Here is a 57671-nt window from a genome sequence, read left to right on the forward strand (position 1 = left end):
GTCCTGCAATATGATGTCTCCCCAACAGGCACATCTGGAATGGCAGAACCAAAAAACTCCCAAAGTGTTTCAAAGACGTAACGCTGAGTCAAAAAAGTTCCGCAGTAAAACCAGGGAAACTGTGGTCAGGGAACGGACAACTGATAATAGTAAGAAAACAGACAATGACAACTATATCCAGTAGAAAAAAATAGAATGTAAAATCTATATAGTAATCTGTTCGGTATATGTAAACCTATTTCAGTATAAGACATATGGCCTTTTGTGTCTACAGCGCTAATGCTGTCTTCGGGTTGTCTTCGTATTGTGTTCGTACCACCTTCGGATGTGGAGAGTCCTGCTACGGCTATTGATCGAAAGTTGACCAAGTAATTCCTGTTCAGGGTCTGTACGATATCTGTTCAGCACCTGTACAATATCTGTATCCCATCCGAATAAGGTACGAAGCAGGTACGAATCTTTCCCCACTATTTGATCAAAAAATTGTGAGCAGGTGCTTAACAGGCTTAGCGTATTTTGCTAAGCCTGTTCACAATTAATCGCCCATTTTCTTTACTAGAACTTTCTAAAATCCCATTCCCCGCGATAAGGGCGACTGCGCATGAGATTAGCATAGTCATTGTCGAACTGTTCTTTTTGTGGATTCCATTTTAAATCCTTTTGAAGTTCATACGCAATATTGATGGCATTGCACACTGAGCTCGTCCGGTGACCTATTTCAACATCACAGATAGGCTTACTTCTTTTTTTAATCGCATCAACCCAGTCCTGATAGTGATTATCACTATAATACAAACGACGATCAGAAGATGTCAGTTTAAGATTCGCCAAATTTTCCGGGTTCGAGCGGATAAATTCGCGGCTTACTTCAATCTTACCTTTTTCACCAATAAATTGGATCGCATTATGTACTCCCCACTGCACATGGTTTACCCGAACGCCATTGGCATAGCTAAACGAGAGTCCGCTATTGCTATTGGCTTCCTTGGGTGGATTAAACTGAACAGGGCCCGATTCATCCATGCCCAAGGCCCATTGCACGATGTCAAACATATGTGCACCCCAATCGGTGATATAACCGCCACCAAAATCACGGTAACCACGCCACCAGGCCCATTTATCGTCTTCCAAAGGTGGGCTTAATATCGGATTATAACCCCGATATGGTGAAGGTCCTACCCACATATCCCAATCGAGATAATCGGGGGCTGGCATGGAGGGAAGGTCACATTGTTTGACCGGTTCGCCCACAGAAACATTGATTTCCTTGATTTTGCCGATATAGCCATTGAGAACCAGTTCTGCTGCCTGTCTAAAATTATAGGAAGAACGCTGCATGCTACCCGTCTGAAATACACGTTTATATTTTCGGGTTGCATCAACCATCGCACGACCTTCGGCAATGGTCAATGCAAGGGGTTTCTCACAATAAATATCTTTGCCAGCTTTAGCCGCATCAACTGCAATCTGCGCATGCCAATGATCGGGCGTTGCAATGACAACAGCATCAATATCTTTCCGATCCAATAGTTCCCGATAATGATGATAGGCCTTGATCTCGGTCTGTGCTTTTGACAATTCCGTTTGTTTTTTCGCTGTCGCCGCAATAAATGCGGCCAACTTATTACGGTCTACATCACAGGCAGCCAGACTTGCAATTTCCTTGCAATGATTGAGGCCATTCATCAAGGTATAGGATTGTTTTCCGACACCAATAAATCCAAGATTGATACGATCACTTGGCGCAAGAAATCCATTGCCTCCCAACACAACGCGCGGGACAATTGTAAAAGCCAAAGAGGATACAATTCCCTTGGCTATAAATTCTCTTCTTTTCATTCTTTATGGATAGTTTATTTTTCTGCTCGTCTTTATTGGTACTTCCTCAGTCCTTGACGGCAAAATGGTTTATGTATGGATGATTTGTTCAGTTTTTCTTATAAAAAGTTTATTCTTGAATCGGCACCAAAGTAATCGAAGCAATCTCGGGCAAAGTATCGCCTTCGATGGCTGTAGCCTGCAAAATCACCTTCGTACTAGGCTCACCAATTACTTGCTGGGATACCTCAATGTTCCCCATAGCCACCTCCTTAAATTTAGCTTCTTTTTCAGCGACGAATGTCCATGGGAGCTGCTGTCCGAGTATCGAGAGCACAATTTTTCCTTGCTGCTTGCTATTCGCCAGATAATTGACGAGCACACGATACTTCCCTGGTTTTTGAATTTTGATATCCCAAAAAACTTTATCCGCAAGGTCTTTCCATTGACCGATGGCGTTCGGGCGGTTTGGATCATGGGTATGTGCACCAATAATTTTTAATCCCTTTCCTTCCTGTAATTTTGCATTATTTGCGTTCATCACGATGCGTCCATCTGCCTGTGTCTGGGTCAGGCTTTCCTCAACAATTGGTTTTCCCTGGATTTCGACAACAATAACCTTCGGTCCTTTCTTACTGTCGAAGATATCGACGGGAATTGCTGGTCTTCCGTTTTCTAAAGTAGATTTTAACTTCATTTTAGGTGAAGCTAGGGCGTAGACAGCCGTCACTTTATTTTTGATGGGCAAATTTATTTTTCCATCGGCCGGACGATCAAAAACATGCAGGTACAGCTTCCCATTTTTTTGGGTACAATACCCCCAATCCAAGGCTTGGAAAGGGCTCGCGGTGGTACCGTAAATAGATTCGCCATTGATCTTCATCCATTCCCCGATTTGCTCCATAATCCGCACCGCAGATTCAGGAATGGCTCCGTCACCATCGGGTCCGACATTTAATAGGAAATTTCCCCCTTTACTCACCGTTTCCACAAATAATTGCATGATCTTGGGAAAGCTTTTCCAATTTTGATCATGGGCGCTGTAGCCATAACTTTCATTCATGGTATGGCTTACCTCCCAGTACATACCCGGCAAACCTGTTGGTGGAATATATTTTTCGGGAGTTCCGATATCTCCGTTCTTATTTTCGAGTCCGTTCCAAAATCGATTATTGATAATAATATTGGGTTGCCATTTGATCAGATCTGTCAAAATATGCTTTGTCCCCCAGGCTTCCCCCTCATGCTGTTTGCTGCTGAAATCGGGCCACAGCATGTCCAGACGCCCGTAATTTTGTGCAAGTTCTTTAATTTGGCCATAGAGATAGGCTTTGTAACGTTCATGATCTGGCTGGTGCTTATCCACATTCGGGTTCAGCTGAAAGGCCTCATAAGAATCGGGATGTTGCCAATCCAGGAGCGAATAATAAGCTCCTACTTTCATTCCCTCCTGACGGAAAGCATCCATAATTTCGCGGTAAAGATCTCTTCCTTTCGGCGATAAATTTGCCGTACCCGTGACATCATTTTTCAAGGCATAAGGCTGTTGGCTATTGAACAGGCTAAAGCCTTCGTGGTGTCGGGAGGTCAGCACCATATACTTCATTCCCGTTTTTTTTGCAAGGCGTGCCCAGGATTGTGGATCAAAAGAACCTAAAGTAAATTTTGGTTTCAGTACTTCAGCATAGTGCTTACTGGGAATTTTCCCCCAGGTTTGTATCCATTCGGCATAATGCTGTGGATATTGTTTCCCTTCAAAAGAACCACCTGCTGCACTGTACAATCCCCAATGGATAAATAGTCCAAAACGGGCCTCTTTAAACCATTCCATGCGTTTATCTTGCGTCTCCTGCCAACCGGCAACACCTTCATAAGGTGGTGATTTGGTCTGTGAAATAGCAACATCGGTCATGCACAGCAACATTCCCACTGCTGCTGCACACTTCCACTTAAAAAATTTGATTTTCATCATGATATAGATTTATACATAAAAGTTCATTTATTCGGATTACAAGCTATCGTCGATCAGAAACCCAACGCTTGAATTTCATCTTGAATAGCATCATATGCTTTGCTTGTATCTTCTATTGGAATTCCCTTGGATAGTCCAGGTCGTTTATGACCTGTATAGGTTAGCCATGCGTCTTTCATCATCGTCTGCCTTTTCAAAACAAGCGTATATAACTGGCGAAGTTTTGGTTGACTGCGCAAATTGTCATCCCATGTGCTTCCAATAGGGAAATCAGGCATCAGGTGCTGTACAATTTCCTTTGCCATTAGCCAATGCCCCAGCTCTCCAGGGTGCACCCCATCTGCAGCCAGCTTAAACTGAGCGTCTTTCTCGATCCCAGCTTCCAAATAGCGACGCATGGGAAAATGCAGGTCTATGATTTCCCAGGACTGCATCTTGGCATAGCCGATAAGCCATTCGGCATAACGATCCAATACTTTATTGTAGCCATTGAGCCGAAGCTGCGGATCATCATGCACTGGAGGTGTCATCCATAGGATGCGTTTGACGCCCTGATCGACCAAACGTTTGTGCAGACGGATAATTCCATTTTTATAGGCTTCAAAACGGATAGCATCAAAAGGGAGGTAAATGCCGTCATTCATGCCATAACAGACGAAAACCACTTCAGGTTTGATTTTATCAAGCACATTGTCCAGTCGATCAAATAGACAGGGGCGTGGAAATTTTCCATCGGCATGATTCGGTTCACTGAGTCCAGAAACGGTCTCACTTGGTAACCCCGAATTAATAAACTCAGGTTTCCTTTTCGGATGACTGCTCAGGAATAGACTTTCGGTCATGGCGACATATTGCCCCGCGTAAGTAATACTATTGCCTAAAAAAAGTACTTTTTGTCCATCACTCAAACTAAAGTCCTTAACATGACTTTGCCCCTTTACTTGCATAGACAAAAGGCCTAAGCACAATAGCAATACAAAAAAACGAAGTTCTTTTCTACGAAATGATAAATTTAACATTGTAATATTGGATCAGTTGGACAAGTATCAAACCTTACATATCTCATTGGTTTAGGTTGATACCAATATGCGCAAAAGACTTATTAGATAACTATTGAGCGCTGTCCATAATTGATTATTTTGGTCATTAAATTAATCAATAAGCACATGAATTCAAATTAAATTACTGAAAGACAGAAGATTGTTACATTTACATCTTCTATCAGTTATTTAAGAACACTTGTTGATAACAAAAGGGCTGTCCAAAAGGCAAAAAAAAGCCTGTCCAACCAAGTCGGACAGGCTTATATTCTTAAGCAATTAAGTCTTATTGCGTATTAAATTTGGAGATACTCAGTTCTTTAAACTCCAACTTTTTATCTCCCACGATACGCAGCTTGGTTATTGGCCTGTTCGGAAAAAATAAACTGGTCATTACCGTTAGCCCCTCGTCTGCAAAAAGTTCCACAGAGCTCACATCAACATACAAACTGAAAGAAAGTGCTCCCTTATTTTGCAGCCGTTGTGCCAAAGCTGTCTTTGGAAATTCTCCATTAAAAGACACTTCACCGGACTTAGAACGATCGATATAATAGGTATTTTGGTCTTCACGATAACCAATAACCAATTCGTCACCAGATTCATTCGATAAGATGACTTTAAAAGCCTGCTGCTTCAAATCTTTGAGGTCCAAACGGTACGCTTGTGGGAGATGTTGCTCGAACGAAACTTCCTTCGTTCCACCGCCATGGTATTTTTTTAGCGGACGAAATGCGGTTTCAATTTCTTTGGGCACAGTACTCGCAACGTAGAACGACTGTCCAACTTTTCCTAAAGTTAAAACACGGGGTATGGTTGAGGAAGAACGCCATTTTGTGGTAGGAACCACATTGGCATATTGCCAGTTGCTCATCCAGCCAATCATCAGGTGCCTATCCCCTAGGTTACTCCAGGTTACGCCGGCATAGTTATCGGGTCCCCAATCCAACCACTTTATTTTAGTATCCGCTGTTCGGAACTGATGCCCATCAAAGTCACCCACAAAATATTGTGTCACCGAGCCACCGTTGGGTCCACCTGGATTGATGCTCACCAGCAAAACCCATTTTGTAGCTCCTTTGTAATCCATGGGGATAAGATCAGGGCATTCCCAGACACCGCCATGGGCCCCCACCTCTTTGCCAAACTCACTTTCCTTCTGCCATGTTTTTAAATCTTTGGAAGAATAGAAAGTAATACAATCTTTTGTAGCCAAGGTCATAATCCAACGCTGACTATGCACATGCCACATCACCTTTGGATCTCTGAAATCCCATATACCAGGGTTTGGCAATACCGGATTGCCTTTATACTTTGTCCAGGTAAGGCCCTTGTCCAAACTATAAGCCAAACTTTGATTTTGATGCAATCCTGTTTTTCGATCCTCTTCCTGATGATTGTGATGGGTAAAAATGGCGACCATAGCACCTTTTCCAAAACCTGCCGTGTTATCTTTATCGATTACAGCACTACCGGAGAAAATAGTCCCCAAACTATCGGGGTACAATGCGATCTTCTGCTCGTCCCAATGGATTAAATCTTTACTGATCGCATGGCCCCAATGCATAGGCCCCCAAACGGGTTTTTCGGGATTATGCTGAAAAAAAAGATGATAATTACCGTCCAGATAAACCAGTCCATTGGGGTCGTTCATCCAGCCCTGCTGTGGGGTAAAATGGTAAAGTGGGCGATACTTCTCTTCGGGATCTCCTTGTTTATGCTGTCCCGTCTGTGCCAGACTCGTACCAAAAACACTTAGCAGGAGCATTAAAACACCGTATTTCTTTAATCTTATCATTTTTCTTTTATTTACATTTCTAATTAGGTTATTGTCCGCTTCAATAGGCAAATATCGTCTCAATTGTTAGGAAGATTTTTCTATTTTCAACCCATTCACTTGTACTGTTCCTTGATCCGCAAAAATAGTCCAAGGGTTTTGATCCATTTTATAGATCCGGTTGGTAAAAGCAACACGGTCATTCACATATACGATACCAATCGATTTTTCAATAATAATTTTCACGTTAAAAATCCGGTTGGTCGGTACTGTAAGTGGCGTAAAATTGAGTTCTGTTTTGCTTCCGCCGCCATCGCGCGCCTCCTTGTTCATAAACAGTGCTGGCATGTTCCAACGATTGGATGAAGTCAGATCAAAAGCAATGCTATACACTTCGGTCGGATCATCACATGCGCCAAATGAAAAACCAAATTTGCTGGATTGGGAAGCATCAATCGTCATTGTCACTTTCACGGATGAAGTGTTCCGGTTAAATTGTGCATAACTTCTTCCGCCCGATTGCGCTGTCAAACTATAAGTTTTATTCGATTCGGAAACTTGACCAACATTGCTCAGTTTTTCAAAGGCGACTTCCTTATTGAATTTACTGTTTAGGGCTTCCGGAATTTTAGGATATAAACGTCCAGAAGCTCCCTGAACCAACTGGTGTGAAATTAAATTTCCAGCCCAGGACAGTTCGTTGTTATTATTTACTGTTTGCCCGGTTGAACACCATCCCGAAAGATAACGTGTCGTACCGTCGCTAGCTGTTTTGCCCGCATAGAGATAGCGTCCATCAAAGGTTTCATGATGACCTTCGCTATCCCGACAGATCGTCCAAGGGCCATCCGGAGAATCCGCAACACGATAAAATGACTTGCGATGCTCATCCCGGTTGATCCGCGAAAACAAGAGATACCATTTATTGCCCATTTTAAATAGATCCGGACATTCCAATAGTTCTGCATCTGTTTCGATTCCATATTTCTCCACTGTCCCTGTGGTCGCAACGAGCGGTTCAATCATAGACCAACTGCTTAAATCTGTCGACTGATAACGTGCCAGCGTTCCTTTTCCGTCTTTTCGTGTCGTGACTAGCATGACATAGGCATTGCGGCCTTCATCCCAATAAACCTGTGGATCACGAAAATTATTTTGATCATATCCCGCTGCAGCCTGCAGCGCCATTGCTGGTTGCTTAGTCCAATTCATTAAATCAGTTGACGTAGCCAACATAATCTTTTCCGCAGGCGTAAAAACATTGTTATGACCGGTATAGAAACAGTAATACAATGTTCCTTTTTTAATAAAACTTCCTGTTCCGATCCATTCATCCTGACTCCCCACAGCACCCGACGACAAGACTTCGGTATAGCCCTCAAATGTTCCATAGTCACTTGTCCGCGTACTATAAATCGGATGCCTGTTGGCATTTTCATACAGATAAAACAAGTAGAACTTGTTATCGTTGGCATTGTAGTAAGGCATGGGATCGCCCACAAACCCCTGCTGGGGTCTGTAGAACCTTTGATAAGGGCCCGCCTCCTGCCCCGAAATACATGCCGTAGAACTATCCACAGGCAGTATTTCCATGGGCCTATCCAGCCCTGTCGAACTCTCGTCCCCATTCTTGCAACTTGTCAACAAGCTTAGCAAGAATACTGTCGGAAGCAAATATATCTTTGGTCTCATGATTTAAATCTTTCTATTAATCCCTGATTAGCTATCATTTTTGCTTTTATAATAACTTGTTTTGTTTGTATTCGATTACTCTTTAGGTAATGCCTTCAATTCGTCCCAGTACATCCGTTGGGTAGGAAATGCCACGGGCTGTCCATTAGGATGCTCATGTGGCATTACCAGTATATTGTTAATGATCGCTTTTCTTCCGGCAGGAATCTGAAAAACCAATTCTTGCCACTCACCGACATGATCTTTCGAATAATTGGCACGCAACCAATCTTTATTCTGTTCGCCATCCGATTGAATTTCCAATTGCACATCACCAGCAACATCTTTCAATACCATCATCGAGAAACGCCCGTATTCTGCCGGATTGATCGTCACTTTATTTGCATTCCAGAGTGCTCCACCGTGCCAGCCTTCACCAGTTTTATTGTCCCGTACAAAAGACGCACAGAAGGGTGTTGCATTAATTCCAGTGGTTTTCGGATTGGGATAAGGTGAATCTACCGTACTCACCCCTAACCCGTCGAAATGTGGAACGCTGGTTTCGCCATTATAAATCATAAAGATTTGTTTGGGTTCTGTACCCAATAGGGCAGTTACCGTGTATTGGAAAGTCTGCCCCATATACGCAAGGCTGTATTTTATGGGGGAACTTAAATCTACGGGCCCACTCTGATTGGGCGTTATGCTTGCTCCAGCTGTAAATTCTATAGCAGGTGATAGGTTCTTTAGGTCTGTCCCCAGGGGTAGGTAAATTTTAATGCTTTTATTTTTCTGATCAATGATCCCTGCTTTTTCTCCGATGCGGAATGCCGTTATTTCTGCTTTGATTTCTTTGACGGTTACCTGGTAGGTATTAAATAGATTACCATTAAACACACGGTAAGTAATCGGTGTTGTGCTAGAAAATGAAAAATTCTGGGCGATGCCTGAAGCTGGAGAAACCTTTGCATTGCTGGGCAATTCAATTGTCGGAGCCACCGCCGAAAGATCTGTACCTTCAGGAACCATAACAAGAATGGTACCTTTTGCCTGATCTACTTTCCCAATGGTATTGCCGACCTTGAAAGAAAGTACATCTACATCTGCACTCAAATTGAGTGTACTCTCAGCATCACGCTTGCAGGCAGCGAGAAGCCCGATAAACAGGATGGTAATCCCTACTTTTATATAATTGTTTAATGTGTTCATTGGAATAATTGGTTATGCTAATCGTTCAACAATAAATGCCTGTTTAATAGCCTGGATTTTGTTTGTACAGATACTTACTTAATCTGATCTGTGCTTCGGGAATCGGCAGATATTCATTCCTATCTGCTGTAAAATGTGCCGAAGAATAATAAGATCGACGTGACTTTTCGGCATCATAATAGGCATTCATAGCCTGGTCCGCAATTCCCCATCGTACCAGATCAAAAAATCTTCCATTTTCCATTGCAAGCTCCAAGCGTCTTTCCCAACGTAACGCCTTCCGGGCATTTTCTTCGGTCCACACAATATTATCTCCATTTTTGTAGGTTTCGATCAGCGTTTTATCATTTGCATAGCCCGTAAGTGAGGTGCTATTTTTTGCGCGCGTACGCACTTGATTGATCAATGGCAGTGCTTCAGCCGAACGATGCAGCTCGATAAGCGCCTCTGCCCGCATCAACAGCACATCGGCAAAGCGCAATACAATTCGATTCTTTGTATTCGCATAGAAGGGTACCATGGGGACGAAACAATCACAGTCGGGATCAACATTTTCTTTTAACGAGGCATAAACAGCATACTCCGCCGGATTACGATTCCAGCTTTCTTCGTATGTTCTTTTGCTACTATACTTGTACGGTAAGCCCGGAATTGCAACTGTATGGAATAACCTCGGGTCATACTTCTCGGAGGTATTAAAGCTATTCAACGCATTATAATTATCCAGTGGTAGACCTTTACCTGTTGTGCGAAACGCATTGACAAGGCTTTGACTCGGTTTATTGAAATCACAACAGCCCACCCCCATAGGTACAGATAGCACATCAGAAAAGTTAACACGCCCAAATTTTGTCCCATCATCTTTTGAAAACTGAACTGAAAACAGCGCTTCTGTCCCATTTTCATATTTGCCCGGCAAGAAGTTAAATGCAAAGTCGGTTTCCAACGTATGGTTAGATGAAAGCACAATATCCGTATTTTGTACAACCTTTTCCAAATCTCCCGCATCGATACCCGTCACCAAATTACGTTCGGCATTGTCCTGACGGTATCCCTTATACAGGTAAGCTTTGGCGAGATAAGCCGCAGCGGCGATACGATTGGCCCGACCGACCTCCGTTTGCACAGCAGGAAGATGATCTACCGCATACTGAAAATCCGCTACAATCTTTTGCCATAGCGCATCGTTGCTTAGGGCTCTATTCGATACGGTTTCATAGCTGTCTACCGGTACATTTTCATCGATATAAGGCACATATTTGAAAAGGATCTTGAGCATAAAGTAAAAATGCCCCCTCAGAAAGCGTGCTTCACCCAGTTTTTCTTCCTTCCCGTCGAAATTGTCCATTTCCTGTATGGTCTTGATTGTTGTATTGGCACGCGAAATCGCAACGTACAACTGAAACCATAACTTATCCAACTCCGCGAAATTGGTTGTAATGTTATTTGAGACCTCAAGAAAATGAAAGGTCTGGATATCCTGTGGCCCCGATCCACCTTTATAAGCATCGTCTGACCGAACCGTACCATAGGGCCATAAGCTAAAAGGGACATCATAATGATCATTACCCAAAGCGGCATAGGTCGCTGTCAATAATCGTTCTGGCTCCTTAACCTGATCGGAGCTCAGCACACCATTGGGTGTTTGGTCCAAAAATTTGGTACATCCTGGAAGTAGTCCAGCAAGAACCATAAGTATCGCTATTTTAGTGGTTATTTTTTTCATCCGTATAAATTATTTATAAGTGTATAGCCTTATTTCTCCCCTTTTTAAAATCCAATATTTACCCCAGCTGTCCAGGTCGTTGGAATTGGATACCCCCAACCTACATTTTCAGGATCTACACCTGTAAAATTCTTTGACTTAACGGTAAATAGGTTCTGACCGGTCACATAGATCCTTAGCCGGCTCATACGCAGGCGCGAGGCTGTTGCTGTTGGCAAGGTATAGCCCAGAGACAGATTCCGGAGTTTCATATAAGATCCATTCTCGATAAAGTAATTTGACAGGCGGCCCTCGTCATTGTTGTTTGTCGTTTGTAAGGCCGGAATCGTCGACGTTGGATTTTGTGGTGTCCATGCATTCAGCAGCCGCAGGCCTTTATTGGAATTGACGTCATCAACGCTCCAGAAGTCTGTTTGTTTTTTCAGCCAGTTTTCGACATCTATCCCCTGTACCCCCTGAAAGTATGCCGATAGGTCAAACCCTTTATATTTCAGCACAATATTGAGACTATAGGAAAAATCAGGATGTGGACTACCGATCCAGGTACGGTCCATATCCGTAATCTGCTTGTCCGCATCATAGACGTTGACGTAACGTAAACGCCCTATCCCCTTACCGGTCTGATTGACGTGCGCATCCACTTCGTCCTGATTCTGAAAAATACCGTCGGTGACATAGCCATAGAATGATCCCAGCGGCCGGCCGATAATATTATCCCCCTGACGACCACCATAGGAGTTTTCTACCGCTTCGGGCAAATGTGTCACCTTGTTTTTATAGGTAGAGAACACAGCCATCACATCATAATCCAGTCCAAACGATGCTTTATTGCGATATCCGGCCGATAGGTCCAAACCTTTATTTTCCATGGAGGCACCATTCGCCCAACGGTAACCGCCCTCTCCGACCACACCGATATAGGCTGGATTGATCAACATATCTTTGGTTGCTTTGACATACCAGTCAATCGAACCATATAGACTTTGATTAAACAATGAAAAGTCCAAACCGATATTCGTCTGCGTTGTGGTTTCCCATTTCAGGTCATTGTTTTCTGTTTGGATTTTGCGATATCCCGACGGTAATTTTCCCGTTCCTGCGCCCGTGAGATCGTAGGCTGTACCATCCACGATGTTCCATGTGGGATCAGCAACACCATATTCGGGGACAAACAGCGCATAGGTAGCTAGATTACCTATCCCTTGGTTACCTGTCTGCCCCCATCCAACACGCAGCTTGAGGTCCGAAATATAGTTTTTTGTACTTGCCATAAAACGCTCGGACGAAATCCGCCACCCCGCTGTTACCGCCGGGAAAGTTGCAAAGCGGTTATTTTTACCGAAGCGGGAAGAGCCATCGTGTCGCACGGTGAAGGAAGCCAGATAGCGGTCATCATAGGAATAATTGGCCTTTCCAAAATAGGATAACAGCGAGAATCCCGTAGAGCCACCGCCTACTGCCGCTGTGCCCGTACTCACACCTGGCCACATATACTCAGGTGTCTCTATGGCAAAGGCGCCATCTCCGGCAGTATAGGCATTAAAATTGATATCATTCTGACGGTTCATTTCCATACCGGCTAGCACATCTAAGGTATGTTTATCAATCTCTTTCCGATAAGTCGCCGTATTGGACCAAGTCCACTTCATCCCATGGGACTGTTCCATATTAACCCCACTCCGGCTGCTATTCATAAATCCCGAACGATAGGATACTTCCAAATTACGTTTGTAAAAATTACTATAGTCCAAGCCGTAACTGGTGCGGACATGCAGACCTTTTATAAGCTGTAGATCGGCATAGGCATTTCCAAACAACCGCCAATAATTATATTTATTGTTCCGGTTGTCATAAAGTACACGCATGGGATTATGGCGGTCGTTCATCCCCAATGCTGGCCCACCCCATCCTATTCCATCTACTGTATGGACAGGAATAATGGGCAATGCTTTTAACGAAAGGTCAAGCACGTCGCCCGGTACCTGCACTTCACCGGTATTGTTTACCGTAAAATTCTCGCCCACCACCAAGCGTCCATCAAATAATTTATAATCGGCATTCATCCGGGCTGATATCCGTTGGAAATCCGTGTAACGGAGTGTCCCATTGTTGTGCAAATAACCTAAGGAGAAAAAGGAACTGGACTTTTCTGTACCGGAGCTTAATGTCGCATTGTAAGATTGTTGCAATCCCGGTTTTGAAACTTCCTTAAACCAATCGGTATCGGAAGCGTACATGGTATGTTCACGGTCGATATACTTGGAAACAAAAACAGTATTGAGCTGAGGTACGCCATTTGCGTCGTTATTCCATTCAAACTGATAACCAATATTATTTCCGTTGGGGTTTCCACCATTATTGATGGTGGCCTGCCACAATGCACGACCATATTGTTGGGCATCCAGCACTTTCATGCGATTATTAAAATGAGTACTGGTGGCATAGGCGTCTACTGTAAGTTTAGGGGCACCTATCTTTCCTTTTTTTGTCGTGATAACAATAACACCATTCGCTGCGCGTGAGCCATAGATACTCGCCGAAGAAGCGTCCTTTAAAACCTGAATACTTTCGATATCATTCGAATTGAGTTCATGCATTCCTCCCTGTGTGGGGGTTCCATCAATGACATACAAGGGATCCTGACTACTGTTGATGGAACTGATTCCGCGCATACGCACTGTTGCCGCTCCACTCGGACTACCATCCGAAGTTACTGTCATACCAGCTACCCTTCCTTGAAGCGCTTTCATCGGGTTATTTTCCGGAGCCTTCATCATCTCAGCAACATTAACAACACTCACTGCACCCGTCAAATCCTTCTTCCGTTCTGTTTGATATCCTGTAACAACCACTTCATCGAGCCCTTTTTCGGTAGGTGCAAGCTGAATATCGAGGAACTTTCTTCCTGCTACAGCAATCGCCTGGGAGGCATAGCCGACATAGCTTATTTCCAATGTACCCTGATTGCCCGAAGTCTGAAGGACAAATTCTCCCTTTTCATTTGTCTTGGTGGCTATTGTGGTTCCCTTCACCACTAAAGATGCCCCTACTATAGGTGCTGCTGTCCCACTATCCGTAATTCTTCCCCGGATTTCAGTCTGTTGCGCAAATGCGACAACAGAAAAAAGTGCCAAAGACGGGAGCAGCATTGCTTTCTGTCTTGTAAACATAATTGGTTATAAGTAAATGGTTAATGATTTAGATTGATTATTTGATTATGATAGCGGGTAGACTGCTTCGTAAAGAAGCAGTCTACTTACTGTTGCTTCTGAGCTCCATTGAAGATCGGATGCAACCATTGGAATCGATTGATGACTTCATCGTTATATTCAGGACAAGCCCCCCGGCTCTGTGTCACAAATCCACTTAAGGTGGCCGCAAATTCCAGTACTTCTTCCAGCTGAACACCTTCCTGCATCTGAAACCTTTTGGTCAGGAAAGCCGCCAAAAAAGAATCACCACTTCCGATGGTATCTTCTACCTGAACTTTCAAGGCGGGAAAATGATAACTGATATTGTCTTTTTTATAATGATATACCGCTCCATCTGCACCATAGGTTACAATTGCCTCCTGAACTGCAAAACGCTCCATGATCAAGTCTACACGCTGCTGATCGCTATAGGCATCCGTCGCGCCATTCCAGTCGGAAATAACATGCAGTTCCTCGGCATTCATTTTCACAAAATCAGCGTATCCCAACAGTTTATGTATTTTTTCCGGACCAAAATAAGGTGTACGCAGGTTGACATCCATCACCCGGAAGCGGGCTTTTTCCAGCAATAATAACAAGCTTTGAAAACTTACCTCATCCCGACAGGCCAGACTGCCATACACCAAAAAATCCACCGCCGCAACTGCGTCTAGAACAACATTATCCACCACTATTCTATCCCAAGCTACAGGATAAACGATATCGTAATGTACGTCGCGTTTTGCATCGATCGAAACCTCTACTGTTGAAGTTGGTAACAAGTCATCGTACTGGAAGAAATCGGTCGGGATACCCAGATCTTCACATACGTTGCGCAGCTCGTAACCATTATCGTCACGCCCTATGCGCGTTAGCATACGTGTCTTAACCCCCAATTTATTGAGGTGATAAGCCACATTCAAAGGCGCACCGCCTAATTTTTTACCTGTAGGAAGATTGTCCCAAAGAACCTCGCCAAAACAAATACCCTGTATTGATTTATCTCCGTTTTTCATATTTTCTCCTTTTTATACAAAGCTTCCGCCGAGCGCCAAAAACCAAGTAACAAATTGATTATTATATTTCCCTTTAAATTCAATGTTGACAATAGATACACACAACATGCTATCACATTGTCATTGATTAAATAACTTTCGATAGGCGTCAGTCGCGTCATAGCTACTCCGACACCCATTGGTGTAGTCTAGCTAAAGACTAATGTAAATTGATGGTATGCCCAAGATCTTCCAATGATTTCCCTTTTGTCTCCGGCATAAACTTGAGTACATAAACAAGCTGTAGCACCATAAATAGGGCAAAGATCAAAAAGGTACCACCGCCGCCGAGCATTTCCGTCAAGGCGGGGAAACAAAAAGTGATAATCGCCGCCATCACCCAATGCGTCAAGCTCCCAAATGTCTGCCCTTTGGCACGTACGTCGTTCGGAAAAATTTCCGAAATAAACACCCAAATCACTGCACCTTGCGAGAATGCGAAAAAGGCAATGAAACTCATTAGATAGATTGTGATTGCAAAACCCGTCGTTTGGTTGGTATAAAAAGCATGGGAAACGAGTGCCAATGAAACAATCAGCCCGATCGAGCCCACCAACATTAATTTTCTTCTGCCCACCTTATCGATGAAATTGATCGCCAACAACGTAAAAATAAAATTGACAACCCCTATACCTACTGTCGAAAGCAATGAACTCTGCGAGCCCAGGCCAGCCATTTCAAATACGCGGGGCGCATAATATATAATCGCGTTGATACCTGAAACTTGATTGAACAGCGCAAAACAAAAGGCCAATAAAATAGGTTTGGCATTTTCGCGAACGAAGAGTTTGCCTTCTCCTGTGGAATTGTTTTTGGACTCCTGAATTTTTGAAATCTCCAGCTCGTAACCATCCGAATTAATTTTTTTCATAATTCGTTTTGCCTCGGCCAAATTCCCCCTGTGCAGCAGCAACCATCTCGGACTTTCCGGGATGAGGAAGATCAAACAGAAGAATAACAACGACGGAAAGCACTGTACCCCCAGCATCCAGCGCCAGGACTCTTCGCCAACCTGACCGATAAAATAATTGGACAAATAGGCTATCAAAATACCTAATACAACGTTGAATTGAAAAAGCCCTACCAACTTACCCCGAGATGCTGCCGGGGAGATTTCTGATATATAGATTGGTGCCGTTACCGAAGAGACGCCAACTCCTATGCCACCCAAAAAGCGGAATAAAATAAATATCGTCCAGTCATTCGCCAGTGCACTACCAATCGCTGAAATAAAGTAAAGGGCTGCAACAGCAAATAAGGTATTTTTACGGCCTAATTTATCGGAAGGCAGTGCACCTAATGCTGCGCCGACAACTGTCCCTATCAAGGCGATGGCCATTGTCAGTCCATGCTGAAACTCACTTAAATGCCAGTGCTCCTGAACGGCCTTTTCTGCTCCCGAAATAACCGCTGTATCAAATCCAAATAAAAATCCGCCTAAAGCCACTACAAAGGACCAAGCTAATACCGTGTTTTTGTTCATGTGATGATCTATAATTGATTAATCCAAATTTAACACGTGCTTCATCTTAACTTAAATTTGGACTTCGCAAAAACATTTATTTATGTAACATTTTTCAAAAAACACTAAAACACTAAAAATCTAACACTTACACTCACTTCACTTTTCAAAACTTTCACTTTTTAAACAGAAAATTTAGAAAATGATACATTTTTGAAGGCTTCTATTTAAGTGTAAAATATACACTAACACGACCACTGTTACCCCAAAAAATCTAAATAATGTATATTCGGATATTTAAGGGGAAAAAATCATGGGAAAATATTTCATTTTTAGTGGCATATTGACCTTGCTTCTTTTTTGCGGATGTCAACCAATGGTCCGGAAGAAAAAGCAGGTCATCGCTTTTTCGCAGTGTATCGGAAACGATGCCTGGCGACAAACGATGCTCGAGGAAATGAAAAGGGAACTTTCCTTCAATCCCGATATTGACTTTCTTTATCGCGACGCACATGGCGACAATAATGTACAGATCAATCAAATTCGCGAATTAGTCAAACAGGATATCGATCTTCTGATTGTATCCCCAAATGAGGCCGAGCCACTCACGCCAATTGTAGATTCTGTATTCCAACGCAATATACCTGTCATCGTAACAGACCGTAAGACGTCCTCCGGCCAATACAATGCTTATGTGGGCGCCGACAATCTCGCCATCGGGAAACTGGCCGGTCAATATAGCAGCACGATTTTGCAAGGAAAGGGTTCGTTCGGATTAGTCACAGGGCTATCGGGCACCTCGGCTTCAATAGAGCGTGAAAAAGGCTTTATGCAGCAAATTGGATATGCCACAGCGGTTCGGGTGAGCGGCGTCATTCACGGCGGCTGGGAGAAAAATAAAGCCTATCTGGAAATGCGTAAGCATATAAACGTCATGAGCCAGAGTGATATCATCTTTACATTCAATGATCAGATGGCCATGGGGGTAAAAAAAGCATTGGACGAAGCCCAGATCAAAAAGGACATTAAGATAATTGGTGTTGATGCTCTTCCTGGTCCCGGAAATGGCCTTGAACAGATCATACAGGGCAAAATGTTTGCTTCCATACTCTATCCCACTGGCGGGGCCGAAGCCATTCGAACGGCCTTGGCTATCATCAACCACCAAAACTATCGCCGCGAGAATATACTCGCAACCTCTGTCATCGATAAAACCAACGCGGAGTTGCTTGCCCTGCAGTCGGATAAAATAAAACAACAGCAGCTCGATATTGACAAAAGACAGGAGTTCATTACGGAACAGAATAAGATTTACCAAAGCCAAAAGTCCGTTCTTAATGTATTGGTCGTTAGTTTGGTGCTAGCTGTTGTCTTTGGGGGAATTTCTATTATCGTGATCAGGAGCAACTGGGAAAAGAACAAACACCTGGAAATCCAGAATAGCGAGATTCTTGCGCAACAAAAACAGATCGTCGAAATGAACAGTCAAATTCAGCAAGCGGCAGAAATCAAAAATAATTTCTTCACCAATATCTCGCATGAATTTAAAACCCCGCTGACCCTTATCATCGCGCCTATCGAGGACCTTGAATTACGAAAAGATCTTAGCGAAGAGGTCAGAGAACAGTTGTCGCGCATCAAACGGAATGCAAAAAAACTACAACGTTTGGTCAGCGACCTCATTGATATCCATCGCATCAGTAAATCGAAGATTAAGCTACATGCGGCCATCGTTTACATTGACCCATTTATTCAGCAGGTAATAGGTAGTTTCAAACCCTTGTTTAAGAAAAACAGGATCTCCGTCAGTTATGTCAACAAAACAAGCTTGAAAGAGGTTTGGATGGACGAATACCTCATGGAACAGGTCTTATCCAATTTATTGTCCAACGCGATCAAACATACGGCGACAAGTGGCAGAATTGAAATTATATTGGAAGAAAACAATTTCAAAGACTATTTCTATCTACGTGTATTGGATAATGGCCTGGGGATTGCCCCAAGTGATATTGAGCATATTTTTGATCCTTTTTATCAGGGCGCCAGTAGTCGTAATGGCTCCGGAATCGGCCTCGCCTACACCAAACAGATCATCGAACTGCATCATGGCCAAATCACTGTGAGTAGCAAACCCGGTCATGGGTCGATATTCACCCTACGTATGCCAATTGGAAATAGTCACTACGAGCCTGCTGAACTGGCCGATTTCGACAAGGGAGAAAAACCGCTGTTTCAACAAGACGACCTATTGGAGGCAACACGAAAGGTTGTAGACAACAGTCTTTCTTTTCGATCCAACAAATCAAAAAGTATCATGGTCGTCGAAGATAATGATGAAATCAGAGATTATCTCCGCTCCCTCTTAGAAAGGGATTACAATCTTTTCCTAGCAAAAGATGTGCAACAAGCCAATGGAATGTTGAAGACACATTTTCCAGATCTAGTCATTACGGATATTATGCTTCCTGATGGTAGCGGTCTGGATATTCTAAAGGACATCAAAGCATTTTATCAGACCGCACATATTCCCGTCATCTTACTGAGTGCGCTCGCCAATGAAGATACGATGCTCGAAGGAAGTAAATTGATGGCCGATGACTATATTACTAAGCCATTCAACGCCGAATTACTGCGGACACGCATTTCAAACATCCTACAGTCACGCCATCAGCTTAAAGAAAAATACAGCAGCAATGTGGAACAGTTTGATAGCGCTCAAGCTGAACAGGTCAATGATAACGATAGACGTTTTCTGAACAATTTCTCAGCGATTGTCGAATCCAAATTATCAGACCCGCGATTGAGTGTCGATGGCATTGCCAACGAGCTTCATCTCTCCCGCGTGCAGCTCTACCGTAAAGTCAAACAGTTACTTGACTGCAGCGTCAATGATTACATTATCGAGCGAAGATTAAAGAAAGCCAAAAGCCTTATGGCTGAAGGACTAAACATCAACGAAATATTTAGCAGTGTCGGTTTTTCCTCAGCATCCTATTTCGCTTCGGCCTTTAAAAAGAAATATGGCCAGTCCCCAAGTACTTATAAAAAAGAACTTGACAAAAAATAGCCGATCAGGTGTGCATACAAATTAAAACTGTCCTTTCCGCTTGAATAAGTAAAAACTGATCAATAGAAATATGACGAGCATCAGTAAGTTGCTGTAGTCTAGCCGTGCAAAGGAATCATTCTCAGATAAGATATTCATTACCGCATTATAGGCACCTGTATAAGGGATAAAATCCGAAAAACTTTTCTGTGCGACAAGCACGGAAAAGACCAACATAAACATGCCTACTCCAATTGGGTAGATAAAGCTTCTGAACAATAGGCTCAGGGCAAGCTGAATCATGGCGATAGCCGATAGCGTAATAAAAAGTTTCAAAAACGTATAAAAGATTACGACCCTAAAATCATAATTCTGAAACCCCAGTACGGGGTAAATCAGGCTGAGCAGATAACCACTGATCAGAAATGCAGCGTAAGCAAAGAGTATTGAAAACAGTAAGGTCAGCAGGATAAAGACGGCTTTGGAAAAGAAAATATTCGATTTACTGATGGGTAGGGTAAAGAGTATTTTATAATTGTTATTCTTATACTCGACATCACAACAGGCATAGACGAACAGAGCGACAAGGATGGGATAGAGCAGGTAAAAAAACTGAAAAACATATCGGCCAAGCAGAAGTTTCCAAGGGTTAGGAACCGCCACTGCCCCTCCTGAATCTATAACATCATAAATAATATAACCGGCAATCGCAAAAACGAGCACCATAGGGACGATTAGTACCCCAAAAATCTCCCTATTGCGTAGGAGTTTGTACTTTTCCGACAAGAAAGCGGTATAGCATGTATTAGCCATTTACACGAGCGATTAGGTTTATAAAAATTTGTTCAAGATCAGCACTACGGGATTCCAATCCATAAATATCAATCTGCTTTTCGACCAAAGATTTGATCATAAGACCAAATTGCAGATCATCGCCGATAGTGACGGCAACGCTTTCTCCATCGATTTTAACACCAGAAAACCCGCTATTTCGCAAAACCGAAGCCGTTGCTTCGGGGCTGGCTGTACGTAGGTACACCTCTCGGTCAACCTGTCCCAGCAACTCCTGTTTGGTTCCCTGGAAAATCATTTTCCCCCCTTCAATGATACCAATATGTGTCGCTATTTTTTCAAGCTCACTCAAAATATGACTCGAAAGAAAGATCGTTTTTCCCTGTTCGTTGAGATGACAAAACAAATTGCGCATTTCGACAATTCCCTGTGGATCGAGACCATTTAATGGTTCGTCCAGGATAAGCAATTGCGGATCATGAAAAATCGCCATCGCTATTCCCAGCCGCTGTTTCATCCCCATGGACAGGGCACTGGCTTTTTTCTTCTTTTCCCGATGAAGATCTACCATTTCCAATACTTCATCAATGCGTTTGTTGCCTTTTTTGTGAATGATATCCAAGTACTTTAAATTTTCAAAAACGGTCAATTTCGTATAATAGCATGGGGCCTCAATCAAGTTCCCAACATTGGCATAAACACCTGTGGGATGTGCCTTTAGACTATTTCCCTGAATAAAAATCGTATCTGCCTGATCCTCCAAAAGACCTAAAAGCAATTTGATTGTTGTGGATTTTCCCGCCCCATTTCGGCCGAGATATCCATAAATACTCCTGTCTGGGACTTGTAGGCTAATATTATCCAAGATTGTTTTTGCGCCTATTTTAAAGCTAAGTTGTTGTGTTAAGATACTTTCCATGCTGTTAGCGGTAAATTGGATCTTTATTGATATCGATATAGAAAATGCCATCGATAAACTCGTGCCATTTTCTTTCTTCATCAATCCCCTGATTAATGACTGAACTAAAACGCTGTTTTAACATGCTATTGTTGGGCAACTGACGAAGATCCAAAAAGAAATAGGGTGATTTAGTGGCATGAAATACATTTTCCACGGCCAACTTACCCACTCTATCGACAACACGGCCAGTTTTATCGTATCGTCCATAGGAAGTAAAATCCAGGCTATACGCTTGAGCGCCGTATTTACGTTTTAGATAAGTCCCGAGGGGCCGATAATCTTTATTGTATGGCGCAGAAAAGCTATGGATATTGGCACACCAGACGATAATCTTTTTGCCGGCGTAAAGCGAATCGATCTGATAGGTTAGATTTTCCGCCATCAGTGAATCTCTAAAATGCATGCTCTGCATCGACCCAGTTTTATAGCGCCAAGATTTGTCAAAGTTGTTTTTCATATCAGACAGATATCGGCTATAGATCAGATGCTCCGAGTCTTTTATCCCGCTGCGGATCCTACGGTTCAACTCATCCAGTTCTGCCAGGAACTGTTTTTTTTCGTTCGCATTGAGCCGTTTACTGGCAAAAGGTTCATAAGTTAGATACTCCAGCCTGTTGCTATTTTTTTTCAATAACGGATATTTGGTCGAATCTATCCCATTTTTAAGCAGAAAATCTTCCAATAATTTTGTTCGTTTATTTGATAATCCGCTGCCTGAAAATTGGATATCAAATCCGCCGAGGATCATTGGACGATCTGTTGATTTTGTTTTTTTATAATACGTTAAGAGGGGCTGATTTTCCTGATTTTGCCACCAGAAGTCAAATAGTCCGGTACCACCGATCGCTTTTTCCTGCGACTTATCCATCAGGGTGTCCATCTGTGCATTCATCATCCACATATCATACTGCCCTGCCTCATATAAAACAACATCATAATCCAGATGTTCGTGGAGATAACGGATGATCCTGGCTTTCGCTTTAAAAGTTTCGCCATCATTGTGCATCATTTCGCCCAACATCAGGATTCTGTTGTTTTTTAGCATAGTATCAAAAAAACTTAAATCCGAAAAATTACTATCGGTCATTAAGATACTTTTGACGTCTTGTTTATGACGATTTACTTCGGTTAATACTATCGTAGCGTTGGCTACGGGCATATCATCATAAACAAGTTTATTAAACGATAGGATTAGGACAATCGTTACCGCAAGTGCGCATAGAACACTTCTCATTTATCTTAGTTTATATAATTCATAATTGATCTATCTACTGCGTATCACACTAAAGTAGGATATATTTTAATATAAGATGATCATTTTTTCTTTTTCCACAAAAAATTACACAAAAAAATTAGAAATATAACATGACAATAAAAAGGCGGTTAAGTGAGTATATCACTTAACCGCCTTGCTTGCTTGCTTGCTTCGTAAAAAATATAGCAGGAGAAAATTAATATCCTACATTTTGTTTCAACGTTCCTTTACTATTGTCGATCACAGCTTGTGGAATTGGCCACAATTCATTTTTTCCAGCTTTGAACGATCTATTTTCAGAGAAAAAACGATCAGTTAACGAAGTATAAGTTACCTTGCCTGTTTTAGGGTCCACCGTACCTTTGGACAGCGCGCCATTTACAGGACCGTTCATTACGTCTTTGGCTATTCCCCAACGAATAATATCAAAGCGACGGCGTCCTTCTCCTGCGAATTCTACACGGAGCTCACGACGTACCAATTCACGCAATTTGCTCTGGCCACTGTATACGGATTTGTCTACTTTTGGCATCTTAGCGCGCTGGCGAACTAGATCGATATTATCATATACAGTATTATCGATAATCCCCAATTCAATCTTTGATTCCGCATTTAACAAAAGCATTTCGGCATAACGCATCACAATAATGTTGGTACCTACGTTCCAAATGTTATCATAACTGCTCGGATTTTGGATATATTTTTTATAGTTGTAAGCTGTGCTAGATGCATTATCTGGACCAGATGGATAATCTTCCGATTTCGGATTTAATGGATCGAAATATTTACCGTTGTACAGTGCTCCTGGGTAAACAATTGTTGCGCCCAGGCGTGGGTCTCTTTTTTCATATGGACTGGCAGGGTCATAAGATTTCGACTCGCCAATAGTCTGCCCATCAGCAGTTTCGTAAGCATCTACCAGACTCTGTGTTGGTACAATAGAACCCCATCCCCCCATCGAATTGGGCAACATAATACCAAGCAAAGTATAACCTTGATTATTAGCCACATACTCGATATTCATCATGACCTCACTGTTATTTTCATTTGCCTCTTCAAACAGGGTCGCATAATCATCGAATAATTTATAATTAGCCGAAGAAATGATCTCCTGTGTTGTATTGATGACATCCTGATATTTCTTTTCAAAAGCATAACAACGGGCCAATAAACCAAGGGCAGCACCTTTAGACATCCGCATTCCTCCTGTTGCATAAGACAAATCTGCAGCCGCTTCTTTCAATTCTTTTTCCACAAATTCCAATACTTCTTTTTGCGTACTTGCAGGAACAAAAGATTCTTCAGGCTTTAAGGTTTTAGTAATAATTGGTACACCGCCAAATAAGGTTGCCATATCAAAATATTTATACGCTCGAATAACACGTACCTCTGCAATTAGTCGCTTTCTCTTTTCGGTTGCCAAAGGAGCTTTATCAATGTTTTCCAAAATATAATTGGCACGACGGATATGCTCGTACGTATAGCGTGCCTCTGCATTTCCAGAGTTTGTCGGTGTTGCCGTGCCATTTCCTAAAGCCTGGAATCCTTCCCAAGGGAAATCACTATTGGAGTTATCCGAAGTACAGTCCATGTAAAAGATCTGTGTACCGTCCTCCCAAGCAGACCCTTCGGCCAATTTTCCGTCACTTCCGCGCGTACCACTGTAAAGTCCAGCCACAACAAAGTCAGCCTCCGCCTCAGTCTTCCAAAAATTATCGGCATTATAAGCATCCAACGGTTCCTGATCGAGTTTTTGACAAGAGAACAATAAGGTGGCTACGCTCAATGCGATCGTTATATTTCTAAGTTTCATGATTTTCAATTAAAAGTTTACGTTAAGACCAAACACATTTGTTTTCACCTGTGGGTAGTAATTACCTCTAGAATCCGCTGGCGCCTCCGGATCAAATCCTTTAGCAAAACCGGTAAAAGTCAAGAGATTTTGGCCACTATAGTATATTTTGGCTCCCTTAATACCGATTCTATCCGTAAACGTTTTTGGTAAGGTATAACCGAAGGTGATATTCTTCAAGCGGACATAACTTGCATTCTGGATCCAAAAATCGGAAGGAGTGCCTGAAGGACTATTTTGTGACCAACTGGTCAATGCCCTCGGCATAGATCCGTTTGGATTGGTCTCTGCATTGAAACGATCTGCAAAAATGGTTGTCGGTTTATCCGATCCCGAGATCCCGCCAATGGCTTCACCCCAAAGATAGCCCTGTACTTTAGCCGCACCTTGGAAGAATAGGCTCAGATCAAAGTTTTTATAACTCATATTGGAGGTCAGACCAAAGATAAATTTTGGATCGGGCGAACCTAGATATACACGGTCATTTCCATCTATTTTTTTATCGCCATTCTGATCTTTATAGATAATATCACCAGCACCTACAGTTCCGTTTACACCTTGAATGCCACTGTTTTTATATTCTTCGTCCGAACGATAGATTCCTGCTGTTTCGTAGCCATAAAACGAACGGATTGGTCGGCCCTGCTCATAGATATAAAAAGTTCCATTGACCTGAGGTTCATCGCTAGCCCATTTTTTGATCTGGTTGTTGATATAAGAACCATTTGCGGCAATACTATATTTGAAATCTCCGATGCTATTTTGATAGTTTACTTGTAGCTCTACCCCATTATTTTGAACCTTTCCAGCATTTTTAAAAGGGGCAGGTAAACCATATAGGTTTGAAACGGGCAATTTCAACAAGACGCCATCCGTTCTTCGGTCAAAATATTCAAATACAAAGCCTAAATTATTTTTGAAATTTAAATCAAGACCAATATTCGTACTGGTTGTTGCTTCCCATCGTAAAAGTGGATTTCCCGCGTCAACAATTGCCCCTCCGGAACTAATTTTAGTCCCCTCGAAAGGATAATTATAACCGGGTGTAATTGTAAATAGGCCTGGATAATAAGCGTCGGAAGAAGGATATGAATTGTCTGATGTTGCCGCTAATTGTTGGTTTCCTAGTTTACCCCAACCGCCTCTTAATTTCAATTCTGAGATTACATCGGACAAAGAAGATTCTTTAAAGAAATCTTCCTGAGAAATACGCCAGCCGGCTGAGAACGACGGGAATGTACTCCAACGATTGCTTCCCAAGAATCGCGATGTCCCATCACGTCTCACATTGGCTTCCAAAAGGTACCTATCCGCAAATGCATAATTGATACGGCCAAAGAAAGAGCGTAAAATTAGCTTTTTTGCGCCTCCGTCGACTTTCATTCCATCTTTACTGCCCAAATTTAATTCCGGAAAGTCATGATTCAAGAAACCTTGTGCATAAGCACTGGAGTAATCTGCACGGAATGTTTCATCCATAAAACCACCTAAAACATTGATCTGATGGTTACCAATCTTTTTGTCATAGGTCAACAAGGTTTGAAAAGTCAATCGTTCGGATTGGAAGTTATAAACAGTCAAATTATTCACCCCTTGCTTAGGTCCCAAATCACCATTTGGCGCGTAGTATTGGATGTCTTTGACAAATTTGGAAGACATATTGTCGATCGGTTGAAAGCCTACAACCTGCTTGATCTTCAGTCCATCCATAATCTGAAATTCACCGGAGAAATTGACCTGAGTATGTTTATAGGTCATATTATCCTTGGCTTCGAGATCCATCCAAGCAATTGGGTTACCATCGCTACCACGACCATATACACCATTACTGTATTTATAAGGAATAAAACTAGGAATACGGTTTACCTGTCTAAAGATCTGCGCCATATCACCGGTATAAGGGTTTACGGGTTCGGTGATGCGTTGGTAATTATATGCCAGTCCTAAATCAAATCGAAGTCTTGAAGATACTTTTGCACCAACATTTGTGCGTAAATTATAACGGTCAGAGCTCGCTACCTTGATAACGCCTTTTTGTCCTAAGTAGCCTCCCGAAGCCATATATTGCACATCTTCTGTTCCACCTGTGACCTGCAAATTATGTGATTGTTGAAAGCCCGATCCCTTGTAGAGCAGTCCTAACCAATCCGTATTGGGATGACCGTCCGGATCAGATCCATTTTTGAAAAGTTCAAGATCCTGCTGGGAAAAACGCTGTGTCTTCCCTTCATTTTTAAGGGCCTCATTTAAGATAACAGCATGGTCATAAGAGTTCATATACTCCGGTAGACGTGTTGGATCCTGAATACCGGCATAGCCTGTATAATTCAATTGCGGCTTGCCACTACCGCCCTTTTTGGTCGTAATCAAGATAACCCCGTTTGCAGCCTTAGAGCCATAAATTGCTGCACTAGGTCCGTCTTTCAATACCGAAACACTTTCAATATCGTTGGGGTTGATATTATTCATCGAGCTTTCTATTCCATCGACAATAACAAGTGGATTCGCATTATTGATGGTACCCAGCCCACGAATACGGATCGTACCGTTGTCTTTACCAGGCTGTCCTGAATTTTGGGTAATCGTTACACCCGAAAATTTACCCTGGATCGCAGAAGATACATTGGTAACCGGACGATCCTGTAGATCTTTTGACGTGATCGCTTGTACCGCACCGGTTAAATTTACCTTCTTTTGTTTAGCAAATCCCACAACGACCACTTCCTCCAAAGCCTCATTATTACTTTCCAGCTGAATTGATAGGGTCGTTCCTGTAACTGTCACTTCTTTGGTTTTGTAGCCAACGCTACTAACAAGCAAAATATCACCCGCTTTAGCTCGAATTGCAAATGTTCCCTTTGCATCTGTAGATGTGGATACCGATGTCCCTTTGACCGAAACAGTCGCAGCCGCAAGAGGACCATCTTCTGCAGTTACTTTCCCGGTAACTTGGTTCTGAGTGGCCTCGTTTGCTGTATGTTTAAATGCAATCGGCATTTCTGCGGCCCACAAATTTTGCGAAGACGCAACAAGAAGAGCAATAGCAAGCAGGCTTACCTTTTGGTTACTTGTAAATTTTGAAATCATAATTAAATAGTTAGTAAAATTGAGTCTGTCAGTTTAGTATTAGATTGACTGGTTCAGCCCATTAAATTAGAGGGATATTTTATGGGAACAAAACAACGGTGTCACGAAATCGATTGCGCAAATAACGCAATCGATTGACTTTTATTTATTGAAATTCACTTTGTCACTTTTTTAGTATAAAAAACAATGCAACCGGCTGCATCCAAGCTGAAACGCTGTTGTTATATTAAAAACAAATACTTATATGTTCCATTAATACTTTATTAATGGACTATTAATTGGGTTAATCGATATTTAGTGGCATAACTTAATTATAAATCGATATGATAGCTAAAACGCTCAAATTCCATCTTCTTGGCATCTGTCTACTTTTTTCGGTAGGCTTACTATTCGCACAAAAACAATACGACTCGTATAGCGGCCTTGTTATGGCCGGCTACCAAGGCTGGTTCAATAGTCCTACGGATGGTGCAGACCGCGGATGGTACCATTACCGTGGAAAAAACGGATTCCAACCCGGTTCTACAAATATCGATTTTTGGCCCGACGTCAGCGCCTATCAAATAACCTATGACAGTCCTTTTATGACAAAAGATGGAAAGCCCGCTAAACTCTATAGCGCACATGACTATTCTTCCGTCAACCTTCATTTTAAATGGATGCAACAATACGGAATCGATGGTGTATTTATGCAACGATTCGTGGGTGAGATCGCTAACCCCAGTGGTCGCAACCACTTCAACACAGTGTTGACTTCGGCTATTCGTTCAGCCAATGAATTTGACCGCGCAATCTGCGTGATGTACGACCTTAGTGGCATTAAAGATGGTGACGACAAAATCTTAATGGACGATGTAGCCGCCCTTGAAAAAGAATGGAACCTCAAAAAGCGTGATCGCGCCAAAACCTATCTTTTTCATCATGGCAAACCACTGATTGCCGTTTGGGGTATCGGATTTAACGACGGTCGCAAATATAATCTCAAAACAGCCGAACGTATTGTCAATTACCTCAAACAAAACGGCTATAGCGTGCTTCTTGGCGTACCGACTTATTGGCGTGAATTACGCCAGGATACTGAATCCGATCCATTTTTGCATGAACTCATCAAAAAATCAGATATCATTATGCCTTGGTTTGTTGGTCGATATAATCAGGCCGGATTCGATCAGTTCAAATCCCTGATCAAAGATGATATGGACTGGTGCAAACAACATCAAATCGATTATGCTCCACTTTGCTTCCCTGGATTCTCCTGGACTAACATGACTGGGAGTTCACGTGCCTTCGTCCCTCGTGATTCCGGAAATTTCTTATGGAAACAATTACAGTATAACCTTTCAATTGGTGCCCAAATGCTCTACATCGCCATGTTTGATGAAGTCGATGAAGGTACCGCCATATTCAAGACACTGCATCAAAAAGATGTCCCACTTAATGGAACAGGCTCATTTGTCGGTATTGAAGATAATCTTCCAAATGATCATTATCTTTGGTTAACCGGACAGGCAAGCAAATACCTAAAAACCAAAACCTCAGTCCCCGTAAAACAACCAAAAAGAAACTAAAAGATGAAAATAAAAACGCTCCTATACTGCGCACTGCTACTGATGGGCAACACAACAATTAAGGCACAGCAGTCTACTAAAATAATAGATGCCCCAGCTAGTCAGCGGCAACATAAGATCACGCAATTCTGGACAGACCGCACACAGATTCAATCGGCAGCAAGTCTTTCGGCAGGCCCTTTAACGTTATGCTATGCACGCCCCGCAGGAGTTTGGGAGGAAGCTCTACCGCTCGGTAACGGTCAGCTCGGTGCTATGGTTTTTGGTGGTGTCGCCGATGAACGCGTCCAACTGAACGAAAGTACGCTTTGGGCCGGTCATCCGCAGGATCCCAATAATCCCAAGGGGAAAATGTATCTGCCCCGCATACAACAACTTCTTTTTGAAGGTAAAAATAAAGAAGCAATCGACCTTGCAGACACAACTTTGATGGGCTTACCCAAAAACATCAAACCCTATCAGTCGCTTGGCGAACTATGGTTTGATATGCCCCATCTTAAAGCTGAACAGTATATGCGCTCGCTTGATCTTGAGCGTGCATTGCAACAAACAAGCTACGTGTATAATGGTGTCAAGTTCTTTCGCGAGTCATTCATTTCAGCTCCTGCCAACGCGATGGTCATCCATTATACAGCAAACAAGAAACAGGCACTCGATCTAAACTTCACCTGGAAAAGAGCCCAGGATTTCAGTTGCACCGCTGATCCGACAGATCCCACACAATTGCTACTTCAGGGGCAGATTGGCCAATCTGCTCATGCCAATGAGCGCGGAACAACGTTTGCCGCAATTGCAAAAGTAATCCTTAAAGGCGGTAAACTTATCAATGCCGACGGCCGCATAGCGATTACCGGAGCAGATGAGATTACCATCATCGTCACCGCTGCTACGGATTATCCCGGATTGAAACAAATCGCCTATCCACAAACCCCGGTGGATATTGATCCACTTGCAAGCTGCCGCAAGGTAATCAGTAGCCTGAACAAACAGCATTATCAACAGTTAAAACAGGCTCATATAGAAGATTACCAACAGTATTTTAATCGGGTCAAGTTGAATCTTCCAGATCCAGAACAAGATAAACTCGCAAAACTACCCACCGATTCACTCATTCGGTTGACAAAAGAATTGCAAAAGGTACCTAATACCTTAGTCAACAAATTCTTTCAGTTTGGTCGTTACCTTTTAATTAGCAGCTCCCGTCCAGGACATATGCCGGCAAATTTGCAGGGCTTATGGGCTTGGCAGATGGATCCACCTTGGAATGCTGATTTTCATACCAATATTAATTTGCAAATGAACTATTGGCCTGCCGAGGTAACCAATCTTTCTGAATTGCATAAACCCCTATTTGACCTGACCAAGGCATTAATCCCTTTTGGTGAGCGTACCGCAAGCAAGCTCTATGGAGCCAAAGGCTGGGTGGTACATCATCTCACCGATGCCTGGGGCTACACAGCTCCAGCCGACGGCGTACAGGGCATTTGGCCCATGGGATCGGCCTGGATGGCGCAGCACCCCTGGGAACATTATAACTATACTGGCGACCGAGAATTTTTAAAAGTCCAGGCTTATCCTATTATGAAAGGGGCGGCTGAATTTATTTTGGATTTTATGGTCAAAATCCCCCAAGGTAAATCATTTGCCGGTTATTGGACCACCAACCCTTCACATTCCCCTGAGAATAGTTTTATCCTACCATCGGGTGAAGTTTCCAGTTTTACCTACGGTGCCACCATGGATACACAGATTATCCGCGACCTCCTGCAAAATTGTGTTGAAGCCACAAAGCTCTTAGATTGCGATCCTGATTTCAGACAACGCTGTCAAGCTGCCTTAACCAAACTTATTCCAACACAAATCAGCAAAGAAACAGGCCGCATTATGGAATGGATCGAAGATTATAAAGAGACTGAGGTAAATCACAGGCATACGTCACATTTATTTGGTTTGCATCCGAGCAACCAGATTTCAATCGTTAATACGCCCGAACTAGCCGAAGCTGCAAAAAAGACGCTATTAAGTCGGGGCGATCATGGTACAGGTTGGAGTCTGGCCTGGAAAATCAATATGTGGAATAGATTGCACGATGGAGAACATGCCTACCGCTTATTGTATAACCTGATCAGTGATAAGACACTGCCCAATCTGTTCGATAATCACCCACCCTTCCAGATTGACGGGAACTTTGGCGCGACCGCAGCGATTGCCGAAATGCTGCTGCAAAGCCAGGTCAGGGACAAAAACAACAATTACCTCATCGAGCTGCTACCCGCTTTAAGCCACAACATGGATCAGGGAAGCGTAACCGGACTTAAAGCAAGAGGAAATCGTACGGTGAATATACAGTGGGAAAACGGTAAGCTTAAGAAAGCCGAAATCCTACCTAGCAGTAATGATCCGGTCTGTATCAGCTATGCAGGTAAACAGATCGAACGGAATGGAACAAAAGGTACAGCAGTCTTGATTACCCCCGATATGTTTCAATAAGGGAGTGTTCATCCATATTTGAGCTGCTTATCAAAGTTTTGGTTATTCGATTTAAAGCAAGGCGAATATCCTACCGCGTATAGACAATAGGACAACGCTATCCATAAACAAAAGCGCTGTTGATCGATGATCAACAGCGCTTTTTACTTTTTTTACTTTCTGGCATACACATGCTGGTAAGCAAGCTTTGTTAGTTTCCCCAATTTCGATTTGCGCTATCCCCCATCACAAATTCCAATGTGCCACCTTTCAGCACATCGGCATGGGTCAATTGTGGAACGTTCAGCGGCTGCCCGTTTAATTTCGCCGATTGAATGTATTTGTTTTTTGCAGATGCATTCTTGCCGATAATTACAAAAGACTTGCCATTAGGAAGCTGTATGCTCACTTTCTGAAAAAATGGAGATCCGATGCTGTAGGAAGTCAGACCTGGTGTTACAGGATAGAAGCCCATTTGGGAAAAGACCACAAAAGCTGACATCCCCCCACCGTCTTCATCGCCCGGTACCCCCATTAGATCATTTCTAAACCACTCACCGATCAGTTTATGTATCCGTTTCTGTGTCATCCAAGGTTGTCCGGCGTAATTGTAGAGATAAGGAATATGCAAAGCCGGCTCGTTCGCCATAGAAAATTGTCCAACATTACCTGTATGATCGGGAAGCTGCGCATAAAAATCAAATTTCGACCGACCCAAAGGCTGCTGAAACATCTCATCGAGGTACTTGACAAACAATTCATTTCCCCCCATCAATTTGATCAGATCCGGAATGTTGTGTTGTACATCCCAGCGATAGATCCAGGCATTGTTTTCACCATAATACTCCCGTGCTCCCTGTCCGCCAGAAAACACATAATCAAAAGGCATGATAAAATTTCCCTTGTCATCTTTGGGATGAAAAAATTTGGTCTGTTCGTTGAAAAGATTTCTATAATTAAAAGATTGCTTCATAAAGAGATCATAATCAGCCTGAATACCCAATTCTTGAGCAAGCTGTGCCAAGCACCATAAGTCGTAAGAGGTACCCAAGGTTACAGCGACAGGTTGTCTCCGTTCAAAACCGTTTACTTCTGGTATCGTTTCTTTTTCACCTGGGTACAATGCTGGAATATAGCCTTTCTCCTTAAAAAATTCGTCTAATTTCCCCGCGGCTTTACCCGACCAAGGAGCCAGCGTCTTTTCTGTAATCGCACCTTTTGCTGCCAGATAGGCTTTCTTGACATCAAAATTACGCACGCCTTTGCGGTAAGCATCCAACAAAGTTGCTACACCATGATTGGAATTCATCCGTCTACTATCGCCGGTAATCTCAGGAAAAGTAGGCAACCAAGGCTGCTCCATTTGTTCAGACATCCGGACAAAAGAATTGAGGATCAAGGATTCTGTGCCAGGCTCTAATAGTACCCGCAATGGATGATGTGCACGGTAGGAGTCCCAGATCCAGTCATCGGTAAAAAAAGGTTTGCCCTCGTCCTGATGTACCTTACCGTCGAACGCACTATAATAACGTCCATCCTCAGAAATATTGACTGGCCGTTCGTAGGTGCGGTATAAGGAGGTATAAAACACATGTTTATTGGACTCATTGTCGCCTTCCACCGCAATTTTACCTAAAGCATCGTTCCATATTTTACGCCCTTTTTCAGCTAGCTTCTTTTGGTCAAAATCGCTGATTTCACGTTTTAAATTGGCTTTTGCTTGTGCGACATCGATAAATGAAACACCATATTTCATGCGCAAGCTAGTCCCTGCCTGATTAAACTCCAATATCATACACGAATTCTTACCGGCAGTTTCTGTTGCATTTTCCAGTTGTTGGCCTTGCAGTCGCTTTACCGCAACAGGCTTGGATTCGGGAATAGCATAAATATACACGTGCGTACCATTACCAATATCCTGTGTACCCGAAAGTCCCTGTCCATCCCATTGAAGTTTCCCTTCCTGTGAGTTGAACTGAAGGTATTTTGTCGAAGTTGTCGGAAACGTAAAGGTATACATCCCCGACTGATGCGACAGCGCATAGTCTACCTGAATATTCTCTTGATCCAATAGCACCGAATAGGCATACGGATGTATTTCCTCCTGATCGTAACTATACAGTTGTACCGGTTTCAAACTGCCCGGCAATTTCACCATGGGACTAAGATTGAAAGCCGATTTTCCACGATGGCTGGTAACGATAAGCGGCAGACCAAACAGACGGTCCGACGTATAGTCTCCCCGCTCAGGATAAACGCGCAAAAGGCTGTTTGGCAAGTGAACCGTTGGGTAGGTTGGCACCAATAAATGGCTGATGTTTCCCATATAAGGATTGACATAGTCAACATAATCTTTCGTCATTTTAGCTTGGGAAAAACCTTTTAGCATACTGACCGAAAGAAGAGAACAGCAACATATTGTGCGTAACAATGTATTGGTTTTACGTTTGATATTCTTCGTTAGCATTTTAAACAATTAAGTGTTCGATGGTTTAAGGGCGAAACAGTTGTTCCGCCCCTAAAGTTAATTTTTTTTGGCAACATATCGTCTTCGTGTCCATCGATTATTTGGGACCTGTCAATAAGCCAGTCTGCTTTACCTTCTTGATACTGCCGTCCTTATTGTACTCCAAGCGGTCTACGCAGATGGAACGAAGCCAATCGTTGAATTCGCCATTTTTTTGTGACAATTCACTGTTATGGTAAAAAGCGTACCATTTACCTTTAAACTTGACAATGGAGCCATGGTTTGTATAGCTATTCGTCGGATCCATATAGATGCCCATTGATTTCCATGGTCCCATTGGGCTATCACTTACCGCATAGCGCATGCGGTTATCTCCTTTTACTCCATCTTTCCAGTTCTCATCGTGATTGTCAGAATAGGACAGATAATATTTCCCATTATACTTGTGTACCCATGAAGCTTCGTGAAAATCTTCCAAACCTTCCATCTTTTGCAATTCACCATCAATCTCCATCATATTGTCTTTGAGCTTACCCGCTTTACAGACACCACCGCCCCCCTGATAAAAATAGGCCTGTCCATTATCATCGATAAAGATATGCGGATCAATAAGTGCTTCGGCACCCTTTACATAGCCCTGTACCACAAAATCTTTTGCTGGTGATTTACTCGTAGCTACACCAATTTTCCAGGTCTTATTCCACTCGGTACCACTTGGGTGTGGAAAATAAAAATAATAAGTACCATTTTTATAGACACAATCCGGAGCCCACATAAATCCACCTTCTTTTCTACCCCAAGGGACTTGTGAGGCGCGTAATATTTCGCCATGATCGGTCCATGTTTTCATATCCGCAGTAGAAAACACATGATACTGATCCATCAGATCGCAACCTTGAGGCGGAGCAATATCATGTGAAGCGTACACATACAGGCGGCCATCGGCCCATACCCGTGCCGAAGGGTCTGCGGTATACATATGTTTGATAAATGGATTATCTTGCGCCTGCAAGTGTGTGGCAAAAAATAATGTCATGCCCAATAGGCATCTGGAACCTGCTTTAATAAATTGTTTCATCCGAATAATTATTTAGTATTGAGTAGTAGTAGCGGGCACCAAGTCCCGCTCATTGTTTAGATTCTTTACTTAAGGTACTTTAATAACCTCCACTTCCGAATAATTGAATTTTTCGTAAGTGTCGCGCACCTTTGCACCCATCCGTACATAATAGGTGTACCCTGATTTCAATGGAATATCCTTGATCGTGTAAGTTTCCTTTCCTTCTCCGGTCTGCATATTGCCGATATTTTCCCAGTTTTGATTGATCAATGCGCGATATTCATCCTTATAATACGCATCAATACGGTTGCCAGCCCCACAGTATGGTGTCAGACTCAGGAATGGGCGAACCTCAATCACTTGCGGCAATCCACCCGTAATAGGTGCGGCAAGCGTACAGGAGATTTCCAATTTATTTTCCGCTTTTAAGGTCCACTTCACATTTTTGATCTGTAGGTAGGGCGTCACCTCAAAGTTTTGCTCTGCATTAGCACCCAGTTGGTAACCTTCGATCTTCTGTGCTGGCCAAAATGCACCGCCATAGGGCTGGAGGGTATACGTTGCCTGAAAGAGTTTTGTATGATTATACGATCCGTCCTGCTTGACGGCAATATCCTGCGGTGCGGGATTGTCACTCCAACTGGTTTCTAGCAAACGGATGCTAAATTCGCCCTGTCCGGTCAGGAAGGGTTTATTCGTTACCTTATCAATGACCTGCCCTTTCATACTCGCATTCGGGCCATCGTAATTATCTGTTTTCGAACAGGCATTTAAAAATAACAAGCCTGTCAATGCTGTAAATAAATATATCGTTCTCATTTCCGCTCGATTAGTAAATAGGGTTCTGTGGATATAGATTAGGGTTTTTGTTCAGTTCTCCACCCGGAATAGGTTCATAATACCATTTCTTTTCAAAGTTGAACGTCTTATTCCAAGGTTCCTTTTCGCGAATAAAAATAAAGGAGTTGATCCGTTCGCCGCCCGGAGCGTATTTCAGTTCATCCAATACAAGGTAAGGCATCAGCGAATTGGGTACAAAGTTGTTGAGCTCCACATCTGCAATGCGCCATCTCCGCATATCCCACCAATGGTGATTTTCAAAGCAAAGTTCACGTTCGCGCTCCTCGCGTATAAATTGCAGATTTCCATCCAAGGGATAACCATATTTACCGGAGAGGTTTGCCGAAGCAGCTGTGTAGAGATAAGGCTTGGCACCAGCACGATTACGGATCTGCGCGATGTATTGAAAAGCTTCCTGTTTAAGTGCTTCATCATTTTTGATCAGGCCAAGTTCATAAGCAGCTTCTGCCTTATTCAAAAGTATCTCTGCGAGCCTAAAGACCTTCCAGGGTTGTGTACTGTTATATAACTTCACATCCTTGGTAGACATTTTATAGTTAATGTATTTACGGATGTAAAATCCAGTTCGGGTATTGTTGGCATGTCCATCTTTCCACATGCCGTGCTCGCCTGTTATGTTGATCTTCGTACCATTGTAATCAAACAGGCTATTCTTGGGGCCAGCCAAGATTCGATTTGACTCGCTATTTATCGCCGCAGTACCCGCGCCCATCTGTGCATCAGCAGCCTTACCGGGAAAGGTTTTATAGAGTCCACGCTGAATATCAAAACTCCGTCTTTCGGCGCCTTCGCGTAATTCCATTCCCGAGAAATAAAATGTAGCCCGCTGACGAGGTTCCAAATCGGCATACAGCTGTTTACGGTCCGTATAGCGTACTGGTTTTCCACCGGCATCAGTGATTGGAAGTTCACCGAATAACTCCACGACATTCAATACGGGGTATGCCGCAGACTCATTGTCACTCGAAAAGGTCGGATTGGGTAAGTGTGTGGCGTCATAGCTATGTTTGAGACGGTTGTTGTGCGGTGCGGTCATACTGTACTCCTTGATCAGAATATCCTCAGGGCTGTCTAAGTCCAAAAACAAATTTACGTAGTTGAGTTCCTTATCCTGTGCATTTTTATTGTACAGACTGTACGGTCCCGCCAGCACGGTTGTTGCAGCATCATAAGCCTGTTTGAAGAACCATTCCGCTTCTTCCTTTTTGATACCTACCAACTGCTTGTCTGTGGCATCGCCAGAGAGATTGCTATACGAACTATATTTAGCAATACTACCGGCATACAACATGGCGCGGGAAAGTAGAGCTGCTGCCACATATTTGTTGGCGCGGCCACGTTCGCTGCTTCCAGACATCATTGAAATAGCCACCTGCAAGTCTTCATTGATAAAATGATAAACCTCAGATTCTTTATTTCTGCTAACCAAAAGCTGCTCTTTATCAGCTGTTGGATCCTGTACGTCTTTTATAATAGGTACCCCACCGTAGCGCTTAACCAAAGCAAAATAATAGAAAGCCCGTAGGAAATGGGCTTCCCCAAAGATCTGGTTGTACCCCTGCTCGGTATAATTGGCTTTGTATTTAGGCAGGCCTGCAATCAGGGTATTGACATTCCGGATGCGATCATATGGCCAGTAACCAAAGCCCTGTGCCCCAGCTACGCCCCAAAATTGTCCGGTCATCTCGCCACTCATGGCCGCAAGCGTTTCCGAATTTTGCCAATAATTGTCCCATCTAAATCCTCTTTCAGGATGATATACAAAGTCTTCTATGGGTAGATAGCTGTACATTCCAGCAACATATTTACGTGCTCCAGCCTCATTTCCAAAAAGCGCATCTTCACCCAATACCCCTAGTGGATCCAGATCCATTTTTTTACAGGATTGCATGCCCGAGCACAGAAAAAGGCCAATGATTGCTATAGCGATTGATTTTTTCATGTTTTGTTCGTTTTGAGATTAAAATTTAATGGATGCTCCAATGTTGTAAGTTTTATTGATGGGATATTTGTACACATCAATATCACCCGATGAAGAACCTCCGGCAGATCCTGGATGCTCGGGATCGGTATATTTGAGACCCGTCCATGTCAACAGGTTATAAGCACTCGCATAGATCCTTAGATTCTTTATTTTTAGTGTCTTCAACCATTGTTGCGGGAGAGAATAACCCAGTTCTAAGGTTTTCAGACGCAGATAGGAGGCATTTTGAACTGCCCGGGTTCCTTCGGCCATGGCTGAGCCAGTAGAAGGATAATATCCAGCAAGCCATTGTGTGCTTGGGTTAAATAGATCGGCACCGGCATCAGCTGGTCTCCAGCGATCCAAAAACTGTGTCAAAGCGCCGCCGTCAAACTGCAATGGTCCTGCCAGTACCTCACTATACTGTACATACACTTTTGCTGCACCCTGAAAATTCATCGTCAGATCCAGACCGCGCCACGATCCTCCTAACGTAAAACCATAGTTGATCAAAGGCATATTATACGTTGCAATAGGATGATTGTCGGCATCGTTGATCACTCCATCGCCGTTCCAGTCCTGATAGTAATAATCACCAGGCAATGTGCCGCTGCTTACCAATGTTGGGTGGTTATAAATCTGTTCATACGATCCAAACTGTCCGGCGTACTCCTTGCCCCACCAGATATCCTTATTACGATTAGAATAGCGGTTACGCCAGTTGTCGTACGAATTACCCGCTTTTGATTCTACGCGGTTTACAAATTGACTCTTGGTAGAAGAAACCTGTGCATTAATAAAATAATTGAAATCATTGATCTTATTGCGATGTGTCAAAGAGAGCTCATAGCCGAAAGTCCGATCGCTTTCCAGATTTTCCTGCGGTAGGTTGGCACCAACAGTACCAGGGATCAAGTCAAGGCTTGTCGCTAGAAGGCCTGAGCGATTACGGTTAAAATAATCAAAAGTCAAGCCCAGCTTGCCGTTCCATAGATCCATATCCAAACCCACGTCAGCAGTTTTGGAAGTATACCAGGTGAGATTAGGGTTGGGAATTGCAGTAGGCAGGGCCCCATTCACGAGGTTTCCACCAAAGATCCATCCCGTTTCATTGGGTTCCAGTGCATAACCAACGATGGTTGAAGGGTAATTACCTGCCGAACGGTCATCCCCGAGCTTACCATAGGATGCCCTTATTTTTAAGTTATTGATAAAATTGTAGTTGTTTTTAATAAACCCTTCTTCGCTGATACGCCAGCCCACCGAGGCTGCCGGGAAAAATCCCCAGCGCGATTCTTTTGGAAATTTAGATGAGCCATCATAGCGAAAACTAAATTCGGCAATGTATTTACCCAAATAATCGTAATTGAACTTACCGACCAAACCTCGTGCTGTACGTTCGCCAATACCTTCCATATTTGCCAATTGGTTCTTGTCCTCACCAGCAAATAGATATTCCGAATTGACCATGATCTCGCGCTGTGCATAGAAGCTGTCCCATTTGTTATATTCTTCGACGAAAAGCAATAAACCGGAGACCTGATGTTTTTCGGCAAAACGACGGTTATAATTCAACGAGAATTGCATCAGGGAATGTGTATCCGGATAGGAACTCCGTCTCACGGTCGTAGGGGCATTTTTCTCATGTGCATTATACTTTTCAGGGGTTATAATCTGGCCGTTACCATCATACACCGGTGGTGTATAGCTATATAAAAAATAGGACTTTTTGAAATCCGTGTTGTCACTGTACTTGAAGTCATAATTATAGGTTGCCTTCGCATTTAAGCCTTCCACAAAGGGTACTTTATAGTCTAAAGAGATAATACCGTTGAATTGCTTACGTAAAAATTTACGATAGCCAGTCTGTTTGGAATCCGTTACCACGACCGGATTTTCGTTATCGATCATCTCAAAATTCGGATAAAGGGGATTGTCGTTGACATAGATCGGCACAATAGGTCTTTGTCTCCAGGCCTGTTTGTAGACGGCCTAGATATCCGTACGTGGTTGATTGGTCTCATCGGCATAGCCGCCCACATCCAAAGACGCTTTCAGACGATCTGTGATCTGCGCATCAATGTTGGAGCGAAAATTCCAACGGTTATAGTTGAGACTCTTGCTTTTGTAAGCCCCCATCTGATCCATATGGCCCAGGTTGAAGAAATAATTAACTTTCTTGCCGCCACCGTTGATGGAAAGATTGTGCTGGTATTGTGGTGATACATTGTCAAATGCCGCATCGACATAATTGGATGTCTTTTTTGTGCCGTTCTGATACGCTTCAAAATCTGCCGGCCCAAAAATATTAGGCATCTTCGCCGGATAATTGCTATTAAAATCGCGACCTATCTGTTCATTTTTAAGCTGCATATAGGCAAGGGCATCCACCGTATTGGGAACATAAAGAAACTTTTGCCAGGCACGATTATAGGAATAGTTTATTTCAAAGTTTCCATCCTCATTGCTTCCTCGGCGTGTGGTCACCAAAAGAACACCATTCGCCGAGCGCACACCGTAAACAGCTGCTGAAGCATCCTTTAATACGGATACACTTTCGATTTCATTGGCATCCATGCGTGACAGATAATCTTTATCACGGGGAATTCCGTCAACCACAATCAGGGGCTCACCCATTCCGCGGATGTCGATATTTGATTCAAATGATCCCGGTTGGCTCGACTGTTGGCTGATACGCACACCGGGCATCTTACCGGCTAACATATTGACCACATTTTCATTTTTTGTTACTGTGATTTCTTTATTGTTCACCGATGATATCGCCCCTGTTAACGAAGCCTTTTTCTGCGTGCCGTACCCCACAACCACGACCTCTTCCAAGCTTGTATTATCTTCGTTGAGCAACACATCCATGAGGCGTTGTTGCCCAACGATCATTTCAGTCTTGCGGTAACCGACAAAAGTGATCACGAGTTTATCTCCCGGCGATGCGCTAATCTTGAAGCGTCCCTGACCATCAGACGATGTTGTCTGCCCGGTACGGAGGTCTGTAATGGAAGCCCCAGCGATCGGCTTATCCTTTGAAGTCTGCACCTTACCTTCGATTTGCTGTTGCTGCGCGATGGTTGCCATTGGAGACAATAGCAGCAGCGAGGACAATGCCCACTGCCAAGGGTAACTACGGAGCTTGTTCCACGGCAGTGGCCTTTCATTAAAAATGAAGTTTGTTTTCATGTATTGTTTTAAATTGGTTATTGAATTATATATTAGGTTTATGTATTTAGGGAGGACCTGTTTGCTACAAACAGTCCATTACCACTATTCCCTAGGGAAGAGTTGAAGATAATTTTTCGCTTTCATTTGATTGGTTATTAAGTATGAAAACGAATATATTGACGAGGGGTATAATAGAAGATTAACAGAAGATTAACAGGTATCCAAAAACACCATTAACAACTGTATATCAGTACATTAAAATTTTAAATATTTTTTCTTAATCTAGACAGTCTTTAAAACTTTTGGGGTAAGCTTCACCATATAAACGAGCGTAGATCTGACAGAAATTCTCATAGCACTGTAAGGCCAGGCTGTGATAGCCCAGCTGTAACAAGGAACGACATTTATGAACCATCGCCTCCTCATTGATTTCATCAAAATAGAATATCTTATTGCAGATCTCAATAATCAGTTCAGCATTATCCTGCACATTCAGATTTTCAATAAAATTGCCCAACGTGGTGAGCACCAGAATAGACATTTCACTTTTAAAATTATCGAGCCACTCATAGTCCACTTCGAAAAGGAAGCCTCCTTTGTCAATTATATCGAGTAATTCTCTAATTTCAGTTTCTGTAAAATGTTTTTTATTGGATACCATCCTGCTGAAGCGGAGGTAATCGATATATACTGTATCCATTGGCTCAATGCACCAATAACCGCTTTTTTTGGTCACCCTAAAATCACCCAATTGCTCGAGTAAACTATTGAGCTTAGCGATGTTCACTGATCGATTATTGCGTGCACTGGACTGGCTCTTATCGGACCAAAATAGCTCAGTCAGCTTCTCTGAGCTAATTCCCCGCTCCCATCGTACGGTATAGAGAATAAAAATCAGCAGCATTTCTTTAAGCAATGGCGAAAACTTCTTTGTGATTTCTTTTCCAGCAAGATCCACAATCTGTAAGTCGCCACCGAAAAGGTAGATTCCGGCGCCATGTCGGGTTTCAAATCCCTCGGCCACTTTCTTGGGTTGCGGAAGATCAACCAATTGCGCGCTCTTATCTTGTTCAGTCTCCTTCAAGGCAGCTGCATGTAGGTGCGGCTCTCCTATTTTATCGGTTTCCATGACGGAAATAGTTTGTTTTTTTTGCTTGCTTCTTTTTCGATACCACCAGATCAAGAGCGATAATCCCATTACAGCGAGGGCATAAAGGCTGTATTTAAGCAGCGCAGGCTTAGCCAAAGGCATTATACCCTGTTCAGACGGTAAAGGGGGAGCCAACAAGGTATAAATCGTTGCCTTAGTCAGATCGGTCTTGTCATCATAAAACAAGGTGACTGCAACGAAAGACTTAGATTTCGGCGCATAATAGAGATCGGCAAAAGAACGGATGTCATGAAAATCGAAGGGTATACTGCTCCCAAGAAACTGGTATTGTGTCCCTTTGAGGCTGCCTGCCACCAGTTGTAAATGTGTTTTGAATTTATTGTTCGGAAAAATCAATCCATAAAACAGTCCACTACTATCTTCAACGACCAGACTATTGGCCCATACCATATCGGCGAATGCAGATGAAAATTCGTAAACTTTTAGAGACTTGCGGTTTTTAAAATCAAGCTTAAGAAAATCATTTGAAATGCGGGGATTCAACATTTGATCTCCTGTGGAACTGCCATAACCACCGGCCAGGTATACACCATCTTTTCCCTGCCCCATTCCCGCAAGATAATGCGGAAAAATTTCATCACCTGTAAAAGGAATGCTATCCCAAGATTGTGTGGGCAGATGATAACGCAATACGCCCGCTTTGTATTTAAAATGTCCATAGCCCCCGATCATATAGATACTCGTGTCGGACGAATTAAAATATTTGTTGAACAGCCAATAGTTTGTGCCTACAGCAGGAAAATCAAATTGTTTATTCCATGTTCGACTGGTGGAATCATAAGCAGCAACTATTTTTTGGTCGATGGAGATATTCAGGACGTTCTTTTTGATCGGATCAAAAAGCGATTGGCTACCATTGACAAGCAAAAGCTTGCCATCCGCATATTCCTGCGAACGTAAGTCACTACCACCAATTTTACTGATCATTAAACGCTTATTTCCAACAAAAAACAGTGTTTCTTCATTTTTGTCAAAGGCCACACTAGCTTGTCCTTCCAGTGTAAAAGAAGACTGTGTTTTCCATTCACTACGTTGCCGTTTGATCCAGATCGGATTACCGATTTCCGCTGCACTCTTTTTTTGTTCATCTAAACTCTTGGTCCCTGAAGACTCATTCAATGGCCAATAGTATTTAAGTTTGCCATTATCCGCAATTCGAATATCCTTTAAGCGCATGGGTGGAACATCCATCGTTTGGAAGTTTTTCATCATATTTGCGCCAAAAACGAGCTTAAACTGAGGCGCAAACTGTTTATTGAGTCGATAGGAATACCGGGCCGTTCCAACCTGAAAATAAAGCTCCTTTTTATCCATATCGAGCTCGAGGCGCATTGGCGTCCAGTTATAATACAACTGTAAGGCTGTGATATTGAAAGATACCGGGGTAAAGTCCTCCCCCACTACCAATTTAAAATGTTTGTCCTGATCAAGCCGCCGATCGTATATCAAATCGACATTGACACCATCATCCGTAATCAGTCGAAAGATATAACCAAAATAATCCTGTTGGAGTGGCAGAAAGGAAAGATCGAACGAAACAGACAGTTTATGTTGAAAAGAAATCGATTCCTTGGCACCGATCTGCAGGCTAGTCCGCTTATCGGCTTCCATGTTGTGACTGGCAAATTCTAACCCATATTGCGCCGATCCAATCTGACAGATCAGTACGAACCATAAAACCAGAAAAAGATGTCTTGATTTTTTCTTCACAATTTAGATTAAGCCTGATCTCAAAAATATAAAATTTTAAATAGAAATCTAGAATTTCTGCAACTATTACCTCAGTGGGTGTAGCGATCTTTTGCTTAGCACCAAATTTCTTCTTCATCGTGTATTTTGCTTCCATTTATGAGTAAAACCATGTTTTCACATGCGTAAAAAAAACGCTACGCTTCACGACTTAATTTGGATGTTGGGCGATTATCCCTATATTCGACAAGCCAAATCCCATAGGGAATTGTGCGATATAAACCAATTTATCAATAGCAGGACATCATGAACATCCTAAAACCTTATTTGCTTATCCTTCTCCTACCATTCATGTATTTTAACTGCCTTGCGCAGTCCGCAACAAAGATTATCGATCTTTCCACCTATGGTGTTGTTCCCAACACGGGCAACAATAGTACTGCATTGGTCAATAAAGCTATTCAATCCATCTTCAGCAAGACTGGCAAGAAAGAACCTATTATTTTAAAATTCAAAAAGGGACGTTATGACTTTCATCCAGAAGGGGCGCTAACCCGCGAATACTACATCTCCAATCACGATCAGGACAACCCCAAGACCGTAGGTATGGCATTTGAAAATTGCGACAACATCACAATTGATGGACAAGGATCAGACTTTATCTATCATGGACGCATGTTACCAATTGCATTGATCGAGAATAAAAACCTCACGTTGAAAAACATCCACATCGATTTTGAGCGTCCCCAGATCTGCCAGGTCAAGATTTTACAAAACGATACAATCAACGGTACAATTACTTATCAAACTGCACCTTGGGTAACCTATACGATCAAAGACAGTATATTTTACAATATCGGTGAAGGCTGGCAACTGAAACCGACATCGGGGATTGCCTTTGAAGAAAAGACCAAACGCATTGTCTATAATACAAGCGATATTCGCGTGGGCACAACCAAAGTGAAAGAGCTCTCTCCGGGTATTATTCAAGCGCAGCAATGGAAGAACAGCAAGCTTATACCGGGTACCGTCGTTGCCATGCGCGCTGGATTTCGTCCCAACCCGGGCGTATTTGTCCATAAAGGAAAAAATATACGACTTGAAAATATTGCCGTCCATTACGCCGAAGGCATGGGTTTGTTAGCTCAATTAACGGACAACATCACATTGGAAGGTTTCCGAATTGCACTTCGCAGCGATCAGGATCCGCGTTATTTTACGGCTCAGGCTGACGCAACACATTTTTCGGGTTGCAAGGGTGTTATTGTATCGAAAAATGGACTCTATGAAAATATGATGGATGATGCCATCAATATCCATGGTACCTACCTGAAGATCACCAAACGACTAGATGACAAAACATTGATCGGTCGTTATATGCACGATCAATCCTACGGATTTGACTGGGGCTACCAGGGGGATACGGTCCAATTTATCCGATCCAATACAATGGAACTCTGGGACCAGAAAAATAAGATCCAATCCATTAGCGTTTTACGCGAGAAAGCCTCAGACCCAATCCGCGAATTCAAGATTACTTTAAGTAGTGCTTTGGACCCAGCTATTGACCCAACAAAAATGGATATTGGCATCGAAAACCTCACATGGACGCCAAGTGTACTATTTAGTGGTAATATCATACGTCACAATAGAGCACGAGGTGCTTTATTCAGTACGCCCAAAAAGACCCTGGTAGAAAACAACCTCTTTGATCATACTTCAGGTACGGCTATTCTCCTGTGTGGCGATGCCAATGGTTGGTATGAAACTGGCAGCTGCCACGATATTCGCATCCGGAACAATACTTTCATCAATGCCTTGACCAATATGTTCCAATTTACCAATGCGATTATATCGATCTATCCAGAAATTCCGGATTTAAAAAATCAGCAGAAATACTTCCATAGCCATATCGTCATCGAAGACAACCGCTTTGAAACCTTCGATAAGCCTATTCTTTATGCCAAATCAGTCGATGGATTGGTCTTTCGCAACAACCAAATCAAGACCAATAAAGAATACCCTGCATTTCATTGGAATAAAAAGCCCTTATTTTTTGAACGTGTCGCAAATAGCAGTATTTCAAACAATACGGTAAATGGCAAACAAAGTGATTTACAAACCTTGGATCAATAGAGATTTTACTATCTTAGTATATTCTTCGCGAAGTTCGTAACAACCGAATTTCGTGAAGAATAGCTTACATTCAATAAAGCAAACATCTAACCAGGTGTAATAGTCGAGTTATCTAGGCACGCTATACACAACATTTATAACAGCATTTGAAAGACAACATTGCCATATTGCACAAATTATCCCGGGGTAATCAAATTGCCCTGAAGGTACTTTATGATAAATATGCGCAAATGGTTTACCAATTTGCTCTTCATATTTTAAAGGATGAGCACATTGCGGAAGAAATTGTACAGGATACTTTTCTCCAGCTATGGGACTCAAGAGAAAAAATAGATATAGACAGCAATATTCGAACATTTATCTATGTAATCAGTCGAAATAAATGCTTCAATAGGCTCAAACAGCTTAAAAGATACCATAGCCTCTTCGAACCCCTATGCTCCGAAGGATCTCATGATTGCATTTTTGAACAAGACCCTTTGGCGGAAAAAGAAGTGAACGAAGCACTGGAACAATTGGTTCAAAAGCTACCCACAAAACAGCAGCTCGTATTTCGTATGAGTCGATTCGAGGGACTGTCACATCAGGAAATAGCGCAACAGTTATCCATTTCTACAAATACCGTAAAAAATCATTTGGTGTCTTCTTTAAAATTTATCAAAGAAGAACTCAAGCGTACCCCTGGAGATTCTTCGATCATCTATCCCCTATTATTTTTTACTTTTTTTTTCATCGACTAGTCCTTAGCCCAACTCAATATTGTTCTTATAATAAAGACCAATATCATGATGACCAATTCTGAGTTTGAAAACTTAGTCAAAGACTACCTCGAAAATAAGCTTAGTCCAGAACAGGAACAACAATTAATAGTTCTACTGACCACTAATCCGAGTGCCAATCTTTTGGCTAAATTTGACAAATTTTACCTCAAATATTCCAAGAAAGTCGCGCTAGAAAAAAATAAAAAAGACAAGATTTGGTCCAATATCCACGCGCATTTAGTTCAAGATACCCCGTATCAAACCGGTACCATAAAAAATAGCCGTTGGAAAACCTTCCTTCCTTATGCAGCCATTTTCATTGGTATAATTTCTCTTGCGACACTTTTATTTACGCTTACCGACAAAAATAAGGATGAGACCCCTCAACACAACACTACGGTAAATCAAATCTTTCTGAAAAAACATAGCGGTCTCATTTATGCCAGCAACAATACTAACGGCAACAACATCCCATTGAAGCAATCCGAGTTCAAAACCTATGGGATTGTCAAGGATTCAGCGGGCACTCTTGTTTTTCGACAAGATGACAAACATCTTTTAGCCAACAACACGAAATTGACTATTCAAACCCAAAAAGGGCAAACACAAGCACTTGTTCTACCTGACGGTTCAAAAGTATGGATCAATAGCAATTCACAGATTACGTTTCCGAGAAGCTTTAATGAAAAGGAACGTCAGGTACAATTAGTCGGCGAAGGGTATTTTGAGGTCACTCATCTCGATCGACAGCCCTTCTCTGTACAAGGTTTACATTATACTACCGAGGTGCTGGGAACACATTTTAATATCCAAAGTTACCCTAACAGTATAGAAAGGATTTCATTACTGGAAGGGAAAGTAAAGGTTAGTAGTCCAAAGACTGTGATCCACCTTTCTCCTGGGCAGCAAGCATACGGAGAAACTACAACACCTAAAAAAACCGAAATAGATACAACGGATATCCTGGCATGGCAGCAAGGCTATTTTAAATTCGAGAATGTGGATATTTATCAATTAACCGAACAAATTAGAGACTGGTATGATGTTAAATTTATTAAGATCAACTCACAAAGCGAGGATAGATTTTCAGGAACCTATCGACGCACCAATGATCTAAGTGATCTACTCAAAAATCTAGAGGAAGTTTCCAACCTAAGATTCAACATAAAAGAAGGAGGCATTTATGTAACCAATAAATAAACTTTAAATAAAAAAACGGAAGTGCTCCAACACTCCCGCAGTTAGATAACGACCAACAAAACGAAAATTATTAATCAATTTATCCAGTTCAAATGTATAAAACTTCTTATTCATTTCGATATCCTACGACCAGGATTATCGTAAAAACTATGATTTTTATGAAACTGATTATCCTGTTTCTAGTAATAGCCACGTTCCATGTCAGTGCAAATAGTTATGGACAAAACATTTCGCTACATGTGAAAGGGGAAAGCTTCAAATCTATTTTAACAAAGATTAGAAAACAGAGTGGCAAAGACTTTCTTTACAATTCTCAACAAATTGATGAAGACAAAAAAATGAATCTCAGCATTACCAACAAGCCTTTAGCCGAAGCTCTACGCATATTACTAGCCGATCAGCAATTGACCTATAGCGTGCGTAATAATGCAATTTTGATCCATCCCAATGCTTCTGCGTCAACCACAGCTGGAAAAGACAACACATTTCAACAGGATCTTCGGGGCAAATTAAAAGATAATACTGGAAAGCCTATTGCCGGAGCCACTATTCTGCTCGTCGGTACCGGACAATCTGTGGCGACAGACGAACATGGTGATTTTCAATTTGCCAAGACTCCGCCCAGTGGTGAGCTTCGCATTAATTTTATTGGATTTAAAGAGAAAACAATATCTTTTCAACGGTCCCAACAGCTCGTCATTACTTTAGAGCCTCAAATCAATGAAATGGAGGAAGTCGTTGTTGTGGGCTATGGTGTTCAAAAAAAATCAGACCTCACAGGTTCAATTTCTGCCGTTCAAGCTAAGGATTTCACACAAGGATCCAATATCAACGCCCTTCAGTTGATCAATGGTAAGGCACCAGGTGTAACCATCAGCCAAACCAATTCGGCGCCTGGGGCAGGAACCAAAATACAGGTCAGGGGTGCAGGTTCCATTAACAGTAGTAATGATGCCCTGATTGTGGTAGATGGGCTACCTGGTATCGACCCTAGTAGTTTAAGTCCGGATGACATCGAATCAATAGACATCTTAAAAGATGCCTCAGCAGCTGCTATTTATGGTACTCGTGCGGCTAGCGGTGTAGTGCTTATTACAACAAAAAAAGGAAAATCTGGCACAGCTATAGCGAAATATGATAGTTATATCGGGTTTCAAAATGTATCAAAAAAATTGGATGTCCTTAACGGAAAGCAGTACATGCAAGTTCTGAATGCTATCCGAAAAGATGCAAACAAAGACGCCATTTTTACGGAAGACCAGATCAACAACATGGGAGAAGGAACCAATTGGCAGAATGAAATATTTAGAAAAAATGCGGTCGTACAGAATCATCAACTTAGCTTTTCCGGCGGTGGGGATAAGAGTAATTTCTATACCGCTCTAAATTATTTCAACCAGGATGGTCTAGTAAAAAACTCGGGCTACGCTAAAATTAATTTCAGAACAAATCTGGAATTTCGACCAAAGGATTATATAAAATTCAATATAAACGGCAATTATACCCGTGGTAACCAGCAAACAATCTATACATCCAATGGAGTGAATGAAGCCGCGGGCCCGCTCAATAGCGCACTGCAATTTGACCCCACGCTACCGGCATACCTCAATGATCATGGTCGATACTACCTTAATAATTTTATCGCTTTAGACAATCCACTGGCCCTAATCAATGGTAAGGAGAATAGAAATATCTCCAATACATTTTATGGATTGATTACCGCAGAAATTAAACCTTTTACCGACTTTACAGCAACATTACGTGTTGGCGGAAGTACCGCCAACATGATGAACTCCAGTTATACGGACCGATCGACCATAAACGGTCTTGCCAATGGCGGATTGGGTTCAAAAAATGCCTCAAGTGGCCACCAATGGTTGGGCGAGTTTTTACTCAACTACAATAAAAAAATTGGAAAACATCAATTGGCTTTCTTGTTGGGAACAACATTTGAAGAGTTTCAAAGTGAAGGCGTGGGAGCCAGTTCAATGAAATTTTTATCTGACGTCACTTCCTACAACCTTTTACAGAGTGGAGATGGTGATAAAGGCGACAATGTAAGTTCTAGTAAAAGCCGAAACAGACTCAATGGTGTATTAGGCCGTATCAATTATAATTTTAACGATCGTTATTTTATTACAGCCTCTTTGCGTTCAGATGGTACATCGCGCTTTTCGGAAGAAAACAAGTTTGCATTTTTTCCTTCCGGAGCTTTTGCCTGGAAATTAACGGATGAAGATTTTCTTTCCCATTTGAAAGAAAATGGTACGACGCTTAAACTGAGATTTGGATATGGACGATTAGGAAACCAAGGAATAGACAATTACCAAACAATCAACACCCTTGTCGCGTCGGGAAATGCTGTCTTTGGTGATAAGATTTATCAGGGTGTTGTCCCTGCGAGACTACCTAATAAAAATCTACGGTGGGAATCTACGGAAGAAATAAATCTAGGATTAGATTTTGAGCTTCTGCGTGGGCGAATTACGGGGTCTGTCGACGCTTACAAACGTAACACTAAGGATCAACTATTCAGTAAACCCATTTCTTCAGTGGTGGGCTTTAGCAACTACATGGTCAATTTTGGAAATGTTGAAAACCGTGGTATTGATTTTCAGTTAAACAGCAAAAATATTATTCGTGATCAATGGCAATGGAACAGTCTATTTAATTTGGCCTTACTAAAAAATGAAGTCAAAGAACTACCAGATTTTATTCCACAACTTATTACGGGATCTATTGCCAGTTTTATCTCCAACTATCAACTTGTAGAACGGGGTCAACCCATGTTATCTTTCTATGGGTATGAGACGGAGGGAATATTTCAGAACGATGCGGAGATAAAAAATTCAGCACAACCTGAAGCAAAGCCGGGGCATATTCGCTTTAAAGATCAGAACCAAGATGGGAAAATAGACTTAAAAGATCGAACCATTTTAGGAAAACCTTTTCCTTCCATCAATCTGAGCCTTTCCAATACGTTCAAGTATAAAAATGTTTCACTGGACTTCCTACTTCAATACGTGGGCGGAATTAGTATGTTAGACGCCAATATCACCGAAACCCTCTATCCTACCAACGAATACCGCAACAGGTTATCCGAATACTACCTGAATAGGTGGACACCAGAAAACCCAACCAATCAATATCCGAGCGGCGTAAACCCTACAGCCTATGGTGGCGACTATATTATCAATTCAATGACGATAAGAGACGCATCGTTTTTAAGACTCAAAAATATCAATTTAAACTACGAGGTATTGAAAAATGGAAAATCAGTCAATCGCGTCAATATATTTCTGGCACTAGAGAATTTGGCAACTTGGACCAAATATAAAGGTTATGATCCTGACGCAAGTGCGACAGGAACCAATGCCGTTTCCAAAGTGAGCTACAATAGCTACCCCTTAGCACGCACGATTCGATTGGGATTAAACCTTACACTCTAAATTCGACTAACATGACAACATTAAAACTTAAATATCTCATCATACTATTGCTGTCCCTATCGACGATAGGCTGCAATTCATTTTTGAAAGAAGAAGTATATACAGAATACGACCCCAACAAATTCTTGGCCGATGAGACCGGCATTGATGCACTGCTTACAGGAGCTTATGCGCAATCCCGTATTATTGCTTATGATCATCGTAACTATACCTATATGATGAATGAGTTCAACACAGATATTGCCTTTGAAACTGGCGGTGGCCTTGAAAAAGATGCCGCTCCATTTATTCAGTTTAATTGGTCTGTCAATAATAGTTTTTTAAACTCATTCTGGGAGAAAATGTATAAAGCCATTGCCAGTGCAAATTCGGTTATCATTCTATCCAATCAGCTCAACGGCTTAGACCCGGCCAAACTCAACAAAATACAAGCCGAAGCCAAGTTTATCCGTTCGTCATCTTATTATTTCCTCTATAATTTATTCGGCCCTACCCCCTTGATTGATATCCCCGTCGGCGCCAGTCCCCAAGAGATCGAAGAAATTGGAAAAAATGCCAAAAGAGCCGACCGAGATGTCTTTGTCAACTATATCATCAGTGATCTTGAATTTGCCAAACAATATTTACCGCTTACAGAAAGTCCAATAGGCAGGGCAACAAAAGGTGCCGCTCTTGGGTATTTAATGAAGATTTATCTCAAAGAAAAAAATTGGAAAAAGCTGACCGATGTCACTCAGGAAATTATAGACCTTCATCAATATGAACTGTATAGTAATTATCCACGGCTTTTTGCCATTGAAGGTGAAAGCAATAAAGAATACATCTTTAGGGCACCTTGTATCGCGCAGGCAGGCTATCAAAATAACTACATGGCACATGCTTTCCCGCCAAACTACCCTATTCTCACCAACTGGGTCAATTTTGGTGCACAATTCCGTACCTATAGTGCATTTTACAAAACCTTTGAATCGAACGATAAAAGACGTGAACTTCTCATACGAAACTATACCGATATCTCTGGTAAAAATGTGGAATTGCTCGAGGATAACAATGGTAAAGCCCTCAATGATGTACGAAGCTTCAAATACTGGCCAGATCCAAACGGTGTGGGCGAAAATATGGGTAACGATATTGTCTACATACGTTATGCCGATGTTCTTTTAAGTCGTGCTGAAGCACTTAATGAGCTAAATGGTCCTAATCAAGAGAGTATCGACCTCATTAATCAGGTTCGTCAACGTGCCAATACAACTTTACTCAAATTAGCAGACTATAGTAACAAATTATTGTTGCGTGATTTTCTACTGGCGGAACGTGGGCGAGAGTTCTTTTCTGAAGGATTGCGTCGCGAAGACTTGATTCGACATGGAAAATTTATCCAGTCAGCCAAAGAGCGAGGTTATGCAGCCAAAGAATACCAGGTCGTTTATCCTATCCCGCTCCAACAAATTGATGCAAACCCAAATTTAACGCAAAATGAGGGTTACTAAACCATACCACGATTTATTGCTGTTTATTATCATGCTTGGGCTTTCCTGTCCAAGCATATATGCCCAAGTTGTCGCCCTCCCAAATAAACAGCAGCTTGCTTGGCAGAGAGCCGAATTTGGTATCATCTTTCACTATGATCTGCATGTCTTTGACCGGAAGGCATATCAACAGCAATCCAATCGTATTGTTCCGGTTCCTGATATACACATTTTCCAGCCGCAACAACTGGATGTCGAACAATGGGTGCTGAGCGCAAAACTAGCCGGGGCTAAATTCGCACTCATTACCGCGACTCATGAAACTGGATTTGCCCTTTATCCCTCAAAAGTCAATCCCTATAACACGAGTGCTTTAGGGTGGAAAAACGGGAAAGAAGATCTTGTTGGTGATTTTATAAAAGCCTGTATCAAACACGGGATAAAACCAGGTATTTATGTAGGGATTCGTTGGAACGCTTACCTTGGTATTCACGATTTTAAAGCAATCGGTACTGGACAGCAGCAAATAGAACGGCAAAAATACTATAATAAAATGGTCGAGGGAATGGTACAGGAGCTATGCACATGGTACGGTCCACTGTTTGAGATTTGGTTTGATGGTGGAGCCAGCAGCCCTGAAAAAGGTGCTCCAAATGTGCTCCAAATTGTAAAAAAATATCAACCTAATTGCCTTTTCTATCATAACGACGAACTGGCAGAAGCAAGATGGGGCGGTTCAGAGTCTGGAACAGTACATTATCCGTGCTGGTCTATGTTTCCTTTTCCTTATACCGGTGCAGGAGAGAGTTGTCCAAGGGCAATTTCCACAAACGATTTCTTACTCTTAAAAACCGGTGATCCGAATGGAACCTATTTTATGCCTGCAATGGCTGATGCCCCGCTCCGCGGAGCAAACGGTCGACACGAATGGTTTTGGGAGCCAAATGACGAAAATTCGGTATTTTCTCTTAACCGCCTTGTGGATATGTATCAAAAGTCAGTCGGCAGAAATGCAACATTGATCTTAGGAGTTACACCTGACACCATGGGGCTTGTACCACAAATAGATCGGCGGCGATTAGAAGAACTTGGAAGTGAGATCAAACGTCAATATGGTAGTCCGATAAAGGATCTAGACCCAAAACAAGAGCTTATTCGCTTTAAAAAGGCGAAAGCTGTTACCCAGTTAATAATTGAAGAAAGCCTTGATCAAGGACAACGTATACGTGCTTTCCACATTACTGCGAAAACAAAGCAGGGATGGCAAACACTATTTACGGGTTCGTCCGTTGGTAACAAATGTATCATTCAATTGAAAGGCCCCATTCGCTGTACACAAATTAAATTAACAATAGATAAGGCCATTGGCCAACCTATTATTCATACTTTTAATGCTTATGATACTTTCTAAGAAAAATAGCAAATTTATCCTATTAGCGACCCTATTTACAAATATGGGGTTATTGCTGCAGGCGCAGAGCCAAAGCAAGGCACAACTTGGTCCCACAACAGAACGCCCCAATATTGTCGTGTTTTTTGTGGATGACCTCGGTTGGCAGGACATGTCCGAACCATTTTACAAGGTCAAAACGCCAATCAACGAAAAGTTTCATACCCCCTATCTGGAAACATTGGCCAAAGAAGCCATTAAATTTACCAATGCGTATGCAACACCGGTGTGCACACCTTCCCGGGTGAGCTTTCTGACCGGTTTAAATGCTGCTCATCATCGTGTCACCAATTGGACCCATCCCAAGGCTGACACCCCGACCGATAGCAAAGATGAATTGTTGAATCCACCGGATTGGAATATCAACGGACTAAGCCCTGTGCCCAATATACCACATACGATATATGCTACTCCATTTCCAAGCATCCTTAAGGCCAATGGTTACTATACCATTCATGTGGGCAAAGCACATTGGGGATCTGCCGGAACACCTGGTGCCAGCCCTTTAAATTTGGGTTTTATGGTCAATATTGCAGGACACTCCGCTGGGCACCCACAAAACTACTATGGCGAGCAGAATTACGGTAACCTTCCTGGTAAAGCAGGGTATCAGGCAGTTCCCGATCTTATGGAATACCATGGCACATCCACATTTTTAACGGAAGCCTTAACCCGGGAGGCGCTGAAGGCACTGGAGGAGCCTATACGCCGTAAGGAGCCTTTTTTTCTTAATTTTTCCAACTATGCGGTGCATGTCCCGATCCAACCCGATCCACGTTTTGTACAAAAATACCTTGACCGCGGCTTAGATTCCACTGAAGCAGCTTATGCGTCACTGGTCGAAGGTTATGACAAAAGTATGGGTGATATCGTTCAATTTCTCAAAGACAAAAACCTATACGATAATACAGTCATTATTTTCCTTAGCGACAATGGCGGACTTAGCCTCAGCCCAATGCGCTCCGGACCAAGCCATACACAGAACCTACCATTAAAAGCTGGGAAAGGGTCGGTTTACGAAGGTGGAATCCGGGTTCCTCTGTTGATCAAACAGGCCAAGCAGCACCCTGCAAGCACAGATGCTACCCCTGTTATGGTCGAAGATCTGTTTCCAACAATCCTCAGCTTAGCCAAAATAGATCACTATCAGCTCGTACAGGAAAAACCAGATGGAAAAAATCTTTTGCCCTTAATGGAAGGTAATAGGTCCGACAATTGGAACAGCCGTCCATTGGTATGGAATATCCCCAACAAGTGGACAGTGCCCGACGGCCCTGGAATCAACTTTTTCTCGGCAATAAGACAAGGAGATTATAAGTTACTTTACGACATGAAAAATGGGAAGCTTGAACTTTACAACCTGCAGCAAGATATCGGTGAACTCAACAACCTTGCCCCAAAAATGAAGGGAAAAACCAGCGAGCTCAGCAAATTACTTTCGGATCAGCTCCGGACTTGGAAGGCTCAGTTGCCGACCTACAAAGCTACGGGACAGCAGATCCCCTATCCTGATCAAATTAAGCCGATGGATTAAGGGGCCTGCTTGGATGACTTATACAGCGAAGCCCCGATACAACGAAGCCCCGACAGTATATATCGGGGCTTTGCTGGTTTATCCTCTCCTCTGAGGATACGATTTAGCAAAATATGTTGCTATCCTTGACAACTATCCTTTTTTCTCTTTTTTTGCAGATTCAATCAGTTCACGCATTTCTAACTTAATGTAATCGACATTAGGTGTCGATCCTGTCGAATTAATTTGGTCGTCGGCTCTTATCTAAAAACCTCTCCATAAAGATTTATTAATTTAAAATATTATTAAACCTTGACAATAAAAACCGAAATTTTTATTGCCCTGCAAGCATAAAACAAGATAAATTTCAGTACTCATCCAAAAACAAATGTACTTTTGACTATTTATTCGAAAAATTAAAAGTGAATTCTATTTTAATTTTATTCAACCTAATTTTGAGTTAACTACGGCTCAAAAACCAATTTCTTATGAATATAAGCCCAAATGATGATGTCAAATGTTTAATGAATTTCAAAAGATTAAATACAAAAAATAAAAAATACTTACAGATCTTGACCTTATTTAATAAAATCTGTAATATTGAAAAAAAGTTACATTCCTCAACCCGACCAATCTAAGGAATTCAACTTCACACTATCATATCATGAAAAACGATAAATATCCAGCTCATAATGATGCAAGCTTGTTAGCTCGGCTCCGAGAAGGCGATTTAGAGGCTTTCAATATTTTGTATGATAAATATTGGTCTTTACTTTTAGATGAATCTTACAAAAGGCTCGAAGATTTGGCTTCCTGTGAAGAGATTGTTCAGGATGTATTTATTGAACTTTGGGAACACTGTCCCAGTAGAGAGATTCACAACCTGAAATCCTACCTCATTGCATGCATGAAATACAAAGTCTTTGAAACCTATAAGAAAAACAAACGCAGAAATATCCTTATCGAAGAAAATCATCACCTTTATCGAAGTTATGAAATTCTGGAAGGAGATCAGTATGCCGAAAAGGATTTAAAATCTTTAATTGAACAATGGGTAGCCCATCTCCCACAAAAAAGAAAAGAAATCTTTAAAATGAGATACTTAGATGGACTTACCACAAAAGAAATTAGTGATTTGACAGAAACTTCCCAAAATACAGTTCAAAATCACCTCGGAGTATCAATTCAAAAATTAAAAAAACTTGTTATCCAACATTTTTTGACTCTACTCTTAATTTTATACAACTGTAAATAAGCAAATTACAAATAAACACCAATTTAGACTAGTACATTTTTCCCTTTTAGGGGCACTATTTAAGTGAACATTGTACTAATCATATGCAATATCCTAACCAAG

36 protein-coding genes (1 of these 36 running past the window's edge) are annotated in these 57671 nt (G+C 42.2%); 13 read left to right on the forward strand and 23 right to left on the reverse strand.

The genetic code is table 11. From position 1 onward, the window contains the following. A partial coding sequence (locus tag A9970_RS12045; RefSeq protein WP_182982433.1) for a hypothetical protein occupies nucleotides 1-184 on the forward strand: 184 nt, incomplete at its 5' end. A gap of 92 nt (nucleotides 185-276) precedes the next feature. Here the strand turns inward: A9970_RS12045 and A9970_RS12050 are convergent. The 11 genes from A9970_RS12050 to A9970_RS12100 all read right to left on the reverse strand — a co-directional run bounded on the left by A9970_RS12050 (nucleotide 277) and on the right by A9970_RS12100 (nucleotide 16939). Continuing rightward, nucleotides 277-468, reverse strand: coding sequence for a hypothetical protein (locus A9970_RS12050; RefSeq protein WP_182982434.1), 192 nt, complete (start codon nucleotides 466-468; stop codon nucleotides 277-279). Between the two features lie 87 nt (nucleotides 469-555). Next, nucleotides 556-1839 carry a Gfo/Idh/MocA family protein gene (locus A9970_RS12055; RefSeq protein ID WP_182982435.1) on the reverse strand — a complete coding sequence of 428 codons (1284 nt, stop codon included), beginning with the start codon at nucleotides 1837-1839 and terminating at the stop codon, nucleotides 556-558. A gap of 109 nt (nucleotides 1840-1948) precedes the next feature. Beyond that, nucleotides 1949-3790, reverse strand: a complete 1842-nt coding sequence (locus A9970_RS12060; protein ID WP_182982436.1) for an alpha-L-fucosidase — start codon at nucleotides 3788-3790, stop codon at nucleotides 1949-1951. Between the two features lie 53 nt (nucleotides 3791-3843). Further along, nucleotides 3844-4809, reverse strand: a complete 966-nt coding sequence (locus A9970_RS12065; RefSeq protein ID WP_153845056.1) for an SGNH/GDSL hydrolase family protein — start codon at nucleotides 4807-4809, stop codon at nucleotides 3844-3846. 307 nt (nucleotides 4810-5116) lie between these two features. Beyond that, on the reverse strand, nucleotides 5117-6625 hold the full coding sequence (locus tag A9970_RS12070; protein ID WP_220801593.1) for a glycoside hydrolase family 32 protein: 1509 nt from the start codon (nucleotides 6623-6625) through the stop codon (nucleotides 5117-5119). 66 nt (nucleotides 6626-6691) lie between these two features. Further along, entirely contained in the window at nucleotides 6692-8296 is a 1605-nt protein-coding gene (locus tag A9970_RS12075; RefSeq protein ID WP_182982437.1) for a glycoside hydrolase family 32 protein, read from the reverse strand. A 75-nt stretch (nucleotides 8297-8371) separates the two neighbouring features. Then, nucleotides 8372-9484 (reverse strand): hypothetical protein, encoded by a 1113-nt coding sequence (locus A9970_RS12080; RefSeq protein ID WP_182982438.1) that lies wholly within the window; start codon nucleotides 9482-9484, stop codon nucleotides 8372-8374. Between the two features lie 43 nt (nucleotides 9485-9527). Next, a complete protein-coding gene (locus tag A9970_RS12085) occupies nucleotides 9528-11210 on the reverse strand; it encodes a RagB/SusD family nutrient uptake outer membrane protein (protein ID WP_182982439.1) in 1683 nt (560 codons plus the stop codon). A 44-nt stretch (nucleotides 11211-11254) separates the two neighbouring features. Further along, nucleotides 11255-14380, reverse strand: a complete 3126-nt coding sequence (locus tag A9970_RS12090; RefSeq protein ID WP_182982440.1) for a TonB-dependent receptor — start codon at nucleotides 14378-14380, stop codon at nucleotides 11255-11257. Nucleotides 14381-14466: 86 nt separating this feature from the next. Continuing rightward, nucleotides 14467-15417: a carbohydrate kinase gene (locus A9970_RS12095; RefSeq protein ID WP_182982441.1), complete on the reverse strand. Its 951-nt coding sequence runs from the start codon at nucleotides 15415-15417 to the stop codon at nucleotides 14467-14469. A 199-nt stretch (nucleotides 15418-15616) separates the two neighbouring features. Next, entirely contained in the window at nucleotides 15617-16939 is a 1323-nt protein-coding gene (locus A9970_RS12100) for a sugar porter family MFS transporter (RefSeq protein WP_120336598.1), read from the reverse strand. A 292-nt stretch (nucleotides 16940-17231) separates the two neighbouring features. Between A9970_RS12100 and A9970_RS12105 the strand changes: the two genes are divergently transcribed. Continuing rightward, nucleotides 17232-19985 (forward strand): substrate-binding domain-containing protein, encoded by a 2754-nt coding sequence (locus tag A9970_RS12105; protein WP_182982442.1) that lies wholly within the window; start codon nucleotides 17232-17234, stop codon nucleotides 19983-19985. Between the two features lie 21 nt (nucleotides 19986-20006). On the opposite strand, the gene A9970_RS12110 is transcribed toward A9970_RS12105, so the two are convergent. The 5 genes from A9970_RS12110 to A9970_RS12130 all read right to left on the reverse strand — a co-directional run bounded on the left by A9970_RS12110 (nucleotide 20007) and on the right by A9970_RS12130 (nucleotide 27911). Further along, the gene (locus tag A9970_RS12110; RefSeq protein WP_182982443.1) at nucleotides 20007-20777 is read right to left on the reverse strand and encodes an ABC transporter permease; all 771 of its coding nucleotides are present in this window, start codon (nucleotides 20775-20777) and stop codon (nucleotides 20007-20009) included. Then, nucleotides 20770-21675: an ABC transporter ATP-binding protein gene (locus A9970_RS12115; protein ID WP_182982444.1), complete on the reverse strand. Its 906-nt coding sequence runs from the start codon at nucleotides 21673-21675 to the stop codon at nucleotides 20770-20772. The genes A9970_RS12110 and A9970_RS12115 overlap by 8 nt, the downstream gene beginning before the upstream one ends. 4 nt (nucleotides 21676-21679) lie before the next feature. Next, nucleotides 21680-22951, reverse strand: coding sequence for an erythromycin esterase family protein (locus A9970_RS12120; RefSeq protein WP_182982445.1), 1272 nt, complete (start codon nucleotides 22949-22951; stop codon nucleotides 21680-21682). A gap of 217 nt (nucleotides 22952-23168) precedes the next feature. Continuing rightward, nucleotides 23169-24785 carry a RagB/SusD family nutrient uptake outer membrane protein gene (locus A9970_RS12125; protein WP_182982446.1) on the reverse strand — a complete coding sequence of 539 codons (1617 nt, stop codon included), beginning with the start codon at nucleotides 24783-24785 and terminating at the stop codon, nucleotides 23169-23171. 9 nt (nucleotides 24786-24794) lie between these two features. Further along, nucleotides 24795-27911 carry a TonB-dependent receptor gene (locus tag A9970_RS12130; RefSeq protein ID WP_182982447.1) on the reverse strand — a complete coding sequence of 1039 codons (3117 nt, stop codon included), beginning with the start codon at nucleotides 27909-27911 and terminating at the stop codon, nucleotides 24795-24797. A 323-nt stretch (nucleotides 27912-28234) separates the two neighbouring features. Here A9970_RS12130 and A9970_RS12135 point away from each other — a divergent pair, with 323 nt between their 5' ends. Next, nucleotides 28235-29479 carry a glycoside hydrolase family 71/99-like protein gene (locus tag A9970_RS12135; protein ID WP_182982448.1) on the forward strand — a complete coding sequence of 415 codons (1245 nt, stop codon included), beginning with the start codon at nucleotides 28235-28237 and terminating at the stop codon, nucleotides 29477-29479. 3 nt (nucleotides 29480-29482) lie between these two features. Then, nucleotides 29483-31969 carry a glycosyl hydrolase family 95 catalytic domain-containing protein gene (locus A9970_RS12140; RefSeq protein WP_182982449.1) on the forward strand — a complete coding sequence of 829 codons (2487 nt, stop codon included), beginning with the start codon at nucleotides 29483-29485 and terminating at the stop codon, nucleotides 31967-31969. A gap of 190 nt (nucleotides 31970-32159) precedes the next feature. On the opposite strand, the gene A9970_RS12145 is transcribed toward A9970_RS12140, so the two are convergent. From A9970_RS12145 to A9970_RS12170, 7 genes are all read right to left on the reverse strand, one after another. Beyond that, on the reverse strand, nucleotides 32160-34415 hold the full coding sequence (locus A9970_RS12145; protein ID WP_182982450.1) for a GH92 family glycosyl hydrolase: 2256 nt from the start codon (nucleotides 34413-34415) through the stop codon (nucleotides 32160-32162). A 97-nt stretch (nucleotides 34416-34512) separates the two neighbouring features. Next, the gene (locus tag A9970_RS12150) at nucleotides 34513-35493 is read right to left on the reverse strand and encodes a family 43 glycosylhydrolase (protein ID WP_120336608.1); all 981 of its coding nucleotides are present in this window, start codon (nucleotides 35491-35493) and stop codon (nucleotides 34513-34515) included. Nucleotides 35494-35562: 69 nt separating this feature from the next. After that, nucleotides 35563-36294 carry a DUF3823 domain-containing protein gene (locus A9970_RS12155; protein ID WP_075991603.1) on the reverse strand — a complete coding sequence of 244 codons (732 nt, stop codon included), beginning with the start codon at nucleotides 36292-36294 and terminating at the stop codon, nucleotides 35563-35565. 10 nt (nucleotides 36295-36304) lie between these two features. Continuing rightward, nucleotides 36305-38278, reverse strand: coding sequence for a RagB/SusD family nutrient uptake outer membrane protein (locus tag A9970_RS12160; RefSeq protein WP_182982451.1), 1974 nt, complete (start codon nucleotides 38276-38278; stop codon nucleotides 36305-36307). An 18-nt stretch (nucleotides 38279-38296) separates the two neighbouring features. After that, nucleotides 38297-40258, reverse strand: a complete 1962-nt coding sequence (locus A9970_RS28470) for a SusC/RagA family TonB-linked outer membrane protein (RefSeq protein ID WP_310889288.1) — start codon at nucleotides 40256-40258, stop codon at nucleotides 38297-38299. A gap of 33 nt (nucleotides 40259-40291) precedes the next feature. After that, nucleotides 40292-41494 carry a TonB-dependent receptor plug domain-containing protein gene (locus A9970_RS28475; RefSeq protein WP_220801594.1) on the reverse strand — a complete coding sequence of 401 codons (1203 nt, stop codon included), beginning with the start codon at nucleotides 41492-41494 and terminating at the stop codon, nucleotides 40292-40294. A gap of 259 nt (nucleotides 41495-41753) precedes the next feature. Beyond that, complete coding sequence (locus tag A9970_RS12170; RefSeq protein ID WP_182982452.1) at nucleotides 41754-44357, reverse strand: galactose oxidase; 2604 nt, start codon at nucleotides 44355-44357, stop codon at nucleotides 41754-41756. 285 nt (nucleotides 44358-44642) lie between these two features. Here A9970_RS12170 and A9970_RS12175 point away from each other — a divergent pair, with 285 nt between their 5' ends. The 9 genes from A9970_RS12175 to A9970_RS12215 all read left to right on the forward strand — a co-directional run. Continuing rightward, a complete protein-coding gene (locus A9970_RS12175; RefSeq protein WP_220801595.1) occupies nucleotides 44643-46472 on the forward strand; it encodes a right-handed parallel beta-helix repeat-containing protein in 1830 nt (609 codons plus the stop codon). 146 nt (nucleotides 46473-46618) lie between these two features. Beyond that, entirely contained in the window at nucleotides 46619-47212 is a 594-nt protein-coding gene (locus tag A9970_RS12180) for an RNA polymerase sigma factor (RefSeq protein WP_153845076.1), read from the forward strand. A gap of 45 nt (nucleotides 47213-47257) precedes the next feature. Next, the gene (locus A9970_RS12185; RefSeq protein WP_182982453.1) at nucleotides 47258-48433 is read left to right on the forward strand and encodes a FecR family protein; all 1176 of its coding nucleotides are present in this window, start codon (nucleotides 47258-47260) and stop codon (nucleotides 48431-48433) included. Nucleotides 48434-48591: 158 nt separating this feature from the next. Then, a complete protein-coding gene (locus tag A9970_RS12190) occupies nucleotides 48592-51882 on the forward strand; it encodes a TonB-dependent receptor (RefSeq protein ID WP_182982454.1) in 3291 nt (1096 codons plus the stop codon). 11 nt (nucleotides 51883-51893) lie between these two features. Further along, the gene (locus tag A9970_RS12195; protein ID WP_182982455.1) at nucleotides 51894-53372 is read left to right on the forward strand and encodes a RagB/SusD family nutrient uptake outer membrane protein; all 1479 of its coding nucleotides are present in this window, start codon (nucleotides 51894-51896) and stop codon (nucleotides 53370-53372) included. Continuing rightward, nucleotides 53359-54762 carry an alpha-L-fucosidase gene (locus A9970_RS12200; RefSeq protein ID WP_182982456.1) on the forward strand — a complete coding sequence of 468 codons (1404 nt, stop codon included), beginning with the start codon at nucleotides 53359-53361 and terminating at the stop codon, nucleotides 54760-54762. The genes A9970_RS12195 and A9970_RS12200 overlap by 14 nt, the downstream gene beginning before the upstream one ends. Continuing rightward, nucleotides 54749-56335, forward strand: a complete 1587-nt coding sequence (locus tag A9970_RS12205) for a sulfatase (RefSeq protein WP_182982457.1) — start codon at nucleotides 54749-54751, stop codon at nucleotides 56333-56335. Before A9970_RS12200 ends, A9970_RS12205 begins: the two co-directional genes overlap by 14 nt. Before the next feature lie 643 nt (nucleotides 56336-56978). Further along, the gene (locus A9970_RS12210; protein ID WP_182982458.1) at nucleotides 56979-57569 is read left to right on the forward strand and encodes an RNA polymerase sigma factor; all 591 of its coding nucleotides are present in this window, start codon (nucleotides 56979-56981) and stop codon (nucleotides 57567-57569) included. An 83-nt stretch (nucleotides 57570-57652) separates the two neighbouring features. Further along, nucleotides 57653-57671, forward strand: partial view of a FecR family protein gene (locus A9970_RS12215; RefSeq protein WP_182982459.1) — the 5' portion only. Its footprint extends 998 nt past the window's final position; 19 of the gene's 1017 nt are visible here — the first part of the coding sequence; it begins with the start codon at nucleotides 57653-57655; its stop codon lies off the right edge, out of view.

Source organism: Sphingobacterium sp. UME9, assembly GCF_014170215.1.
GTDB lineage: Bacteria > Bacteroidota > Bacteroidia > Sphingobacteriales > Sphingobacteriaceae > Sphingobacterium > Sphingobacterium paramultivorum.

What these genes read in the sequence shown, in the direction of transcription:
- A9970_RS12205 (WP_182982457.1), top strand. Translation starts at nt 54,749, where the DNA reads ATGATACTTTCTAAGAAAAATAGCAAATTTATCCTATTAGCGACCCTA.
- A9970_RS12105 (WP_182982442.1), top strand. Translation starts at nt 17,232, where the DNA reads ATGGGAAAATATTTCATTTTTAGTGGCATATTGACCTTGCTTCTTTTT.
- A9970_RS12210 (WP_182982458.1), top strand. Translation starts at nt 56,979, where the DNA reads ATGAAAAACGATAAATATCCAGCTCATAATGATGCAAGCTTGTTAGCT.
- A9970_RS12195 (WP_182982455.1), top strand. Translation starts at nt 51,894, where the DNA reads ATGACAACATTAAAACTTAAATATCTCATCATACTATTGCTGTCCCTA.
- A9970_RS12150 (WP_120336608.1), bottom strand. Translation starts at nt 35,493, where the DNA reads ATGAAACAATTTATTAAAGCAGGTTCCAGATGCCTATTGGGCATGACA.
- A9970_RS12125 (WP_182982446.1), bottom strand. Translation starts at nt 24,785, where the DNA reads ATGAAACTTAGAAATATAACGATCGCATTGAGCGTAGCCACCTTATTG.
- A9970_RS12070 (WP_220801593.1), bottom strand. Translation starts at nt 6,625, where the DNA reads ATGATAAGATTAAAGAAATACGGTGTTTTAATGCTCCTGCTAAGTGTT.
- A9970_RS12085 (WP_182982439.1), bottom strand. Translation starts at nt 11,210, where the DNA reads ATGAAAAAAATAACCACTAAAATAGCGATACTTATGGTTCTTGCTGGA.
- A9970_RS12160 (WP_182982451.1), bottom strand. Translation starts at nt 38,278, where the DNA reads ATGAAAAAATCAATCGCTATAGCAATCATTGGCCTTTTTCTGTGCTCG.
- A9970_RS12055 (WP_182982435.1), bottom strand. Translation starts at nt 1,839, where the DNA reads ATGAAAAGAAGAGAATTTATAGCCAAGGGAATTGTATCCTCTTTGGCT.
- A9970_RS12135 (WP_182982448.1), top strand. Translation starts at nt 28,235, where the DNA reads ATGATAGCTAAAACGCTCAAATTCCATCTTCTTGGCATCTGTCTACTT.
- A9970_RS12095 (WP_182982441.1), bottom strand. Translation starts at nt 15,417, where the DNA reads ATGAAAAACGGAGATAAATCAATACAGGGTATTTGTTTTGGCGAGGTT.
- A9970_RS12065 (WP_153845056.1), bottom strand. Translation starts at nt 4,809, where the DNA reads ATGTTAAATTTATCATTTCGTAGAAAAGAACTTCGTTTTTTTGTATTG.
- A9970_RS12115 (WP_182982444.1), bottom strand. Translation starts at nt 21,675, where the DNA reads ATGGAAAGTATCTTAACACAACAACTTAGCTTTAAAATAGGCGCAAAA.
- A9970_RS12090 (WP_182982440.1), bottom strand. Translation starts at nt 14,380, where the DNA reads ATGTTTACAAGACAGAAAGCAATGCTGCTCCCGTCTTTGGCACTTTTT.
- A9970_RS12155 (WP_075991603.1), bottom strand. Translation starts at nt 36,294, where the DNA reads ATGAGAACGATATATTTATTTACAGCATTGACAGGCTTGTTATTTTTA.
- A9970_RS12175 (WP_220801595.1), top strand. Translation starts at nt 44,643, where the DNA reads ATGAACATCCTAAAACCTTATTTGCTTATCCTTCTCCTACCATTCATG.
- A9970_RS12140 (WP_182982449.1), top strand. Translation starts at nt 29,483, where the DNA reads ATGAAAATAAAAACGCTCCTATACTGCGCACTGCTACTGATGGGCAAC.
- A9970_RS12185 (WP_182982453.1), top strand. Translation starts at nt 47,258, where the DNA reads ATGATGACCAATTCTGAGTTTGAAAACTTAGTCAAAGACTACCTCGAA.
- A9970_RS12060 (WP_182982436.1), bottom strand. Translation starts at nt 3,790, where the DNA reads ATGATGAAAATCAAATTTTTTAAGTGGAAGTGTGCAGCAGCAGTGGGA.
- A9970_RS12200 (WP_182982456.1), top strand. Translation starts at nt 53,359, where the DNA reads ATGAGGGTTACTAAACCATACCACGATTTATTGCTGTTTATTATCATG.
- A9970_RS12100 (WP_120336598.1), bottom strand. Translation starts at nt 16,939, where the DNA reads ATGAACAAAAACACGGTATTAGCTTGGTCCTTTGTAGTGGCTTTAGGC.
- A9970_RS12145 (WP_182982450.1), bottom strand. Translation starts at nt 34,415, where the DNA reads ATGCTAACGAAGAATATCAAACGTAAAACCAATACATTGTTACGCACA.
- A9970_RS28475 (WP_220801594.1), bottom strand. Translation starts at nt 41,494, where the DNA reads ATGAAAACAAACTTCATTTTTAATGAAAGGCCACTGCCGTGGAACAAG.
- A9970_RS12190 (WP_182982454.1), top strand. Translation starts at nt 48,592, where the DNA reads ATGAAACTGATTATCCTGTTTCTAGTAATAGCCACGTTCCATGTCAGT.
- A9970_RS12110 (WP_182982443.1), bottom strand. Translation starts at nt 20,777, where the DNA reads ATGGCTAATACATGCTATACCGCTTTCTTGTCGGAAAAGTACAAACTC.
- A9970_RS12120 (WP_182982445.1), bottom strand. Translation starts at nt 22,951, where the DNA reads ATGAGAAGTGTTCTATGCGCACTTGCGGTAACGATTGTCCTAATCCTA.
- A9970_RS12075 (WP_182982437.1), bottom strand. Translation starts at nt 8,296, where the DNA reads ATGAGACCAAAGATATATTTGCTTCCGACAGTATTCTTGCTAAGCTTG.
- A9970_RS12130 (WP_182982447.1), bottom strand. Translation starts at nt 27,911, where the DNA reads ATGATTTCAAAATTTACAAGTAACCAAAAGGTAAGCCTGCTTGCTATT.
- A9970_RS12080 (WP_182982438.1), bottom strand. Translation starts at nt 9,484, where the DNA reads ATGAACACATTAAACAATTATATAAAAGTAGGGATTACCATCCTGTTT.